This is a genomic window from Paenibacillus taichungensis, from assembly GCF_013359905.1.
GTDB lineage: Bacteria > Bacillota > Bacilli > Paenibacillales > Paenibacillaceae > Paenibacillus > Paenibacillus taichungensis.
Genome location: NZ_JABMCC010000118.1, coordinates 749728 through 807398, shown reverse-complemented (window position 1 = coordinate 807398; position 57671 = coordinate 749728). Strand labels below are relative to the sequence as shown.

The window sequence follows — 57671 nt, the reverse complement described above, 5'->3', positions numbered from 1 at the left end:
TGGTTGAGAACGGCCGAGTTCTGGTACAAGCTGACGGAAGCTGGAGAGCCGTTACGAAGTAATGTTTTGAATCAAGTATGATCACAAGCTTTTTAATTCGAGAGGAGTTTAATTAACATGAAAAAATGGATCAAACCCTTCACAGCAATGCTTATGGCTGTATCTCTGATTGGTGGACTGGGTGGCGCAACGACAGCATCAGCTGCCAAGAGCACAGAGAAAGGTAAAATTGTCATTAACGGTTCCTCCGCATTGCTTCCGCTGACACTTCAAGCTGCCAGCGAATTCAAAAAAGATAATCCGAAAGTTAAAATCTCCGCTTCTGCAGCAGGTTCCATCACAGGTCCTCAATCCGTTCGTAAAGGGATCGCGGACATTGGCGCCGTAGACTGGGATGCATCCAAAGATGTACCTGGCTTCAAGAAATTTGATGGCTTGGTAGCCAATCCGGTAGCTGTAACAGTGTTCACGGCTGTCGTTAATACCAATGTGGGTGTAAGCAATTTGACAACAAAACAACTGCAAGACATCTTCTCCGGCAAAGTGACTAATTGGAAGGAAGTCGGCGGATCGGATGCCAACATCGTTGTGGTTAACCGTAAATTTGGTTCCGGTACACGGGTTAACTTCCAACAAAAAGCACTGGATGGCAAGGACTTCATGAGCAAAGGGGATAACTACAAAGAGGTTGGCTCCAGCGGTGATATGAAAACAACGATTGAAACGACACCAAATGCAATCGGTTATATTGACCTTCCGTATGTGACTAGCAAAATGAAGGCTGTATCCATCAATGGCGTAGCACCAACAGAGAAAAACGTCCTGAACAAAACATACAAAGTATGGGGCATTGGATATTACATGACCAAAGGTCAACCTACGGGAGCAACCAAAGCGTTCATCGAGTATATCCAAAGCAGCAAGTTCCAGAACGGTTCCCTGAAAAAACTGAAATTCATTCCGCTTGCTGCCGTTAAATAACGAAAGCTGCGAACGTTCATCATTCTCGCACTTCATAAGGAAAGGGATAGCCAGCTTCTGCGCACGGTCGCCAAGCTGGCTTCTCTATGTGAAAGGAAGAGCCCTTCATGATCGATTTAAATCCATCCACGAACAGCCCTGCTCCGAGTGAGCTTGGTTCAAGCATCGGCAAGGCTCCCGGATCGGGAACACGGTTTGACCGTAAGGCGCGTTTAAGATGGTCCAATAAACTGTTTCGCATGGTCTGTATTGGCAGTACATTATTCGTTTGTCTGGTTCTGTTATGCATTCTGGTCCTTATGCTTCGTACGGGCGTTCTTACCTTTGCGGATGTTTCGCTCAGCGAATTCTTTTTCTCTACCAACTGGGACCCGGAAAATGAGCATTACGGGGCGCTGACCTTTATTCTGGGAACGCTGGCACTCACGGGGCTCACAATGTTGTTTGCCATTCCCATCTCCGTCATCATTGCCGTGTTTCTGGCCGAAATGACGCCAAAATGGCTTCGCCATATTCTGCGACCTGTATTGGATCTGTTGGTAGGGATTCCTTCTGTGGTATACGGTTTCTTGGGACTGACGATTCTCATCCCCTGGCTTAGGGATATCAGTGGACATGATCTGGCGGACGGTTTGCTCGCAGCGTCCATTGTTCTGACGATTATGGTGCTGCCTACCATTAGCCGGATCAGTGATGATGCCATATCTGCTGTACCAAACAAATACCGGGATGCAGCTTATGCACTTGGTACGAACCGATTCCAAACCATAACTCGTGTGGTCTTGCCAGCTGCAAGAGGCGGAATCATGTACGCCGTCATTCTCGGGATGACTCGTGCCATTGGAGAGACGATGGCGGTGGTAATGGTCATCGGCAATACGGCGCAGCTCGCTAACAGTCTATTCACACCAACAGCGGTGCTGACAAGTAATATCGTCATGCAAATCTCAAGCGTTGAATTTGATTCTACCTGGAATCATGGGCTATACATGATGGGCTTTATCCTGCTTGCCATTTCCATCTTGATGATTGTAGCCGTAAGAATGCTTCAGAAGAAAGGGGGACGCTACTCATGAGTATGAAGAAGCAGGCGAACGCTGTCCCCTCCTATTCGTTCGGCAAACGCAGAGGTGCATCCACGCTGATGGACCGGATTTTTACGGGCATGGTATGGGGTGTAGGGATTGTCGTCATTTTATTCATTGTTGGACTGTTATTTCTTCTTCTGGAAAAAGGGCTGCCTTTGCTGAGCTGGGACTTTCTATATGGTGTTCCAAGCGAGATTGAAGAAGGAGGAGGGATTGGGCCGGCGCTGTTCAACTCGTTCTATGTGCTAATTCTATCCCTCCTGATCTCGATTCCCATCGGCATGGCGGCCGGGATTTACCTGGCTGAATTTGCTCCAAACAACAAACTTATGGAGATCGTGCGCATTTGCGTGGAGGGACTGTCTTCTGTTCCATCCATTATCTTTGGTTTGTTCGGTATTGCCCTGTTTGTGGAGTTCTTCGAAATTGGTCTTACGATTCTGGGCGCTGCCGTCAGCCTTGCCTTTCTGAATCTGCCTGTGCTCACCAGGGTAACCGAGGAATCGGTCCGAGCGGTTCCGGTTGAACTTCGTAATGGGTCCTTTGCACTTGGCTCTACCCATTTGCAGACGATCCGTAATGTATTGCTGCCGGTGGCTATAAACGGAATCATGACAGGCATTTGCCTCACGGCAGGTCGGGCATTCGGAGAGAGTGCCGTCATTATTCTGACCGCAGGGGTATCTACATCCGGGGAAATGTGGGACTTCAATTTGCTATCGCCAGGAGGAACCCTTGCTGTACATCTGTGGTACATTCAATCCGAAGCAATTGTGCCCGATGCCGAGGAAATTGCGCAAAAGACAACGGCTGTGTTGATCTTTGTGGCCTTGCTCATTAATATTCTGTTCCGTGTGCCGTTGTGGCTGAATTCACGCAAAAATCAAGCCTAATGTGTCAGGCGGATCCAGTAACAAGATCAATTTCAACACCGGGAGGAACCATTGTGCAGTCAATCATTGAGATCAACAAATTGAATTTATATTACGGTCAGTTTCAGGCACTTAAGGATGTCTCCATTGAAATTCCAGAACGGGCCATTACCGCTTTTATCGGACCGTCCGGTTGTGGCAAATCGACGCTGCTGCGAACCCTCAACCGCATGAATGACCGGATACCCGGCACACGGATTGAAGGTAAAGTGGCCGTAGGTGGGACGGACATCTACAGCGGCGAGGTGCATGTGGAGACCATTCGCAAGAAGATCGGTATGGTTTTCCAGCAGCCAAATCCCTTTCCGAAATCCATCTACGATAATGTGGCCTTCGGTCCACGACAACACGGCATTCATGGCAAAAAGAAGCTGGACGAAATCGTGGAACAGAGCCTGCGTTCTGCTGTCCTGTGGGATGAAGTAAAGGATAACCTGAAGCGTTCCGCGTTAAGTCTATCCGGAGGACAACAACAGCGCCTCTGCATCGCACGTGCGCTGGCAGTGGAGCCGGACATTCTGCTGATGGATGAGGCTACGGCGTCGCTTGATCCCGTGTCGACCTTCAAGATCGAGGAGTTGGCTCATGAGTTGAAGGAGCGTTATACGATCGTGATGGTCACCCACAATATGCAGCAAGCAGCTCGGGTTTCTCAGCAGACGGTGTTCTTCCTGAATGGGGAGGTCGTGGAATACTCCGCTACCCAAGACATGTTCGCCGAGCCCGTCGATTCGCGTACGCAGGACTATATTAGTGGTCGTTTTGGTTGATTCTGAAACGGCAAGAGGTGGAAGTCTTTCAGATAGTTATCTGGAAGGCTTTTTTCTCATTTGTGATTAGTTCAACAGACCACGTTGCTCCAGTAATTGTGTCGTAACCTTCCACAGCTTGTTTTGCATTCCAGCATCTCCGCCTGGATACACAGGAGTAATGGATGCCCCGCTTCCAACATTGAAATACCCTCCCGTTACTTCTCCAAAATTCGGCTCCACAGCCAACTGGGTCATAATGTCCGTACCCCGCCGTGGGTCGCCGATGTGTAAAAACGTTAGAATGTGCTCAAGCACACTCGCAAACCATAACTCCCGACCAAGACCCGTAACATTAAATCCCGGATTTAAAGCATTCACACGAATTCCAGTTCCATCCCAGTGACGGGCAAGTTCGCTAGTAAACATAATATTCAGCAGTTTGGTTTTGCCATAGATGGCGGAGGAGCCGCGTGCAGTAAAGGGATCGGTATCCGTTAAGTCATCGGGCAGCACCAGTGTGCCATGATTCCGCGAGGCTTCAGATGCAACATTGACGACTCGAGCGTGGCCTGCCCGAATCAGGGAAGAATGCAATGTGTGCGTTAGCAGCCAAGGTGCCAAATAGTTCACGGCGATCATCTCGGCAAACCCTTCGGAAGTAACTCTTTGTTCAAAAGCATGAAGACCCGCGTTATTCAAAAGAACATCGATCCGCGGATAAGCAGCTGCAATTTCAAGTCCAATACGTTTTACATCGTTTAGTACAGATAAGTCCCCGAAGAAAAAATCGATCTTGGCAGATGGAGCAATCTCCCTGATTTTGTTTCTGGTGGTCTCGGCACGTTCTTCGCTTCGGGCTGTGAGTACAAGGTGTGCACCGCGTTTCGCAAGTTCCATGGCAGTAAGCTGACCTAAGCCGCTTGTTGCTCCGGTAATTACAATAATGGGTTGTGTTGTTTTCATAACGAGGTCTCCTTTTGACACGAATAGGGTCGAGCTATATAATGGACATAAATCAACTATATAATTTAATTGATATTTGTCAACTATATATTTATAAGCCTACTTTAATGTATCGAGGAGAGGGGAACAACAATAATGAGTGAAAACCCGGTTAAAGCCAAAGATAGAGAAACTCTGGAACTGGCACTTGGTGAGCAGATCCATGCGCTAATTAGTGCTTCGCATGCGCTCAATGTTCGATCTGCCGAGCGTTTCGATGCGACCTTGCAGCCTGCTGCTTTTCATCTGGTGCGGTGGTTGTATTCTTACGGTCCTACAAGCGCCGCAGCTTTGGCAGAAGCGACGGCTATGGACCGCAGTTCGGTAAGCCGTCTGATTAAACAACTTGAGAAGGCAGGGTATGTAAGCAAGGAGCCGGACCCCGAAGATCGGCGCGGCGTTTTGTTGTCTTTGACGGAGCTTGGTCAACAATCGACGGTGAGTGCGCTCAAGGAGAAGGAGTCAACTTTTTATGAACGCATATCGAGATGGAATGAAGAGGAACTGGAACGTTTCACCACTATGCTTCGGCAGTTTAATGGGTTTAATGTTTAGGGAGAGGTATCATTTCACAACCCGTTAACTTCCCCTTCACAAAAGTAAACATGTAAAAGCTAATTCAAAACCCAGTCAAACCCAGAGTACCTGCGGATTCAGGGCGCATTGCGCCTGTGCATTCGTGGGTTCTTTTTTCTATATTGGGCAGATGCACCGCCCTCAGATGTTTACAAAGACCTTCATTTATACCTCTTCATCACCCCTGCTATGTTAATTATCTTCCTAATGCTCCACTAGCTGTGGTGGAACTTTCCTGAATGGTGAACAAAATCTGAATTTTTCTTAACCCTCTTGCAACCTCTCTCTAGTACATTTCAGCACTTCAATATGGAGGATGACAGAGCATGATCTTCATAGACACAGCAAAAGAAATCGTTAACGAAATGTAAAGTAATGTAGGGATATGTCAAATTTTTAATAGGCGCTTTCATTGCGTTGACCCTGCCCTCAAAGTTTCTTATATTTACTCCCGACACAACAACTCAGAACGGTGGTGGGATGATTTTGTTCAACAATAAAGGAAAGAAAATGCTCGCTATGCTTACGCTTATACCACTGGCTACGGGCCTTGTAATGGGAGCTTTCCCTGCTGCGCTAACCTATGCGGATGCGGGAGATAACACACCAACCAACAGCTCGGCAACAGGTTCATGGCAAACGGGAGATTTGCACGTACATACGTTTGAGTCCGATGATGCTCAGAATTCGCTGGAAAATGTACTCGATGCGGGACTGACGAAGTATGATCTGGACTGGATCGCGCTTACGGATCATTTGCGGTTATCCAAGCGGGATCAGAACGGAGTAGACATTCCAGGCGGATCGATTCCGATGTCCAAAGGGATGAACGAATACCAGGTGCCACAGATCAAAGCACTTCAGGAAGCGGGCAAATACGCAGGCAAAACGATCTTCTCCGGTTTCGAATGGGACATGCCGACACATGAACACGTTGGGGTGGGTATTCTCACAGATGAGCCGAATTCGACTGAAGCGCTGGAAGCTGCAAACGAATTTGAGTATCGTTTTACCAATCGGGATGCGAATCTGTTCGATGCGGCTGACGTAGCGAATTGGGATCTGACGGGGGGACGTGCCTATACAACTCATCAGGATGCACTAGCAGCTATCAATTGGCTGGCAACCAAGTATCCAACGACGAGTTATGCGATGATCAATCACCCTTCACGGGGCAAAAACAAATATACCATCGCGGACTTCCGTGAGTTCAACGATCTGGCTCCACAAGTTGTTTTTGGTATCGAAGGTATGCTGGGCAACCAGATGGAACCGGATCGCGGTGGGTACAACACAACATACAATGTAGCTAATCCGACAGCAGATGATGGATACAAATACCGTACATACGGTGGTGTGGATTATATGGTCGCCAAGGTGGGCGGTTTGTGGGATGCATTGTTGGGAGAAGGGCGTCACTTCTGGAACTATGGCAATTCGGATTACCATTTCAAGACGATTGACACGAATTCCAGCGGTTATTTTCCGGGCGAATATGCCAAGACCTATTCTTGGGTTGATGGTACTGGGATGCAAGCCGTGCTGGAAGGACTGCGTTCAGGGAAATCATTTTCCGTATTCGGTGATCTGATCAACGCACTGGACTTCACGGCTTCCGGCGCGGGTACTCAAGCTGAAATGGGCGGAGACCTCGGCGTGACCCAAGGTGACGAAGTGGAACTGAAAATCCGTTTCAAGAGTCCAACCACGAGCAACAACTATGAAAAACCTATCAACAGCGGCACGTCCGCTGGACAAGTACCGTTGGTAGATCACGTCGATCTCATCGCCGGAGATGTCACGGGCAAGGCCGAGAAAGGCACAGCCGCTTATTCCAAAGACACGAACGACTCTACCAAAGTGTTGGCAACCTTCACGTCCAACGATTGGACAACAGATGCGGAAGGTTACAATGTCATCACGTACAAGATCAAAGCCACTGATCAGGATAAATATTATCGCCTGCGCGGTACAAATCTGGGCATGAACGTTGCAGGAGAGACCGTAAATGGTGAACCACAACTTGATCCGAAGATCACAACAGCGGATGCAGAGACTCGGTTCAACGAGATTAATGATCAGAACTATCGCGATCTGTGGTTCTACTCCAATCCGATCTTTGTAAGTTCTACACCTTACAGTGATGCACAGGCGGTAACGGATACGCTTCAAGCGATTGATCTGGGCGATCTGAACGCGGTCACTTCCGACCTTACCCTTCCTGTTGAAGGAAAACATGGAGCCACGATTAGCTGGTCCAGCTCCAACCCGGAATTGATGGATGCACAGGGAAAACTTCTTACACAGCCTGAGAATAATGAGCGACTGGAATTGACGGCAACGGTACAACGTGGCAGCGAAATGGATACCAGAAAGTTCACTGTCATTGTGGAAGGAACAAATAATCAGGTATTGGTGTTAAAAGGAAATATGACCACCGCTGACGGCCAGCCGTATCATACGGATACATGGACAAACCAGTCCGTAACGGTTAGTGTAACCAGCGCAGTATACGCGCCAGCCACTTCGGCGACTATTGAGTTGTCTCGTGATGGAGGGCAGACGTACGAACCGTATACAGAGAATACGCCTTTGGAGATAACGGAGTCGGGAGAGAATAAGCTGTTATTCAGAGCGACAGACGATTTGAACGAAACCTATACTTTACCATTGGTGGTCAAAATAGATCGCGAAATTCCTGTCATCACCCTGCAAGGAAGCAGCCAAATGTCATTAACCGTGGGAGATACGTATAACGACCCTGGAGCACAGGCTACCGATAATGTAGGCATCCGTGGTTCCGTGCAGATGGACGGCACAGTGAACACACAAGCAGCGGGGATCTACACCCTTCGTTATAACGTGAAAGATATTGCCGGCAATGCTGCACAAGAAGTCACACGTACGGTTACCGTACAAGCCCGTTCGGGTAATGGCGGCGGGGGTTCAGGTAGTGATGGAGGCAACGCTGGAGGGAATTCCGGTGGAAGCACACCAAGCGTACCAACAACGCCTACCGTTCCAACCACACCAACCAACCCGGATACGGGATCAGATTCAACTGCTGAAGTGAAGGTAGAAGTTGAAGCGAATCAGCCAGTACAAACGGGTCTGAAAGACATCGTGCAATTCAACGCTCCGGCTGGAGCCATTGGGGAAAAAGATACGTTGCATCTGTACGTTGTATCCAAGGAACAATTACAGAATGCAGCTTCGCTGAATGTTCTGGGCCAAGCCGTACAGATTACTCGCAGTGGAGGACGGACATTAAAGGATCAGGCAGCATTGAGTCTGCAATATGATACTTCCAAGCTGCCACAAGGAACACAGCCAGCGATCTACTATTATAATGAAGCCCGTCAGAGCTGGGTATTCATTGGTGGTAAGACGAATGCAGCAGGAACAATATCGGCTAATGTGAATCATCTGGGTACCTTTGTTGTGTCCAGTTACACAGCTGCTAATCTGTCCGATCTGAACGGACACTGGGCATCCGACTATGCAGATCGTTTGATTGGCATGGACGTTATCCAGGGCTACACAGATGGTACATTTCAACCATCCAAGAAGATTACACGGGCAGAGTTTGTTACGTTAATCAGTAAGACACTGGCTTTGGAGTCCGTGCAGTCGGATACGACGTTTGCAGATCAAGGCAGTCTGCCAGACTGGGCGAAGAGCGATATTGCCGCAGCCGTGCAAGCCGGAATCGTGAAGGGCTATGGAGACAATACGTTCAAACCAAATCAGACGATTACTCGTGCGGAGATGGCTGTGATGATGGCGAATGCATTGAAGTTAAGTGCAGATGCACAGTCGGGAACGAGCAATGATGCTGTAAAACCAAGCTTCACTGACGAGTGGCAAACTCCGGCTTGGGCACAAGATGCACTGAATACAGCCGTTCAGGCCAAAATTGTGAACGGTTATACGGACAATACAGTTCGTGCCGGGAACATGACGACCCGTGCGGAAGCCGCGGCAATGATCTGTAAGTTGTTGCTCGCAATGTACGTGTAAGAAGTGAAGAAGAGAATTAACCGTATATGAGTAGATAAAAAACGGCCCATATTGTCGAGATAACGTCTCTGTAATTCGTTACAATTCGGAATTGTACAAAAAAGAGGGAATTAGCGTATCCTCAATTCGTTAGAATGAAGCGAATTCCAGAACAAAGCGATAGAGAAAAGGCATCGAACAAAGCCGCAGAGCAAACCCCAAAAGGGCATTTCCTGTCTTCCGTATGACGTATGACAGGGAATGCCTTTTTTCTTATGATTTTTTGCTGAATTCCTTCTATGCTGAGCTACTGATTATACTGTAGCACTAACCAGAGGCCATGTTCTCTGCAATCTGACGTAGGCATGCTCCGCACCGCTGCGTAGCAACTCAACCCACAATCCTTGCAGATGAACCATGAAAAAGGCGAAGGAGCTTTCCGCAGGGGGATAAGGTTTCGTTCTCTGCAAGGGAACAACAACCTGATATTGTCCAGAGTTAGCAAGGGATATGTAGAATTCCTGATCCGCCGGCTCCTTACTGAACACAGTGAACAAAATACGCTCCAATTCATCGATATAATGATTACGCAAGTCCTGAATTGGAGCTTGCAGGTGCTGCGGAGGATAAAGGAATGTTTTGAGCATATAAGAAACACTCGGTTCGCTCTTGTAACGATCAATGAAGCTGGACAAGAATTGAAAGAGCACTTCTTTGAAAGCTCCGTCAGAACGAATTTTCGTTAACTGACGGGCGAAATCCAACTCCTGTGTAAGTGAATCATGCAGTAATTCGAGATACAACGCATCTTTACTTGTGAAATATGTGTAAATAGAAGGCTTCTGTATACCGACTTGTTGTGCAATTGTTTGCAACGAAGTGCCGTCAAAGCCGTGGATGGAAAATAACATCAGGGAAGCTTGTTTGATCCGTTCCAACGTCATTGTAATCCCTCCCATCACGCGTGCTATTCTATTACTCTATCTGCTGACTCTACATGCTGTGCCATATCATTCTGTCTGTGGGTTAAGCACTACCCGCACATCTCGTGTGCCCTCACTAACAGACACAATCAAACGAACAACTGAACAATCAAAGTACCATTGAACAAAATCACCTTTGTTTACAAGGCTTCATCCACTTTGGATATGCTCATAGTTGCGGGCTTCAAACGTTTAACAAGGTAGTATATGAGTCCAGCTACGAGCCATCCGGAGCCAAGCATCAACGAGGAAACATCGAGTAGCGTGATAAGATAAAATACGAATCCGGCGCCGAGTAGCGGACATAGGAAACGTACGAACATATCACGGGGAGAACGCTGTTTTTCACGAATAATATAGTGGAATATAACGGATAGATTGACGAACAGAAATGCGGTTAATGCACCAAAACTAACAAACATGATCGCTGTCTCCAGGCTGATAAACATAGCCGATAACGAGATAACACTCATGAGAACAATGTTGAACACCGGAGTTCGAAGTGTAGGGTGGAGTGATGCGAATGCTCGTGGCAACAAGGACGTTTTTCCCATCACGAACATAAGACGTGTTACGGTCGTCATGGAGGACATCCCCTGGGATAGTACAGAGAATATAATGACAAAGGTGAATATCGAGGCGAGTAAAGGACCACCGATCGATTGCATGAGTTCAAAACCTGCGGAATCGACATGATTAAACGTGAACGACGGGTACATCTGCTGAATCAGGAAAGCTGTGACGAAATACATTAGTCCTGCCAATAAAACGATGATAATAATGGCCCGAGGGATGGTTTTCCTTGGGTTTTTCGTTTCTTCGGTCATGGTCGTAATGGAATCAAAACCAAGGAACGAGAAGCATACGAGCGAAGCTCCGGCAAGAATCGTGGAAATGGGGACACCATCTTGAGTATTAAGCGGATTCCAGCCTGCGGTGATCCCGCTCTGAAATGCTCTGTATACAAGTAAGGAGCAAAAACCTGCAATGAACAGGATCTGCATGATTACGAAGATTTTGCTGACATTGGCTGATGTTTTGATCCCGATAATATTAATGATCATGACCACAAGGGTACACAACAGAATCCAGACAAAGGAAGGTATCGAGGTGAATTGTGCGTGAAGATTAATACCGAATATGAGCACGGCGATAATACAGGAGAAGAGATAATCCAACAGGATGGCCCACCCGACAAGGAAGCCGATAAATGGGTTCATGGATTTGGTTACATAGGTATACGCTGATCCCGACACGGGGAACGCCTTTGCCATCTGACCATAACTGAGCGCGGTGAACAAGATGGCTATAAATGCAAGCAAGTAAGCTGCCAGTAGCATGCCTCTGGAACCTTCATGCAACACACCGAAACTGGTGAAAAAGATCATGGGTGACATCCAGGACAGACCCATGGTCACGACGTGAGACAACGATAAGTCTCTTTTCAAAGTTAGTTTATCTGACATAGAATCTCCCCCTGATTTCGGAATGTATCGATTTTTTTGCATTGGTGTTTGTCATGACACCTCACATTTAACCAAGGTTTTTTGGAAAGCACAAGCTTTTTTTTCGTAAAAAGAGGTGAAGATGCCTGAAAATATAACATGAATCTGATCGCTATATTGAAGAAAATAATTAAAATAAAATTATTGTTGTCACTGTTTTTGTTATGTGTTAGGATTGTTAACATGAAAAGCAACCGAATACAAAATGTTTTCTAGGGTTCCGAACGGTGGCTCACACTGTTGCCTGGTCCGAGAGAAAACGCATGGAAGTAGTCGATCTGGCTCACATCCATGTACACGGCGGGAAAAAAGCCCGGGAGAATGTACCAAATTCATTTTTGGTATTTCTCCCGGGCTTTTTTATATTTTTTTCTACTACACAGGAGGTACTGATATGACTTCAATTCGCATCCAAGCAGGTGGAAAGTGGTCAGGTTACATTAGCCGGGGCAAGAACATTCGAATGACAGCAGCGGGGGATCGCGCTAACCTGACAACACTTCTGTTTCAGGCTTCCGATCCTTCCGAACGTTACAACATGCCGGATTCACTCAAGGCGCAACACACCGCATACCTGACATCTGGTCATGTGTTGATGAGTGATCAGGGCCGTGTCCTTGCATCCATTATCGATGACACGACGGGGTGGCATGATACGTTGTCGGGATACACAACACGTCGAAGTACGGATCGCAAATATGGAGTTACGACCTATCAGCAGGAGCGAAATGACTGGTACCGCAGCGGATATGAGAATCTGGTGGTAGAGATGTATCGACATCGGCTGACGCCTCGTGACCTCTGTACGCCGGTTAACTTTTTTTCCAAAGTGGTCTGTGAGCTGGATGGCACGATGCGATACGAATCGCAACCGACTGCAGGTACTTCGATAACGCTTCGCACGGAAATGGAACTTCTTCTCGTCGTATCCAATACACCGAATCCGCTGGACCCGGAAGGGCGTTATCCAGATTCAGTTATTGAGCTGACGTTCAGTGATGCCGAACCTGTGAAGGAAGATGATCGCTGCCTTGTTCATTGTGAGGAGAATCGGAGAGCATTTGAAAATACCTGGCAAGCACAATCGTTACTGAAAGGGGCCAATTAATATGAGCACATCAACATTTGTAGCGACCACGAGCACACGGGAACCCGCCAAAGCGATCTATAACCACATCATCCCGGCAGGGGATGGATGGATTCATGATCTGGCCGCAGGCCAGGTACTCCGCATTGTCGATCTGGAAGGGAATCAAGCGGTGGATACACTCTTTTATGCTACGGAAGATCCGGGGGATCACTATAGTGCTATTCAAACGATTACCGGACAGCAGAACCTGTATCTGACGACTGGATCAGTGCTGGTTGCGGAGTCTGGTCAGGAGCTGCTTCAGATTACCGCAGATACCTGTGGCAGACACGATACGATTGGTGGAGCTTGCTCGGCACAGAGCAATACCGTTCGGTACTCCCATGATACGCTGCCGATGCATAACTGCCGGGATACGTTCATGCTGATGCTGTCCAGTCGCCCGGAGTTCTCCAAACGGGATCTGGCTCCCAACGTCAATTTCTTCATGAATGTGCCGGTTACACCTGAAGGCAAGCTCACATTTGCAGATGGCGTATCAGGACCAGGGCGGTATGTAGAACTGGTGGCTCTCGCTCCTGTCACGGTGTTGATCAGCAACTGTCCACAGCTTAACAATCCATGCAATGCATACAATCCGACACCTGCTCAGGTGCTGATCTGGGAAGCTGAAGGGAGCGATTCTCATGTTTAAAAAAGTACTCATTGCCAATCGCGGAGTGATTGCCGTCAGAATCATTCGTACGTTGCGTCAGATGGGCATTGCTTCTGTGGCTGTCTACACCCAAGCTGATCGCGATAGTCTGCATGTTGAACTGGCAGATGAATCCATCCTGATCGGTGATGGCCCGGCGAAGGAGAGTTATGTGAATGCCGAGCTTATCCTGAACACGGCCTTGGTGGCTGGTGCTGATGCAATTCATCCGGGGTACGGATTTCTAAGTGAGAATGCGACCTTTGCGAGAGCGTGTGGAGAGCAGGGAATTACGTTTATTGGACCAACTGCGGAGCATATTGAACTCTTTGGCCTGAAACATACGGCGCGTTCCATTGCGGAACAGGCGTCTGTGCCGTTACTTCCGGGTACGGGGCTGGTGCCATCGCTGAAGGTGGCGATGGAACAGGCCGCTGCGATTGGTTATCCCGTTATGCTCAAGAGCACCGCAGGTGGCGGCGGGATCGGGATGCGCATCTGCACGGATGAACAAGCGTTGCAAGAGGCATACGATTCGGTAACCCGACTGGCTGTTGCGAATTTTAACGATGGTGGCGTGTTTCTGGAGAAATATATCGCAAGAGCAAGACATGTCGAGGTGCAAGTCTTCGGTAATTCTTTTGGAGAAGCGGTGGCACTGGGTGAACGGGATTGTTCCGTACAACGCCGGAATCAGAAGATTATTGAAGAGACCCCAGCACCGAACCTGCCGGAAGCAACGCGAAGTGCCATGCATGAAAGCGCCAGAAGGCTAGCTGCGACAGCGGGATATCGTAGTGCGGGTACGGTCGAATTCCTGTATGACCCGGAGACAACACAGTTTTATTTCCTGGAGGTCAACACCCGGTTACAGGTGGAGCATGGGGTAACGGAAGAGGTGCTGGGCATTGATCTGGTTGAATGGATGGTTCGGGAAGCAGCCGGAGAGATGGAAAATCTGGCGGCTCTGGTTCATCAGCCGCAAGGCCACAGTTTGCAGGTGCGACTGTATGCGGAGGATTGTTTGCATGATTTTCGCCCGAGTGATGGCCGGATCGATGCTGTCGTGTGGCCCGAACATGTTCGGGTGGAAACGTGGATTCGCAGTGGTGTACAGGTGACAACCCTGTATGATCCGATGTTGGCCAAAGTAATCGTGCATGCCGAATCCAGACAGGCCGCCATAGAGAGCATGATTGAAGCACTCGCTGCATTGCGAGTATACGGCATAACCACCAACCAGACTTACATTCAGGCGTTTCTGGATACGGAGCCTTTTCGGGAAGGGTTGGTATATACGAACATGCTCGCTGGATTCAGTCCGTCAGAGCATGCCATTGAAGTGCTGGACGGCGGGATTCAGACTACGGTGCAGGATTATCCGGGCCGCAAAGGGTATTGGGATATTGGTGTACCGCCTTCGGGCCCGATGGACTCACTTGCATTTCGAATCGGCAATCGCCTGTTAGGTAATGATGAAGGCGCGGCGGGGCTGGAAATGACTTTGCGCGGCGGCTCCTACCGCTTCCGCGATGAAATGACTTTCTGCCTGACAGGTGCGGATATGTCTTCAACGCTGGATGGAATACCGATTCCGCTCTACACACCCACACTTGCGGCTCAGGGTTCTACTTTAGTTCTGGGTGAAGCTGTGGTCGGCATGCGGGGTTACCTGCTTGTCTCTGGGGGACTGGATATGCCGCTGACGCTGGGCAGTGCGTCAACCTTTACTCTGGGGGAGTTCGGCGGACATACGGGCAGTGCACTGCGAACGGGAGCGGTATTGCGAGTTCATCCAGAGCGGCAGCAGGAGCAACAGCAAAGTCAGCAGCGGAATCAGGAGCAAGAGCAAGTGCAACAGTCTAAGCCAGAGGGAATGCAGCAGCAAGTGCAGCAAGACCTGCAACGGAGAACTGTTTTGCAGCCGCTCTCTCTTCATCAACAACCTGAACTAACCCATACCTGGACGATTGGTGTTATTCCAGGGCCTCACTGCACGCAGGAATATCTGTTACAGGAGTATTTGGAGCAGTTGACGGAGACGGAGTGGGAAGTTCATTTTAACAGCTCACGTACAGGCGTGCGATTGATTGGACCGAAGCCGCTGTGGGCAAGGGAAGATGGCGGAGACGCCGGGCTTCATCCATCCAACATTCATGATAATGCCTATGCGGTTGGCGCACTTGATCTGACCGGAGATATGCCGATCCTCTTGGGGCCGGATGGACCGAGTCTGGGGGGATTCGTATGTCCGGTGACAACGGCGTCAGCGGAATTCTGGAAAGTCGGACAGTTGTCTCCGGGCGACAAAATAAAGTTTAAGCTGATCACAGTGGAGGAAGCCGAGCAGCTTCGGGATGCACAGCATACCTATCTCGATGCATTGATCGAGGGGGGCGAACGTCTTTCTTTGCCGAATCTGTTGGATATTTCTTCTGGCGCCTATATGCCAATTCTCGCATACGAGGAGCAGGGACGTCGGTTCAAGATCGGTATTCGTTGCTCTGGTGACGAGAATATTCTGATTGAATATGGAGATCGGGAACTGGATCTTCTGTATCGCTTCCAGGTCTATGTGTTAATGCAAACGGTGCGTGACAGTGGACGGATACCGTTCATCGAGATGACACCGGGCATTCGCTCCTTGCAGATTCATCTGGACAGCACCCGAATGACGGTGAAGGAAGCCGCAGCGATCATTATGGAACTAGATCTGCAATTGCCGTCGCTGGATTCGATTGAAGTGCCATCCCGGATTGTGAAGCTGCCGCTGTCCTGGGATGATCCGGCCACCCAACTGGCGATTGAACGTTACCAGCAAAATGTACGCCCGGATGCGCCTTGGTGCCCCAGTAATCTGGAATTCATTCGCCGCATGAACGGACTCGGTTCGCTGGAAGAAGTCGCTGAGGTGGTATTTAACGCATCCTATCTGGTGATGGGACTGGGTGACGTATATCTCGGAGCGCCAGTAGCTGTACCGCTTGATCCGCGTCATCGTCTGGTGACGACCAAATATAATCCTGCACGCACATGGACACCGGAGAATGCGGTTGGCATTGGCGGCGCGTATCTGTGCATCTATGGCATGGAGGGACCCGGTGGATACCAGTTTGTCGGTCGTACGATCCAGATGTGGAACAAATTCAGGGAGACAGCCAACTTCCAGGAGGGCAAACCGTGGTTGCTGCGTTTCTTCGATCAGATTCAGTTCTATCCGGTATCCCAGGAGGAATTGTTGCAGATGAGAGAGGATTTCCCTCGTGGGCAGATGGTGGTTGACGTGGAAGAGACGACGTTCAATCTGGGCGAATATCTTAGCTGGCTGGAAGAGATTCAGGAACCTTCCGCACGTTTCCGGGATACACAGCAGGCTGCATTCCAGCAGGAGCGGGAGTACTGGAAGGAGCTTGGCATCGCAGAACATGTGTCCGAACCGGAAGGTGCGAGTGCGGCGGAGCAAGAGGCTTTGCCCGAAGGAAGTCTGGAAGTGAACAGTTCGATGTCCGGCAGTGTATGGAAGGTGCTTGTGGAAGTGGGTCAGAAGGTACTCCAAGGCGAAGACATTATAATAGAAGAAAGTATGAAAATGGAGTTCCCGCAAAAGGCACCGTATGACGGAATTGTCGCTTTCATCTATGTCTCATCGGGGGATCAGGTTCGTGCCGGGGACTGCATTGCAGCTATATATCCTGTAGAAGAGGTGAACGCGTCATGAGCCAATCATCTGTACCAGGGCAATTAACCGTAGCTAACTTGCAAAAGGCTTATCGCCATCGCCACTTCACCCCTCAGGATGTGATCGAGGCCATTATCCAGCGGGCAGAGCATGCCCGGGATCGTAACATCTGGATTCTGCCTCCGACCCTTGAACGGATACAGCCGTTCCTGGATCGACTGGCGCAGATGAAACCGGAGGATTGCCCGTTATGGGGCATTCCGTTTGCCATCAAAGACAATATCGAGGTAGCCAGTTGGCCGGTTACGGCGGCTTGTCCTGACTACGCTTATGTCCCGGATCGCCATGCGACCGTGGTAGAACGACTTATTGTTGCCGGTGCCATTCCGGTGGGGAAATGCAATCTGGATCAGTTCGCCACCGGACTTGTGGGCACACGCAGTCCGTATGGCGATACGCATAATGCGCTTCGTCCGGAGCTGATCAGCGGAGGCTCCAGTTCGGGATCGGCCATAGCGGTAGCTTCTGGTCAGGCGGTCTTTGCTTTGGGAACGGATACCGCCGGATCAGGACGTGTGCCAGCAGCGCTAAATAATCTTGTTGGCTATAAGCCGGCGGTGGGTGCATGGTCTTCGGCCGGGGTCATTCCCGCTTGTCGCAGCATCGATTGCGTCACCGTATTCGCTCATGAACTGGCCGATACACAGCGCGTGGACGAGGTGGTGCGGGGTGTGGATGTACAAGACCCGTATTCTGTGCATCGCCCGTTGAGTCGAGGGCAGATGCCGCGTACCTTTTTGCTGCCGTCCAATGCACTCGAATTCTATGGCCCTTATGCTATAGCGTATGAAGAGGCATGGAACCGGAAGAAAGAAGCTATTCTAGCATCCGGCGTAGCTGTGAAAGAGATCGATATTACCATGCTTCAGGAAGCGGCGGCGCTTCTGTACGAAGGTCCTTTGGTTGCGGAGCGCTGGTCTGATCTGGATGAATATGTGGAGACACATGGGGAAGCGGTCTTTCCGGTTACGAAGACGGTACTGGAGTCTGGGAAAAAAGAAGCCTTTACCGCTTCGGCCTTGTTCAAGGCTCAGCATCGCTTGGCAGAGATTCGGCGGCACACCGCGACTTTTCTGGAGAATGCCGTTCTGATTCTGCCGACATGCGGGGGAACCTGGACCCGCGAGCAGGTGATCACGAATCCAATCGAAACGAACAGCAAGATGGGGTTGTACACCAACCATTGCAATCTGCTTGATCTAAGTGCTGTGGCGATTCCCGCAGGCTGGGCAGAGGAAGAGCTTCCTTTTGGCATAACGCTGTTTGCCCGGCCGGAAGAAGAAGCGAATATCATCGTGGCATCTGAACTTCTGCTTCAGCAGGAAGATGTCATTACGGTTGCCGTGTGCGGACTTCACCTACGCGGAATGCCACTGGAACCCCAGATGACTGGACTCGGTGCCGTATTTCGGAAAGAGTCGCTGACGGCGCCTGTGTATGAGATGTATGCACTGCCCACCACGCCAGCCAAGCCTGGTCTTGTGCGCACAGTGACAGGCGGATCATCCATTGAAGTCGAGCTGTGGGAGATGCCGCGCGCTTCGTTTGGAGCCTTCACCGCGTCGATCCCCGCCCCGCTTGGCATCGGTCAAGTCGAGATGATCGATGGCAGAAGCGTGAGCGGATTTGTCTGTGAGGCCTACGCTGCGGAAGGTGCCGAGAAGATTAGTGACTCGGGCGGATGGAGAAAGTGGATTGAGACAAGGGTTAGAGCTTGAGTGGGATTAGCGATATAAATAAATAAGGTGTCAAAAACAAGTCTTTCGGATATGATCTGAAAGACTTTTTGCTGTATGTTTAGATGGGGGGAACCAAGCGGTAACTGATAGAAAAAGCGGTGCTTTACCTGAACTTGTACGTTATGATAATAATCCAGTGATGAAAGGAACGTCTGCACGTATACGGATGGGGTTCAAGTGTGCAAGTCCCACAAACGCAATGTGAAGCGATTGAAGTGGAACAGGCCGGACTAAAAGTGAGAATGAAAAATACTGCAGAATATAGCGTTCCAGAGCAACTTCAGCAGTAGTTCGATGAAAAAAGCAATCCAAAACGAAATTTTCACGAATAGAGAAGTACATGCAGCCGATCCTGGAGGGTAAAGGATTGAATGATTAAGGTTTGTGCTTGATAAAGGTATCTACCATCCAATCAAAAAATCTTTGCTTCTCTTCATAATGTGGGTAGTGAGCCGAGTTATTATTGCCAATGAATTCCTTTTGATTTCCTTCAATCTGGTCAAAAAACACCTTGGCGGCATGGGATGAAGTCATTAAGTCGTAATCTCCCATGACAAAATAAAAGGGGAGGTCCAGCTTCGTAATCAAGGATGGCAACGGACGGCTCAGGGCTTCACTTATCAGTATTTCTTGCGAATATATGATTCCTTTATTAAAACGAATGGCATCCAGCATATTATATTCATGGCTGAACGTCATTCCCAGGAAGCTGGTGTCAGGGCTGTCCATCAACCTTGATGTGCCTCCATAACGTTTAACGATATCTCGCGGCGTGAATGCCTGTCCTTGTTTGATCGGTTCATAGATCTGCTCCAACTGCTCTACATCTTCATGATTATCAGCCAACAGGGCTTGCTCCATAACGTAATTCCATCCGTCCATCTCGCTCTGTTGTGTATCTGCCATCTGCCCGATCCCAATGTAGGCTTCATATTTATCGGGTGCTCGATGCGCAGCAAGAGTTGCTATGTATGTTCCGTACGAATGACCCATCAGGATCACCTTTTTCTTCCCCAGACGTTGAGTAATATAATCCGTGACGGCCAGTGCATCCTCAACCAGCAAGTTAGCTGAGAGATTGGAATAGTCCTCAAAAAAATGATAGGATTTGCCGCTTGCTCTCTGATCATAGTTCACAATCGTAAACTGAGATTCTAATAAATCTTGGTGCTTTTTCGCGTACGGAATTTCAGATGCACCCGGTCCACCGTGTAAATACAGGATAACTGGGTTGTCCAGATCCTGTCCTCTGATCATGATTTCATGTCCCGTGCCGTTGATTTTAACTTGTTCCAATGCATGAATAGGGTTTGTTCCTTTTATTTTTGGCGTCCATGTTGGAAAGTAAAGAACTGCGAGTGATAGGGTTAGAGTCGTAACACCAAGCCACAAACCTGTTTTTTTCATTTTGTTCATAGGATATGTCTCCTCTGGTTCAATGTCTTGAAGTGATTATTGTTCATAAACTCATAACTCTATCTTACGTGATTCGTCATTGATTCAAATCGTACGCCAGATTGAATTTGTTCTCCATCTCAGGTTGGACATAAAAGACCTCACTAATGCCTATGATGAGCGCGCTGATCCCAATCACTTGATTGAGTATGGACTTGTATCCGTCATTCATGAACCTTTTGGAGATGGCTCCAAGGGTACTTCCGCATATAATGGAAAAACAATTGATCAATATACCAAGCATGATTTCACTCCTGAATTCACCAAACTGAGTTTAGAACATCGTCGACTTCTTTGATTCTTGTGACAGATGGTGTTTGAATTAGATTTCCTTTGACCATGACCATAGAGATGTCTGACAAGGCCTCGATATGTTCCAGCGGATTTTGCTCCATGATAATCAGATCGGCATGTTTCCCGATATCCACCGTTCCTGTTACATCGTCAACACCGAGGATCTTCGCATTGGTTCGAGTCACCATGTCGATGACCTGTTTGTTGTTCAGGTTGGCCTGTCTCATGTAGTGATCCATCTCTCTCCACATATCATAGTGAGTCACATAAGGCATAGCGGCATCAGTGCCGATACCAATGGTGATGCCGTTTTCGATCGCTTGTTTTACACCTTTGAGCATGGAATCGTAGACCAGTCTGGAATTCTCTTTTACCGTTGCACTTACCTTCGTTACGCTGGTATCCAGTGAAGCGGATGGATAAGCGGCTTGCAGGGTGGGGATGAGTGCGGTGTAACCATTCAGGGCATTGGGATTATTTTTGTACAAACGAATGATTTCGTCATCCATCTCCGAACCGTGCTCAATGGTATCGACGCCACCCTTCAACGCAACCCGTACGCCTTCCGTGCTCTCTACATGGGCTGCCACCCGCAGGCCTATCTTATGCGCTTCATCACAGATCGCCGCAACTTCCTCCACTGTCATCTGTAAACGACCAGCTTCGCCCACCATTTTCGCATCCGTCACGCCACCCGTCACACAGATTTTGATCAAATCCACACCGTGTTTCACATTCAGACGTACATTTTTCCGTGCTTCCCACGGGGAATCGCCCACCAGAGCGAGGAATGGAGCACCGTGTCCGCCCGTTACACTTAGGAAAAACCCGGAGACAAGCAGATTAGGGCCGACAAAGTCACCGTTGTTAATCTCATCCCTCAGTTGGACATCCGTGTAAAAGAATTCCCCCACACTGCGCATCGTTGTTACACCCGCATGAAGTGCGGTCAGCGCGTTGCGTTTCATTCGTTTTTTCAATACGTTTCTGCCGAACTTCGTGTTCAAAATCCGATCATAGGCAAACTGCAACATGCCTTCACTAACCGAGAGACTGAACGGTTTACCGTCTGCAAAGAGGTGCACGTGGGCGTTGATCAGTCCAGGCATTACGTATTTTCCTGAGAGGTCGATTGTTGTGTAGTAACTAGGGATAAGCAGTTCGTTATCTTGGCTTATATTCTGAATAAGTCCTTGTTCATTGACGAGAATCGTCATGTTTTTTTGCAGATTGCGGTTCAGATCACCGTGGATCAGATTGACGTTTTTTAATGCGTAAGCGGTGTTCATGTTGTGTTCCTCCTTAGAATGTGGGGGTGAAGCTATATAAGTTGAATGATGGGTATGTACACTTGTCACTCCGATGACAGAACAACCTTCGGATCGCTGTTATCCCCAGATTTTTTTGATACCCTCTTATTAGGGGGGAATCCGGTGATAAGCGTATGCTTCCGATGTAGCTTTCTTTCAGAAAGCTTTTAGGCGAACGCTTCGCTTCCTCTGGTTATTTCTGTCCTCTCCGTTATCGTGTAAATGTAGGTTCAACTTAAATAGTTTGGTAAATGGTAGATACTTGACTTAAAAATGAATTATAAATTCATTTTTAAGTCAAAAAAATAGAGTGTCTTAATGTTAGAGATTTTTTCACGTGCAAACCAAGTGAAGTTGATATGATCTGCACGCTTTGTTTTTTCAGCATGGGCTTGGGTTGTTATTCGTTGAGGCTCTTCATACCGTACAGTCTGTATACATACAAAGCTTCGAATATTTGCTTCCGACTGTCCTCGCTCATATCCCGTTTCAATAGATCCAGGTTCATATCAATCACATTGTGCGCGAGGATGTTCAACAAGATCAAGTTCTCCTCGGTGCCAATCTCATACCGTTTATATTGGTTCTTCAGATAGGCCTTCTTAGTTTCGATCATCAGCTCGACCAGCTCATTTTTGGCGTTGGTGTAAATGGTACCTTTATTCTTTTCGAAGATGATGACAATCTGATTCCGGTATTTCCGTAATACGTCCACCTGTTCCTGCAACAGCGCCGACTTTCGCTCGCTATCCGTTTCCTCGAACAAGGTCTGGTTATCAAAGTGAATCGTCTCCACCAGCACATTTTTCAGATAATCCACCAGATCCGGTGGCACGACGGCGTAGAATAGCTCTTTCTTGTTCTTAAAATAAGTATAGATATTGCCCACGGAAATATTGATCTCATCCGCGATATCGCTCATCTTGGCATCGACATAGCCTTTTTCAAAAAAGACCTTGAGTGCCGCGTATTCAATCTCTTTCCTGACTTCGTCTTTCTTGGCTTGCACCATCGGGAACGACTCCTTAATAGTGAATGGTTTATTCGTTATTAGAGTAGACCTTTTTGAGGGAGGTGTCAATGAGAAGGAGTGCGAAGGGAAGAAAGCCTGCAAAAATAAAGAGCACCTCTGGTGCTCTTTGTCTTTGAACTTAACCATGTTTATTAATGAGAGGGAAGTATGAGTTTGATAGCTTTCTAAATTACATGCGCCAAGGAAGTTGTGGCGTTTTATAGCGAAAAAAAGTATTCGAATCCTTTTTTACATATATCCATGGTGGGTTTGGCGGTGTACCTTTGGCCTTATAAAGTGCTTCGCCTGTATCACTTGATGCATATTCGTCAAGATCGGAAGGACTAGAAAAAATTGTTCCTTGATAAGATAGTCTTTTTCCCTGTACTTCAATATTAGGTGCACCAGAGATAATTCTGTTCGTTGTATTGAATAATCCAACTCTTCCCGAAGACCAAAGGAATAATTCACTGAGTAGTAATAAGCCAACCAGCGTAAAAATGCCTATTAACATTCGTTTTTTTCTCATCATACTTGATCTCCTTTTGAGTTATCGACTATGGTGTTACAACCCAGTAACAACGTGTTACGTTTTTACGTACCATATTATCCCTAATTTAATGTTACTCTCTTTTTAACAAAGGGGTGGCCACATGACAAGTACCCACAGCGAAGATCTAGTTTCGCAATATAGACAACTCGTCCAACAAGAAGACGATTACGTCAACCAACTAGTCACATGCAAAAAACTCATCCTGGATGCCATGGACATCATCGCAAAGCAGGCAGGTGTGCTAGAGATGGATACCGTGAAACAAGCAGCATATCACCTTCATTCCATGGAACAGGATCTAAACAGAAAGTTATTTAAAGTCCGACTGGAGAAGAGCATCTTGGCAAATCAAATGAGTCATTCTACATAAAACCACCTTAACTAGTGGACAGCGCAGGATCATATTAGATGATCTTGAACTGTCTTTTTGCCTTTCCATCCAAACGATTTTTTCTCTCAATTTAGCATTGACTTTCCTCCCAAATCCCCCTACACTTCAATTATTAAAATACTTTTAAAAACATTCGTTGAATGGTTCGAAATGAACGAAAGGAGGCATACAACTAACCATGTTACCCACATCACACAATACCCAACAGGTGAAGCGCATTAACGTTGAATTGGTGAAGAACACACTTCGATCTATGGGCGTAGGCACGAAGGCTTCAATTGCGAACCTAACCAAACTCAGCGTGGCGACATGCGGCACGATCCTTAACGAATTGCTCCAAACTGGTGAGATTATCGATCTGGGCCCGGATGAATCGAGTGGGGGAAGACCTGCCAGTCGATATCAATTCAATGCGGACTATGCAAGTGTGCTGTGCCTGATTATTAGAACGGAGGGCGGCATTCACTCAATCACACATACATATGCCAATCTGAACGGAGAGATGGCGGACGAACAGACACTCTTTTTGGATGAGATTAATGTGACTGTGGTGGAGGATTTGATTGCGAGCCTGATCGAAACGCACCACAATGTGCAGGCCATTGGCATTGGTATACCAGGGGTGGCACACAACGGTGTAATTGGCATTTGTGATGTGTCGGAGCTGGCGGGTCAACCGCTAGGGCCAAGGCTCAAGGAACAGTATGATGATGTGGAAGTGGTCATTGGTAACGACATGAATCTCACGGTGTACGGACTGTATAACCAGCAGCAATTTGAAGAAGAGAAGAACTTCGCGGTAGTTACATTTCCTGAGAACCATTTTCCTGGTGCAGGCTTTATTATTGATGGTCGTCCGCTCACAGGGAACACGCAATTTGGGGGCGAGGTATCTTTTCTACCTTTTGGCGTGTCACGGGAAGAACAGCTACGGATGTTGAATACGCCAGATGGGTTGCAGAAACTGGTAGTACAGACGCTTGTATCGATCATCGCGATCATTAACCCGGCTACGATTGTGGTTACAGGCGATACGATGGATCCAGCTATGCGGGATGGCCTGACGCAAGGTTGTCTGGACATGATCCCACAGGAGCATATGCCGGGGTTGATCATCCAAAGAGACACTCGGCGCGAATATGTTACGGGGCTGGTCGCTGTTACGCTGGAAAGTCTGACCTACCGTATTCAGGTGGTTGAGAAGCAGTGGTAGGAACTACTTATTATGAAGTGAAGTTAAGCAAAATAATATTTTACACGATAACGGAGAGTGCGGAACCAATCTGAAGAGCGCCTTTATCACCGGATTTTCCCTTTAGGAAAGGGGATCAGAAAAATCTGGGGATAACAGCGATCGGAAGATGGTACTGCAATCGTAGTTATGAAGTGTAATCATTTTTTCAGTACACAATGGAGGAACTTATTTTGAATCAGCAAGCAGGTACAGAAGGAAACAAGAAAAAGTTCAACAAACTGTATGCCATGCAACTGGCAACGATTTTTTTGGGATTTATCGTATTCGGCATATCGGAAAATATTAAGGGACCGGCCATTCCGCGCATTCAATTCGACTTCAATCTGGATGAGAAACAGCTCGGGACGTTGTTGTCCCTGAATGCACTGGGGTATCTGATCGCCTGCTCCTTCACTGCCATCCTGGTACGCAAATGGGGCATTAAGGCGGTTAGCATCATTTCGTTTGCATCGATGATTCTCTCGGGTGTGTTCATTTACGTATCTCATACATATCCACTTTTTGCTTCATCTTACTTCTTCATGTACATCGGAAACGGCATGCTGGAGATTGCGCTGGCGATTCTGGGGGCGCGGATCTTTGTGAAAAACACAGGTACGATGATGAACCTCTCCCATTTCTTCTATGGGCTGAGTTCAACGGTTGCACCTTTGCTCGCGACAGGGGTGATGTCCTTGAGCGTGTTCGGACACGTACTGGACTGGCGCGGCATGTATCTGGTGATGTTGTCGCTCTGTCTGCTGCCAATTATTGCGGCGCTGCGCAGCAAATTTCCGGGGGATGATCTTCCTCATGAAGATCGGACTTCACTCAAGACGTTAACTCGTGATCCAGCCATCTGGCTGATGGTGCTTATTCTTTCTTTTGGCGTGGTATCCGAACTGGCGGTTGGAGGTTGGCTTGTTAACTTTCTGGAGAAAGCTTACACGTGGGACACGGTCAAAGCATCTGGGCTGCTGTCTGCGTTCTTCCTCAGCTTCTCGTTGGGCAGACTGTTGCTAGGGCCGCTTACGGACCGGATCGGATTCGTATTGTCGCTCATTTTATTCTCTGCTTTCTCGGCGGTATGCACATTCATCGCTATTGCAGGCGGAGAGGGGCTGGCATTCTTCTTTGCCGTATCAGGAGCGGGTATTGCGATGATCTATCCAACAGTCATGGCGTTTATCGCACGCAGATATCCAAACGGCAGTGACACTGCGATTACGTTCACAGTTACCCTGATGGGGATTGGTAGTGTCATCGGTAACTATGTAATTGGTTGGGTAATTGAAGGCGTGAAGAATGCGTATGGTCCAACCACTCAGCTTGGGTTATTGCGCGGACTTCAAGCAGGGTACGGATTCATCGGCTTATGCGCTGTGATCTGTGCGGCATCTGGAGTGGTGTTGTATGTGTATTTGAAGCGGAAGCAGGAACTGATTTAGCTATCATTTATCCATAACAGAAATCAGTGAATGAACTTAACAAATAAAGGATGAACTAACGAAGTTTTTTTAAGCATGCGGTAAAAGATAGGAAATATACATTAAGGGCAGGTACTTCGGTATCCTGCTCTTTTTAGCTATGCTCTTAACCTATCATATGGTTCAAATAAATGAGTTGTAGTTCTTTCGTAGCGTAAAAAAAAAAGTAGGATTCATGATAGAATATGTAAATTCAGTGTTAAAGTCCTATTTTTTTGAAGTTTCATAGAACTATATGGAAATATTTTTTGCGCATATGGGAACGAAACTGACAAATACTTCGACAAACTAGAAAAATATGTACGAATTGACAAATGTAAAAGAGATTATATAATGTGTGTAACTACAAGATTGTACATGAAGTTACAAATGATTCCAAAATAACAAAACGGCGGGAGTGGGCAAGAATGTGGTTTTTGGTACTATGGTTGCTAGGTCTAATCTCAGGGGGAGTTCATCTCTACTTGCTAGGTTTTCCCGGGGAAATGAGCGAGATTAGTAGAGTACTGCTGCTTCATCAATTTGTGGTCACCTTTGGACTGGTTGGAGTTATTGGTTACGTCGTCAACATAGCCAGAGCCGATCAGACTGCCAAAATGCTGGGATGGCCTGGCGGACCATTTCAGGTCAAGTATGGTTTTTCTCAGGTCGGGTTGGGTGTAATGGGAATTATGGCGATCTGGTTTCAAGGGAATTTTTGGGTAGGCGTGCTGGTAACGATGTACATATACGGTTTAAGTGGTCTTTGGTCACATACTTATGTCATGATTAAAAACCGCAAGGCAGATGGAGACAGCATCGGTAATCTGATTATGGATGTGGTGTATCAGACCTTTATCACAGTTCTCTCCATTTGGGCTGGCGGAATTTGGGTAATGCACTAAGCTGTTACTGGATTTTTGCTTTAAATGAGCTAAATCTCAACTAACGAACGAGGTGTGGTCACGATGAACCGAAAAACCGTTGAACTCTCTGAAACGCAAAAAGGAATCTATTTCGATTGCCAAATGAACGATCCTGCTTCGTATAACATCTCCGCTTCGATACAAATTAAACCATTGAAATTAGATATGTTTCATCGGGCTATCGAATTGCTCATGTATGAACAAGTGGTGCTGCGTGCCCGGATTGAGATACAACGTGATGTACCGGTGCTGACTGTTCATGAAGAAATGGATCCTGAGTTTGTTTTCCGGGATCTGAGCGACGAGAAGCAAGAGGATCTGAAGGAAAAGCAGTTAAAGGCATGGATCGAGGAATGCATCGGAACTCCTTTTTCTTTGGAGGAAGGACCTCTGTTCCGCATGATGGTTATTCAGATGGACGAAAATCGGCATATCCTGACCATGTGTATCCATCATCTGATCTGTGACGGGATTTCGCTTGAACTATTTAAAAACAAACTGATTCATCTGTACTCATGCCTTCTGCTGGAACAGCCCGTGGACGTAAAACAGGATGAGGGATTCATCTCCTACGTTGAAGCTGAAAATCAGAAACTGCAAGACAACCAGTACAACCGGGAACAGGCTTACTGGATGAGCCAGATGAATGGGGCAGAGCCCCTGGCGTTACAGCATGATTATCCGGCAGGCGCTTCGCAAGAGGGACTGGGCTATGAATTGCGTTTTGACATTTCGGAATCGCTGATGACGGATATTACGCAAGTATCCAAAGACAACGAAGTAACCGTATTTATGTTTTTTATGGGCGCCTTTGCAATCCTCATGAATAAATATGCGGGTACACAGGATATTACGTTTTCTTCCCCGTATTCACATCGGCCAGGGATGGATTTGGAAGAAACGATCGGTTGTTTTGTCCATATGCTGCCTATGCGATTTCACCTTGACCCCGAATCCACGCTAACACCTCTGCTGCAACAAGTAGCCGCAACCTGGATGGAGACTTATAGACATATCGGTTACCCGAACAACCTCATCGTCAGGGACAGTATGTTACAGGCTCGGCCTGGATCACCATCGTTGTTTGATATCTCCTTTGTCTATGATTCCTACGAAGAAGAAGATGCTTTTGGAACGCATATGTTGGAACAGGACCAGGTTACTTTTCCTGGTGATCTGATGGTAATCCTGTATCGCTCACCTCAAGGTACACAATTGAAGCTTCAATATAAATCAAATCTCTTCCATGCCGATTCCATGAATCGTATGGGGCAACGGTTCCTCTATTTGCTTGAACAGCTGGCAGCCTCTCCTGAGAAGTCCATCCGTGAGTTCAGTCTGCTGATGCAGGAGGAAAGAGAGACCCTGCTTCACGAGCTCAATCAAACTGCTTATTTCCCGTACATCCCGCAACATATTATCGATGTATTCCATGAGAAAGTTGCACGATTTCCGGATCGCGTTGCTCTGCTGGAAGGCAGCCAACATCAGACGTATGCGGAGGTCAATGCCAAAGCCAATCAACTGGCCAATCAGATCATGGCGCGAAAGAGCAGGGATAACGAAGCAGTCGGCGTTCAAATGCCCCGCAGCTCAGATCTGGTGATTGCCTTGCTCGCTGTGTTAAAAGCAGGATGTGCTTTTGTCCCTGTGGACCCGGCCTATCCCTTCTCCAGAAAGAGCTATATTGTAGCGGATGCAAGCATATCGATCGTGCTGGCCATCCAGCCTGAAGAAGAGGACAAACTGCTCGATGTACATTTTATATACACGGCAGATGGTCATGCCTACACAGGAGATTGCTCCAATCCCGGACATGAACTCAACCCGCATAGTCTTGCCTACATCATGTACACCTCGGGATCAACAGGCAAACCGAAGGGAGTTATGATCGAGAATCACAGCGTAGTAAACACTCTGCTTGATCTGGAGCGGCGCTTTCCGGTACAGGCCAATGATGTGTATTTGCTGAAAACGGCTTATACCTTTGATGTTTCCGCGACGGAACTGTTCGGCTGGTTTATGGGAGAAGGTGCCTTAAGTATCCTTGAGCCTGGAGCAGAAAAAGATCCTTCCCGTATTGCGTCCACCGTTGCGGCACATCAGGTAACCCATATCAATTTTGTCCCTACCCTGTTCCGTCTTTTTCTGGAAACGATGGAACTGCGTTCAGACCTATCGCCACTTGAAACGTTGAAATGGGTCTTTGTTGGCGGAGAGGCTGTTACACCGGACATAATTCAGAAATACAACAAGCTGGGTATACGGGCAAGTCTGGAAAATGTATACGGCCCGACAGAGTGCACCATCTGGGTATCGCATTATGCATTAAGCAACTATGAAGGCCCAGGTACTGTACCGATCGGCTTCCCGCTTAATGAGTCAAGATGGTATGTCGTTGGCAGTGATAACAGCCTTCAGCCTGTCGGTATTCCCGGGGAGCTGTGCCTAAGCGGAGTAGGACTTGCCCGTGGGTATCTTAATCTGGAACAGATGACTCATGAGAAGTTTGTCCTCAATCCTTTTTATGAAGAAGGGCAAGACCCGGAGTATTTCAGGTATATGTACCGCACTGGTGACCTGGTTCGTTCGCTCCCCAGCGGAACAATCGAATATCTGGGTCGCATTGATTTTCAGGTCAAATTTCAGGGAGCCAGACTGGAGACGGGAGAAATTGAGAATGGCCTGTCATCCTATCCGGGAATTATTCAGAGCGTTGTGGTCATGAAATCGTTTGAGGGCAGACCGGGCTTGCTATGTGCGTATTATCTGTCAGAGCAGGAACTCCCTGCATCCCAGTTAAGAGAGCATTTATCCAATTCCCTGCCGGCGTATATGATTCCATCCGTATTTATACATAAGTCTGAATTTCCGCTGAATAGCAGTGGGAAGATTGACCGGAATGCGCTTATGGCGGATATGACACATACCCACGCTTCCAGTACAATTTATGCCGCTCCGGTCACTGAACTTGAGAAGATTGTGGCTGCGGTATGGTCCCAGGTGCTGGGCGTTGAAAAAGTAGGCAGGGATGATCATTTCTTCGATTTGGGTGGCAATTCATTTTCCGTTATTCAGGCTCACAATAAGCTCAAGCATTATACAGATGTGGATTTCCCCGTTCCCCGCTTTTTTGAATGTCCAACACTGCGTCAATTTGCAGCTCAGGAACAGGCTGAAGAAGTCTACACACTGCCTTCTGAACGGGAGAAGATGTTTCAACGCAGGGCAGGCATCCAGCGGGAAGACATTGCTATCGTGGGTATGGCCGTGAATGTGCCGGGCGCGGAGGACATACGGGAGTTCTGGAGCAATCTGGTTGAACGGCGCGAGAGTATTCATTTTTATAGTGACGAGGAATTGAGAGAGCTTGGCGTGGATGAAACATTGCTACGTTCTCCCCGATACGTCAAGGCCAAAGGCCGTGCGAACGGTATTGATGAGTTTGACGCCGGCTTCTTTGACTACACACCAGGGGAAGCCAAGATGATGTCACCGCAGTTCAGACTCCTTTATCAGGGAATATGGGAAGCACTGGAGGATGCGGGCTGCAAACCGGATGAGGCAGGGAAAGTGGGCGTTTTCCTGGGCGGTTCCGATGATTTTGAATGGTATCGTCAGGTGCTCTATAACGATGCAAACTATAGCAGCAAGTACGAAGCTTTTACGCTCAGCACCAATCATTTTCTCGCGACCCGAATGGCGTACAAGCTTAATTTGAAAGGTCCGGCCTATACCGCACTGACGGGATGCTCCACTTCACTGGTTACTCCTCATCTGGCGTGCCAATCGCTCATTGTTGGGGAATGCGATGTGGCTGTAGCTGGTGGAATTACGGTGGAGCTTCCGAATGAAGGGGGCTACCTGTACGAGGATGGCATGATGTTTTCAGCCGACGGTCACTGTCGCCCATTCGATGCAGATGCCAGCGGAACGGTTTTCTCCAATGGCATGGGAATCGTGGTGCTGAAGCGGGTGAGCGATGCGCTGCACGACGGAGATCATATTTACGGCGTGATCAAGGGATCAGCCATTAACAATGACGGGCAGGAGAAACTCAGTTTTCTTGCTCCAAGCGTGAGCGGCCAAACCGAAGTGATTCAGGATGCTTACAAGGTAGCCGGAGTGGATCCGGAAACGGTGAGTTATATCGAAGCCCACGGTACAGGAACGCTGCTCGGTGATCCAATCGAGGTGAATTCGTTAACTCGTGCGTTTGCTTCGGATCAGAAGCAGTTCTGTTATCTTGGGTCGGTCAAGGGCAATGTAGGGCACATGGATACAGCGGCTGGAGTTGTAGGTTTGATTAAAGTCGCGCTTAGCCTGGGACAAGGGTATATTCCGGGAACAGCCAATTACGAGAAGCCAAACCCCAAGATTGATTTTTCAAATACACCTTTCAAAATCAATGCACACGGGGTGAATTGGAAACAGGCCAACGACGGGCTTCTGCGGGCAGGAATCAATTCATTTGGTGTGGGGGGCACGAACGCTCACATGGTATTGGAGGAGGCACCCGAGATGGAGAATTGCAGTCCGGATGATGATGTTAATCTATTGCTTTTTTCAGCTAAAACAGAGCACTCGCTGAATCGCACGGCTGAACGGATCATGGAGCATCTACTGGAGCAGCCGCAAACATCGGTTTCTAACGCAGCCTGGACTCTCCAGACAGGTCGATCTGTTTTTGCATATCGCAAGGCGTTGGTTGTGGACAAGACATGGAGGGACCATCCTGAAAAGTTGCTACAGCAGCTTCAGAAAGCACGTGTGGTTCATCAATCGCCACAAGGCAGCCGTCCTGTATTCTTTATGTTCCCAGGCCAGGGCAGTCAGTATCAGGGCATGGGGGCAGAATTGTACAAATCTGCGGAACAGTCCGGCATAGCTCCCCTGTTCAGAAGTTATATTCAGGAGATTCTTGATCTGCTTCCTGCGGAGGAACGGGAAGATATGCTGTCCGTTGTATATGGCGATCAGCAGCCTGAACGAATCAACCAGACGGAGTACAGCCAGTTTGCGTTGTTTATGACCGGTTATGCCATGGCTAAATCACTGCTGGATCTGGGTATTCGTCCGGATGGCATGATTGGGCACAGCATTGGAGAATTGGCTGCAGCAGCTGTAGCCGGAGTATTCGAGCTGCAAGACGCCGTTCAGATGGTACGTCTCCGCGGACGTTTGATGCAGCAGCAGCAGCCAGGTGTCATGCTCGCCATTATGGCGGATGCAGCACGGGTGAAGTTACAACTGGAACAAGACGAAGATGTTTGGCTGGCCCTTGTTAATACGACAGGCTCCTGTGTGGTGGGCGGAACGGCAGCATCTATTGCAAGAATGGAAGCCAAGGCAGAAAGACAGGGCTGGAAATGTGTTCGTGTCAAAACTTCTCACGCGTTTCATACCCCAATGATGGACCGCGCAGCCACCGAGTTTGGACGTTATCTGGCAGAGCACTCGCTTCATGAACCAGCGATCCCGTTGTTGTCCAATACGAGTGGGACATGGGCCCGTTCTGATGAAATTACGAGTCATGACTATTGGTCCCGGCACATTTTGCAACCAGTACTGTTTGAAGCGAATCTGGCTGAAGTGTTGAAGGATGATCGTGCCGTGTTGATTGAGGTTGGAGCAGGGCGAACGTTGAGTTCCTTTGTCCGACAGCATACACGGTCACGTGATTCTCAGACCGTGCTGAACATGCTGCGTCACGTGAAGGAATCAGAGCAAGACCATGTTTATGTAAGTCGAAGACTCGCCGAATTATGGTGCGAAGGTATTGAGCTGAACTGGAAGGTGCTCAAGGGCGAGATGATACGCCGAAAATGCTCATTGCCGACATATGTATTCCAAAAGCAATTCTATCCTGTGGGTGTTTCACTTTCGGAGACATCGATATCTGATCGAATAGGAAACAGAAACGAACGGATGGTTTCGGAACGGAAACAGGCAGGGCGTTCAGCGCCACTGGCAGGAGCAGGGGAAGTCTATAATGGTGGGCCAGACCAGTTAAAGCAGGTAGTGCTTGAGGCATATCGAACGATCTTTGGCATAGAGGATCTGGAAGAAGACGTTAACTTCTTCGCGGTTGGAGGCGATTCCCTCAAAGCCGTCAGCCTGTCGGCGTCCATCCGCTCATATACAGGCATTCAACCTGAGGTTGCCGATGTATTCAACTATTCTACACCTGTTCAGTTAGCTGAGCATATCTATGAATTGGCAAAACCGGACTTGAATCTGCAAGGTCAGCAAACGATTCATCCTGCGGCTAAGATGGAGGCTTACCCGATCTCTCCCGCACAGATGCGTATGTATACTCAGGCCATGCTTGATCCAGGCAGTACAGCTTACAACTTGCCATCTGCAACCATCATTGAAGGGGACTTGAATCCCCGGAAGGTCGAAGCCGCACTGGAGAAGCTGGTGCAGCAGCATGAAGTTCTCAGAACATCATTTGAGATCCGGGGGGATCAGGTCGTTCAGTTGATTCATCCATCCGCACGTTTGGAGATGGGTTATGCCCAAAAGGAATTGGCGAACGATCAAGAGGTAACATCGTTGATTCAGTCACTGATTCGTCCATTTGATCTGAAGCAGACGCCACTTATGCGGGTGGACCTGATCCGAATTGGCGAGCGGAAGCATCTGCTGTTCTTTGATATCCACCATATCATAGCAGATGGTACATCTGTCGAAATAATCACCCGTGATTTCAATACGCTGTATTTCGGCGGAGAATGTGCTGCCCGTCTGCAGTACAAGGATTACGCAGTATGGCAGCAGCAGCGTCTTGCTTCACAGGGTTACCAATCGCATCAGGCGTTCTGGCTGGAACATCTGGGCCCTTCGGTGCCTGCCCTCCAGCTTCCGTTAGATCATGCACGTCCTTCGCAGCGAACCATGAAAGGGGAACGTCTCCATTTCACCCTGAGCCCTTCGTTGACAGAGCGCCTGCACAAGCTAGCTTCTTCTTCCGAATCTTCGATGTACATGGTGATGCTTAGCGTATGGAATCTGCTCCTTGCACAGCACACGGGGCAGGAGGATATTGTGGTAGGTACGCCTGTTGCGGGCAGGCTGCAAGAGGAGATCAGAGAGACGGTAGGGATGTTCGTCAATATGCTTGCCATGCGAAACTTTCCAGCTCGTGGGCGTGTGTATAGTGATTTTCTGCGCGAACTCAAGCAGCACACACTGGACGCATTTGCTTATCAGGAGTATCCGTTTAATGAACTTGTGACGCAGTTGGGTGCCAAGCGAGAGCTCAATCGAAATTCAATATTTGACGTTTGTTTTGATTATCAGAACATGGAGCTGCATGGACTTGAGCTTGACGGTTTGTTCTTCAGCTCTCTCCCGGTGGAGACGGGGACGTCTACCTATGATCTGCTGCTGACCTGTCAGGAAAACAGGGAGAAGCAAGTGATGGAAGGATATTTGGAGTTTTCGCTGGATGTGTTCGAACGGACAACCATCCAAAAGTTCATGGAGGACTTCATCGGCTTGTGTGAGCTGGTTGTTCAGCAGCCGGATCTGTCTGTGAGCGAGCTGCTGGAGCAAAACTCCCATTCTCGGGAACCCGCCATGCATCCGCTTGTTGGCCCGCATTTGATATATGATTACACGCTCGGTTTGCACAGTTTGTTTGAACAGCAGGCGAAGCTTGTGCCGGACAAAGTCGCGCTGTTAACTGCCTCAGGAGCTGCCCTTACGTACAGGGAACTGGATGAGAAGGCAAACACGCTGGCATGGAAGCTGCTGGATCAGGGCGTCCGCAGGGATGAACCTGTAGGCATAATGTCCAGGCGTAATGAGGCGCTGATTATTATGCTGCTTGCCGTGCTGAAAGCAGGAGCAGCTTACGTACCTCTGGACCCGGCTTTTCCGGAACAGCGGATTTTGAACATGATCGAAGACAGCCGGATGAACTTGGTGTTATGCACTTCCGGGGAAGAGGATACCGTCGCTTTTGACGGCGTACGGATGATCTATGATCCAATGGTCGTTGACGTGCGTTCATCCCTCAATCCCCATGTGGATGTCCTGCCTTCCGACCTTTCCTGTGTCATCTTCACTTCAGGATCGACCGGCAGACCCAAGGGGGTCATGATTACGCATGAAGCAATGGTTAATTTTGTCGAGGATATCCGGAGCAGAGGCATTTTTGCAGAGGAGACCGACCGCGTAATCAGTGTAACGACCATTTCCTTCGATATCTTTGGATTTGAAGTATGGACGCCTTTATGCACAGGCTATTCCCTTTATCTTGCCGATGAGCAGGAGCAGCTTGATCCTGTTCTGGCTTCGCTCCGCATTCGCGAACATGGCGTTACACATATTCTCAGTACAGTGTCGCGTATCAAAGCATTTGTTGAAAATACCGATTTTGCCAAAGGACTGGGCAATCTGAAGTGTATTCTTACCGGAGGTGAACGGGTTCCCGCGGGACTGCTGTCTGATCTGAAGCGACTCAGTTCGGCAAGAGTTTTTAATATGTATGGCCCAACGGAAACAACCATCTGGTCAACAACGAAGGAACTGCATGACCCGGACAGCATTACCATCGGCAATCCGATTGCCAATACAGAAGTTTATATTGTGGATGAGCAAGGTGCCATGCTGCCGCACGGAAGTTATGGTGAACTGTGTATCGCAGGTAAAGGGTTATCTCGGGGCTATCTCAACAATCCAGCAGAGACGGAAGCGCGATTTATCGCGAATTCCAATGTACTCGGTGGTCGTTTGTATCGTACAGGTGATCTCGCCTGCATTCAGCCAGATAGAGAGATTCAGTTGTTGGGACGGCTGGATCAGCAGGTGAAGATTCGTGGTTACCGAATTGAAATGAATGAAATTGAGCAGGCAGCGATGGCTCATGAATTGATCAGGGAAGCTGTGGTCAAAACCGAAGGAAACGAGCCGCACCAGCTGCAAATCATTCTGTTTTACAGTCTGAAGCCTGAGGTTGCCCTGATGGGCAATGAGGGGGATGCCATGCTTCGTTCATGGCTAAGAGAGCGTCTACCGCAATACATGATGCCGTCCCGCTTGATTCGTTTGGACAAGCTGCCGGTGCTGCCTAACGGCAAACTGAACCGCAGCGCGCTGCACCTGGCTGATGAAGAGGCGAAGCATATGGCTGGTGCACTCCCGGCATACAGCGCATCTCTTCAGGGGGCGGAACAGGCAAAAGCAGCTTTGCAGCAAATGCTTGTGGGAGCTTGGAAGGAAGTACTCAACGTGGATCACGTTGGCGTGAATGATCACTTTTTTGACATTGGCGGCAATTCACTGGGACTGATTTTGATCAATAACCGGTTGAATACGTATCTGGACCAAAGTGTTCCACTGGTGCAGCTGTTCGAGCATTCCTCCATCGCATCATTGGTTGAACATCTTATGTCCGGGCAAGTGGCCTCACCCGTTTCACCATCGATCCGGATGAGTCATGCTCATGAACTTGCTATGGGAGCTCAAGTTGAGGAAGTAAAATTGGCAAGCAGTTCGGCACCTTACGAGTTGAACCAGGCAGAAACGGAACAAGCGAGGCTGGAGTCACGAGAGCAGGAAGCTTTCGAGCAGCAACCCCCGGTTCTTTCGAAGCAAGCCGCTGTAACGCCAGCTTCGTCAGATATTGCTGTCATCGGTATGGCCGGACACTTCCCTGGTTCGAGAAGTATTGATGAATTCTGGGCAAATTTAATGGAAGGCAAGGAGGGCATCACCCGTCTGACAGAGAAGGACCTGACGGATGCAGGCGTCCGGCCTGATAGTTTTGAACATCCGGATTATGTCAGAGCCAAGGGGGCATTGCAGGATACCGAATTCTTCGATTCCGAATTTTTTGAATATCCGCAGCAGGAATCCAATATTATGGACCCGCAAATTCGTTTGCTGCATCAGTGTTCCTGGGAGGCGCTTGAGCATGCCGGATGTGATCCGTATAGCTATGAAGGTTCCATAGGTTTGTTTGCAGGCAGCGGGCTGAGTTTGCCATGGATGGTACAGTTTCTCGGTCGCTCGGGCAATCTGCTGCAAGCTTTTGAAGCCATGACGCTGAATGAGAAAGATTATATTACAACCCGGGTATCTCACAAATTAAATCTCACAGGGCCCAGCATGGCGGTACAGACCGCATGTTCGACTTCTCTCGTCGCCATCCATCAGGCAGCAGAATCACTGATCCGGGGAGAATGCGATGTAGCACTTGCTGGAGGGGTCTCCATCTCCTATCCGCTCAGAGAAGGCTATCTCTGGCATGAAGGCATGATTTATTCCAAGGACGGACATTGCAGACCGTTCGATGAACAAGCATCGGGTACCGTGTCAGGCAACGGATGCGGAATGGTTGTGCTTAAATCGCTCAGTAAAGCGCTCAGGGACGGAGATCATATCTACGGCGTGATTAAAGGCTCGGCCATTAACAATGACGGTCTGGACAAAATTGGATATACGGCACCAAGTGTTGCCGGACAGGTTAAAGTGATTGAGGCGGCACTTCAACGTTCGGGCATTGCTCCGAGTGAGATTTCCTATCTCGAAGCGCACGGAACAGGCACCAAATTGGGTGATCCGATTGAGATTGAAGCGCTCCGGCAGTCATGGGGAACGGCAGATCAAAATTATTGTGCTTTGGGTTCTGTCAAAGCCAATATCGGGCATCTGGATGCGGCAGCAGGTGTAGCGGGTTTTATTAAAACCGTGTTGACGCTGTACCACCGGGTCGCTCCACCCCAAATTCACATGCAGCGAACCAATCCGATGCTGAACTTGGAACACAGTCCTTTCTATATTAATACGGAAGCGCAGCCTTTCAGCAATCCGGCGCAGGTTCTGCGTGCGGGAGTCAGTTCGTTTGGAATCGGCGGGACGAATGCTCATGTGATCCTGGAGCAGCCACCTGTTCAGGAAAGACATGTCAATTACCAGTCCGTGCAGCTGCTGCCATTCTCGGCCAAGAGCGAAACAGCGCTGGAACGAACGTATGAATCGGTTTTGCAGGCCATCCATACCATGCCGGAGCAGTTGTCCGATGCCGCATGGACCTTGCAGAAGGGCCGAAGCAGGTTCAAACACCGAAGGGTGATGGTTGCGGTAGATGGTTATATCCCGCCAAGGGGGCAGGCTGGCGACTATGAGACTCGAGCAAGCATAGCGGAGGGAAGGCCGAAAGTGATATTCGACCTCGACGGAACTGCAAATTGGGAAGCACGCAAAATTCGGGAGCTGTATGCTTCCGTGTATCGCAGTCAGCCCTCGGAGGCGTTCAAACTGCACTTTGAAGAGATACTGAGCCTTTTTGAGTCCAAGGAACAGTATGCGATTCGCCAGGGCATGGGACGGCCGTTAACGGATTCCGGGCTAGAGCGTATGCATTGCTTTGTTGTACAGTACGCACTGTTCAGGACGGTCATGCAGTTCGGTATCCAACCGGATGCTGTTTGCGGACAGGGTGTTGGTGAACTGGTTGGCCTGGTCATCAGTGGTGCGCTTGAACCAGTACACGCCGTTCCTCTTTTATACGGTAAGGAAGACTGGTCATGGCAGGAAGGCGCCTTGTCAGATGGATTGGCAGGAAGACTGACAGATGAATATGCAGCAGACCTTGTGTCCAGGATTCGACCACTTTGTTCAAGGGAAATGCTATTTCCTTTACAGAATCGAGAGTCTTTTTCAGAGAGTGCAGGTGACAGGAGTCTGCTCTGGATCACGGTAAGTCCGCAGCAGGATAAGATACAAAGCTTCAAGAACGTGTACTCGACATCAAATGTCATTTCTCTACTGGAGAATCGTCCTGGTTCACTTGAGGCGGATGTATACTTCATTAAAATGCTTGGCTCCTGCTGGTGCTCCGGCATTGAGCTGGATTGGGCACAGTTATACGGAACGGATCGGGGACGAATCATGTCTTTGCCAACCTACTCCTTTGATCCGATTCCCCATAAACATGATGTTCCATTGTACCAACTTGCAGGTATGCCGCAGGCGGCAGCAAGTTCAGAACAAGCTGTAGAATCCTCTTTGTCTGCAGCGGCAGGATTTTCGATGACTGAGAACGAGATACAGGCTGCTTTGCTGCAGTTATGGCAGGAATTGCTTGGTTGCGATTCAGTTGATCCCGAAGATGATTTCTTCCAGCTTGGGGGGCACTCGTTGAAGGCGATATCTCTAGTGTCACGCATAAAGGAAGTTTTTGGACTGCATTCAGGATTGGACGATGTATTTGAACATTCTGGTTTTGCCCAGATGGTGCAATGGATTAGTGAGCATCAATCTGCAAGCAACTACGGATCAATGAATTCCATTCCGCCTGTGAAGCAGAAGGATAGGTACAAGACGACTTCTGCTCAGCGAAGAATGTACGTGATGCATGAGTGGATGAACGGGGAGAGTACGGCGTATAATCTGGCGAGCTTTTACAGAATTAATGGCGAGTTGGACATTGCTCAGTTCCAGACGATAATGGATGCTCTGATTCAGCGGCATGAATCGTTCCGCACCCGGTTTGAAATGGTTGATGGTGAGCTTTTTCAGATCGTGGAGGATCAGGTTCCAAAGGTCGTGGAAGTGCTGGAATCGGAGAGCATGGCGATAGAGCATGTGCAGCATTGGGTTCAGCCCTTTAATCTGACCTGTGCACCATTAATTCGTGTGAAACTCGCTCGCCTTTCAACCCGCGAGCACATCTTGTTTATCGACATGCATCACATTATTTCCGATCAGAGCTCTATTGCCATTCTGATGCAGGAATTTGCTCGCATGTACCAGGGAGAGGCTCTGGAACCACTTCATATCCAATATAAGGATTATGCGGAATGGCTTCATGAGCGTACGCTGCATGGTGTATCAGCTGAAGATGCAGAATTCTGGAAGCAGCAATTTACGGATATCCCGACACCACTCGAATTGCTTACCGATTACCCGAGACATGAGGCTACATCTTACAGGGGAGACAGACTTTCAATAGCACTGGATGAGTTGTTGAGCGGGCAGGTCAACGAATTCTGTACCCGACATGGCATTACACCGTACATGCTGTTCATGGCAACGCTGAACGTATTGATCTGGAAGTACACAGCCCAGGACGATCTGGTTGTTGGTACAGCGGTGGCGGGCCGTGAACAACCCGAACTGGACAGTGTTGTTGGAATGTTTGTTAACATGTTAGCCATTCGTACAAGCATGCACGAAGAACTGTCCATCGTGGATTACGTGCAAGGGGTACGTGATAAGCTGTTGTCCTGTTATGCACATCAACAATATCCGTACGAGGCGCTGGTAGAACAGCTCGGTTTATTTGGTGACACCAGTCGTAATCCGCTTTTTGATGTCGTGCTGAATTATATCAACATGGGGACGGCTGATCCTGAAGTGGGTGAATTGACATTTGTACCATGGATGGAGGGCAGTGTGGAGGCCAAGTTTGATCAAACCTGGACAGTGGCCGAACATGAGCAGTACTACACGGTGGAACTGGAATATCGCAAGGACCTGTTCAGAGCAGAGTCCATGCAGCTGATGCTGGATAAATTCCGGTATATTTTGTCCCAAATGACTACAAGTGATGTGGAACGAATTCGTCAGATCAGCCTAACTTTACCGGAAGAGGAAGAGTGGCTGATATATGGAGTGAATGATAATGCCATTGAGTATCCGCGAGATGCAACCATTCCTCAGTTGTTTGAAGAACAGGTTCGGTTGAACGGTCAGCAAACAGCTTTAGTCTGGGAAGACGCGGAATGGAGTTATGCTGATTTGAATCAACGAGTCCAATGGCTGAGTTCCAGATTGATGAGCGAAGGTGTGAAATCGGGCTCCAGTATTGCTCTGATCCTGGACCGTGGACCGATCCAAATGGTCAGCATCCTTGCTACACTCAAAGCTGGCTGCAGCTATGTCCCGATTGATCCTGCTTCGCCGCCTGTGAGAATCGAATTTATTTTAAAGGATAGCGGTGCATCCGTTCTGTTAACGGAGAGAGAGTATGCCGTCACCTGGCAGTCGGTGGTACCTTGTATTGTGCCTGCCGATGAACTGGAAGGGTTCATCTCGCCGTCGATGACAGAACTTGAGAACGATATGGAAGGCAACGATACAGGTGATATGGGGATTACGGCTCTTGACCCGGCTTATATCATCTATACATCAGGATCAACCGGAACTCCAAAAGGTACGGTGATGAGTCATCGCAATGTGATCAAAGTGATGAAAACCAGCAACTTTGTGACCGTGGTGCCTGAAGATCGCGTTCTGCAAATCTCGAATTATGCATTTGATGGTTCCATTTTCGATATCTTCGCTTCATTAATAAATGGGGCAACGCTTGTACTAATCTCAAAAGAGGTCACTCTGGATATGACCAGCTTGGCTGACGTCATTCGCCAACAACGAATAACGGTATTCTTCATCACAACCTCGTTGTTCAATCTGTTGGTGGATTGGGATGCAGAATGTTTGAAAAATGTGCGCAGAGTTATGTTTGGCGGTGAGGCTGCATCAGTGAGTCATGCCAACAAAGCTCTCGCAGTAGTGGGGCCGGGCAAATTGTTGAACGGATATGGACCAACGGAAGCAACCTTTTTTGCCTCCTACCATTTACTTGAACAAATGGAGCCTTACTCAGGTTCTTTGCCTATAGGATATCCATTATCGAATACCGCACTATATGTTCTGGATGATGGTCTGAGACCTGTCCCACCCAACGTTCCTGGTGAACTGTATATCAGTGGGGACGCTGTTGGAATCGGTTATCTCAATCGTCAGGAACTTACAAGCAAACACTTTCTGGACGATCCTTTCCGAAAGGGAGAGCGGATGTACAAGACAGGGGACATTGTCAAACGTTTGGTGGACGGCAGTTTGATGTTCATTGAACGCGCTGATTTTCAAGTCAAGATCAGAGGTTTTCGCATTGAGTTGTCGGAGATTTCCAACTGCATGGAACGCCTTGCGGGTGTTCGGGATGCGTATGTCATGACAGCTGCCGATGCGTCGGGCAGTCTCTATATCACAGCCTATTACACCTGTGAATCCCATACTGTAATTCATGCGGAGGAACTTCGAAGAGAGCTTCAACAACGGCTGCCTGAATATATGGTGCCGGCACAGATTCAACGTTTGGACCATCTGCCGATTAATGCAAATGGCAAAGTGGACCGAAAAGCCTTATCGGAGATGCAAGAAGTTCCATCGGTATTTAACGAAGAGAAATCACCCCGAACAAGGGTGGAGCGGACTATTCTTGACGCCATGCGTCAGGTTTTGGGAAATCCGGCTTTTGGCATGGAAGATCATTTCTTCCAGAGCGGGGGGCACTCGCTGAAGGCGATTGCATTCACTCAAATTTTGTCAAAAGAAGGAATTGCCATCAAGGTAAACGAATTATTCCAATATCCGACAGTTCGAGGGCTTGTCAATCTGGTACAGATCCGTCCTCAAGCGTCCGTTTTGTACGAAGAAAGCCTGCAAATTCAGTCCCCCATTACCATTCCACAGGACATCCCACTACATGAGAATCAACTGGACAGCCTGGTCCTGCATGTAATAAACAGCTGTAATCAGGTTTCATCCTTCATGGCGGGCACGACCACCGTTGATCGTTTCCCACTCTCTCCAATCCAACAGGCACATGTTTCTGCAACTTCACGAGCAAGCGGATTTATAACTACACTTGAAGGCGATTTGAACGAACAGGCGGTCAAAGCATTGATCCTCAGGGTGGTAGCCCGGCATCAACTGCTGCACAGCATCATATACGAGACAGATACATTGAACTGGAATCAGTGTGATCTGTCGTTAGCCGCCGATATGCTGCAACAATTGATACCGTATCTGGATACACGTCATTACGCTCAGGCTACCCTGGAACGATTGGAGCATAGATTGGCACAGACCTTGCTGCACCAGATTTACAATCTGAATGAATTGCCTTGGCGTCTGTGTATACTGCGTACAGGAAACAGGGAGCACAAGTTTTTCTGGAGTTTTGATCATCTGGCGTTTGATGGCATGAGTGCGGAGATTATCAAACAACAGCTGGAGCTGGAGGCATTCAATATCCAGCAAGGGTTCGAAACTGTTCACCCATACAATGTTCTGAAGTATGAGGACTACGTACGGTTGGTGTTTAATGGACCGGCAGGGGTGGACGAGAATGAATTGGAACAACAATTTTCACTCCGATTGTGGGAAGAGTGCAACAGCAGCATCACCAACAAGCTCCAGGAAACAGAACGTCCGCAATCTTCATCGATAATGGTTGAATTACCGCGTGCCGGGAAAGAGAATGTCGATGATTGGTGGGCAAGTTTCCGATCCTTTGCTGACATTATTGCAACCTATCTAGATGTAAACCAGTTGCCCGTTGCTCTGGTGCATTACGGCAGGGAATACGGCGAGCAGTCCTTTTACAACCATGTGGGTGAATTCCTCGATCTGATCCCGGTGCTTGTAGGCCGTGATTTTACTCAGGAAGACCTGATCAAACAACTGGATTGGGTGAAACGACATCATATCAATTTTATGGCACTTGCCCAAGAAGCTCCTGTTTCAGCGGACTATGCTGTCATTCAGAAACACTTGGGAGCAGCATACCGGAAGACCGCAGACCAGGAACATCGGAATTTGATTCTGTTCAATTATCAGGGCTTCATCTCCAGTCGAGAGGCGGTTCCGATGTTGGAAACATCGGACGAGCATGACCTTTCTTCAGCTCTAGCTCAATTTGAATGGGTCATTCATTACGACGAAGAGTATCTGTATGTTCATTTGACTTGTCAAGCCGGGCTGGATACCAAGCGTTTACAACAGCTTATTCACCAGCAGATCGGCAGCGATGTGAAAGTGAAAGTTCATAATGAGGCAGTGGAGGTGCAGCATGTCCAGTAAATCCATACAACGAGGGCCCGAACTGATTGTGCCGGAGTATTATTCGACTGTGGCTGAGCTTCTAATATATATTGCAGCGGTTCATCCCGAAAAGGGAATCACGTATATCAGTTCTTCAGGTGACGAACAGTTTGAATCGTATCCGGAATTGCTGATTCAGGCACGCCTGTACCTGCAGGGCCTCCGTGATCAGGGCATCAGGCAAGAACAGGTCGTTATTTTGGAAATAGATCAGTCCCAGGAATTTTACCGTACGTTTTGGGCTTGTATGCTGGGCGGCATTGTTGTCGCCCCTGTGAGTCCTCCTGCAGCTTGGGAACCAGGCTCGGCCGGTCTGGACAAATTCACGAAAGTCTGGGAGGTTCTGGAGCGTCCGGTTGTGATCGTTGAGGAAGCATACATGCCGAAATATAGTCAACTCGCGAACAATGCGGTATTTGAAGGCCTTTCGTTAATCAGTGTGAACAAGCTCAAGGCATCCCGAAATCCGGCGAAGGCGTGTACCACAGCACCCAATGATATTGTATTTCTGCAATTCTCATCAGGTAGTACAGGCATTCCCAAAGGGGTTCAGTTGACGAACCACAATATTATTGCGAACAGCATTGCCTGCAAGACATTTCTTGGGGCGGAAGAAGGAGACAACGTGTTTACCTGGCTGCCTCATACGCATGACATGGGGATGTTTGGACAGCATCTCACCCCTATCTTGAGCGGAGCTAACATTATGGTTATGTCTCCCTATACTTTTGTACGATCGCCTTATCTGTTTTTGAGAAAAATTACGGAGCATCAGGGGAAATGGTTCTGCTGCACCAATTTCGGTTTTGAATGGATGGTTCAGAAGATTCCGGATTCGAAACTCGGAACACTTGATCTGTCTTCACTTCGTATGACACTGAACGGTGCGGAACCTATATCCACGGCAGTAATTGAGCGCTTTGTTCAGAAATTCGCAGCTTGCGGTTATCGTCGGGACATGATGTTTCCTGCGTACGGCATGGCTGAAGCGACTGTAGGTGTATGTACTTCCATTCTGGGGGAAGAGCCGCGCATCGAACGAATCTCTCGTGCAAGGCTCGTGCAAGAAGGGCTTGCAGTTCCGGTTAATATCACGGAAAGCGAACCAACGGATGTGATTGAATTTGTCCATGAAGGGTATCCGATGACCGGCATTCAGATTCGGATTGCGAATGAGCATGGGGAAGTGCTGGATGAGCGTGTCGTTGGCGAAATTCAGATTCGCGGCGAATCGGTAACATCCGGGTATTACCACCTTCCGGACGTAAATCGTGAAATATATGTGGATGGGTGGCTGCGGACAGGCGACCTGGGTTTCATGGCCGGCGGCTCGCTCGTTGTCAGCGGACGAATCAAGGATATCGTCTTTATTCGGGGACAGAATCATTATGCCCACGATCTGGAAGAGATTCTATACCAGAATCGAAGCATTCCGAGAGGTAACCTGACGGTAGTAGGCCATTTTAACAACGCCTCACAAGTGGAGGAACTGCTAGTATTTGTGAAATACAAATCGGTTGTTCCACAGTTTCTGGAGGTGCGTCAGGATTTGATTCACCGGATGAGAGCCGAATTGGGTATTGAAATCACTCATGTTCTCCCTATTAAGGTGATACCGAAGACGACCAGCGGAAAGGTCCAGCGTTTCATGCTCAGAAACGAATATGAGTCCGGAGCATTTGATACGGATATTAAGGTTATTGAAGAACTGATTTTCCAAAACAGACAACAGCAGCAGTTCGAGGGGATTGCATCGGCGTCATTGGAACAAACGGTACGTGAAGCTTGGGCGGAAACGCTCCGGCTTCCCCTGGATCAGATTACGACGGATGTTTCTTTCCTCGCATTAGGAGGCAACTCCATTCTGTCCTACCAGCTGCTTGATAAACTGTCTGCACTTATTGGGCGTGAACTGGGTCAGGAACTGCTTGTTTTTTGCAGAACTGTACGCGAGATGGTGGAGTATCTACAGGAACTTCCTGCGGAAACAGAGCCAAGTGAACAGGCTGTGCGAGCGGATAATCATCTGAACGTACATCGTGCTATCGCCATTACCGGATTAGCCTTGCGTTTGCCAGATGCGGATACTCCGGAGCAATTCTGGAACAACCTGGTTCAGGGGCTTGATAGTGTTGACCGAATTAGCGCCGATCGTGCGATGCGTTCTAAGCGGCTGGACTGGGATGACTGGATTGGGGAACTCAAACAACCGGATACCTTTGACCATGAGTTCTTCGAGATTCCATCGGAACAAGCCACATTTATGGACCCACAGCATCGCAAACTGCTCGAAGTTTCTTACGAAGCTCTAGAAGATGCGGGCATGCTTGTGGATCAGGAGGATAAGCGCAATGTGGGTGTATACGTGGGCATTAACCCAAGCACCTATTTCGATCTGGTCGTTGACTATATGAATCAAAGTGATGGAAAGGAAGTCCATTCCCATGCGATGGTCGGCAATATGTCCAATATTGCTGCGGCTTCCATTTCACACCTGTATAACTTTACAGGTCCGGCCCTTGCCATCGACACAGCTTGCTCGTCCTTTCTCGTAGCACTGACGCAAGCCGTTACAGCCATTCAGGAAAAGCGAATTTCCGGTGCAGTTGTAGGGGGAGCAACCATTCTGGCTTCACCGCATGTACATCAGTTATCCCGCCATGCTGGAATCTGTTCATCCACGAAACATACCAAGGTCTTTGACCGAGAGGCCGATGGTTCAGTGATCGGGGAGGGTGCAGTGGTTGTATACCTGGAGCCGCTAACAGAGGCAGTTCGTGCCAATAAACATATTTATGGCCTGATTCGCGGGACAGCGGTTAACAATGATGGCTACTCTCTGGGCATTATGGCCCCGAATCCTCAAGGACAATACGAGGTGCTTCGCTCCGCTTACCGGGACGCCAATCTGAACCCGAGCGAGATATCTTATATTGAAGCACACGGGTCCGGTACGAGAATCGGTGATCCGATAGAGGTGAACGCCTTGCTTCGGTTATTTCAGGAAAAAGGGTACAACAATACCACTTCCATAGGCTTGGGTTCCGTCAAAACGAACATAGGGCATTTATTTGCAGCTTCCAGCGGTGCCAGTCTGGCCAAGGTTCTGCTCAGTATGCAGCATGCCGAATTGGCACCAAGTCTTCATATGGACAAGCCCAATCCGGCCCTCAGGCTGGAACAATCGCCTTTTCACATCGTCAGTGAGCATCGGTCATGGGACGTTCCGGAAGGGAAGACACGCAAAGCGGGCATTAGTTCGTTCGGGCTTGGAGGAACCAATGCTCACATTGTTCTGGAAGAGTGGAAAGCGTCCGTTCGGACAGAGGGTCCGGCGCGCGGACAGTTATTAACGTTTTCAGCCAAGACAGAGCAGGCTCTGCAGAAGCTGATTCATAACACCAAGCAATTTGTGTCGGAACATGAAGATCTGCATGCGGAAGATCTGTGTTTTACTCGGAACCGGTATAGAAGGCATTATCGGTATCGTGCAGCGGTCATGGTTCGCTCAACCGGGGAGTGGAATCTGGAGGACATACAATTTGGTTTCAAGTCAAGAAATCGTGCTGCTCGTGTAACGATAGTGGTAGGAAATCAGGCTGCACTTGACGCGACCTATTGGACAAGCGTGATTGAAACGCTCACCCGCTTTGTGCCTTCTATCCATGAGATTCGCGGGATAGAGGCGGGAGAAGAACTTGTTGCCAGGTTGGACCATCCTCAAAATTCGTCCAGCAAGCCAGCAAAGGCCGACATCGTCATTACAATTGCTGCAAATCCTTCGGATCAGACTGCGGGGCTTGCAGATTGCACTGGCAAGGAGCAATGGATTCATTTATCCAACAAGGATTTACTCGCTGTGGAGGAACAGCTTGCATCCTTGCTGGGACAGCTATATGTGCTTGGTGCTGCTTTGAATTGGGAACAGTTGCACCCGGATGGTTCGGGACAGATTGTGCATCTGCCATCACATCCATTCGAGCCGCATGTCCATTGGGTCGATGTGAATCAGGGAACGGAGGTCATGATATGACAAAAGAAGAAATCGTACTGTTTATGAAAAGCGAAATTGCTGCCGCACTAAATGAGGAGCCGGAGGACATTGATGAAGAGATGAACTTTCTGAAAATTGGGGTCTCTTCTGTACAGGCTCTCAAAATTATTAATCGTACGCGCAAGCACCTGCAAGTGGATATCAGTCCGGTAGCTTTGTTTGAATACAAAACCATTGCTGAATTTGCCTCATATCTCCATGAATCCCTTCTTCAAGAGGGGGTAGTTGAATGATTGAACTGGATCTGCAACAAGAGATTATTCACGAGGCTGAGCAGTTTGCTGCCAGCGAGATTCGTCCCTATGCTCAGCAGATTCAGGAACAGCAAGCCATCCCCGAATCATTGATCCGGGCCATGGCCCAAAAAGGCTACCTGGCGGCTTCTGTGCCGACTGAATATGGCGGTCTGGGCCTTGGACCGAGGTCTTATGGACAGTTGACAGAAGTGTTTGGCAAGGCTCTCCCGGCTGTACGCAGTTTATTGACGGTACATACGTCACTTGTAAGTGAAACTCTGGTTCGTTTTGGAACGGAAGAGCAAAAATCTTCATGGCTGCCCAAGCTGGTAAGCGGGGAATGGATTGGAGCCTTTGGCCTCACTGAACCGGAAGTGGGCTCGGATGCCAAAAATGTGAAGACAGAGTGGCGCGAAGAAGACGATGCTTATGTGTTGAACGGGACCAAAAAATGGATTACGTTCGGGCATTTGGCAGATGTGTTTATCATCATTGCGTCAAAGTACGGAAGAAGTACGGCTTTTTGGGTGGAACGGAAATTTGATGGTGTACTGACCAAACCCATTGAAGGCGTCATGGTGGGCGGGGAAACCGGATTGGCCGAGATTGAGCTGCATGAGGTACGTGTACCCAAAAGTCATATCATTGGACGGCTAAATGAAGGCTTCGAATACATTGTTACCGGTGCGCTTGACCAGGGCAGATACAGCATCGCTTGGGCCGGATTGGCCATTGCACAGGAAGCACTTGATTCCATGGTTACTTATTCGCGAAAGCGAAAGCAGTTTGACCAGAAACTTCATCACTTTCAACTGATTCGCGGCATGATTGGAGATGCAGTAACGAAAGTCCATGCCGCAAGGGCATTATGTTTGCGGGCAGCCGAGCTCAGAGAAGCCAGGGACCCTCAGGCTGTTATGGAAACAACCATTGCCAAATATTTCACCTCCAAAATTGCTGTGGAAGTGGCAAATGATGCGCTCCAGGTCCATGGTGCAAACGGAATTAGCAATGAATACCCCGTATCCAGGCTGTATAAGGAAGCGAAGATTCTGGAAATTATCGAAGGATCTTCGCAGATGCAGCAGGAGATGATCTCGCATTACGGTCTAAAGGCGTATTACAAGCGCGGCGGTGGAGTATGACGATCTGTGTCTTATTTCCCGGACAGGGGAGCCAGTATATCGGAATGTGCCGTGATGTGCTGAACAACGAGCCAGAGGCAAAACGCATTTTCGCCGAGGCGAGTGAAGCTCTTGGTTATGATCTGGGAGCGCTGATTATGGAAGGAACGCTGGAGCAACTAACAGACTCAGTGCATGCCCAGCCTGCTGTCGTGACGGCAAGTTATGTACTCTTCGACTCATTTGTTCGCAGTACAGGACTCGTTCCCGACTACGCGATCGGTCACAGCCTGGGAGAGATTTCGGCTCTCGCAGCCGCGGGAGCGATGCCGTTTGCCGATGCGATTCGGTTCACGGCAAGAAGAGGCGAATTAATGCACCGTGCGATTCAGGAACAAAAAGGCAGAGCCGGACTTGTGGTGGATATAACCCAGGCAGAGCTCGAGGAAATGGTCAACAACATACGTCAAACGGATTATGTGACCATCTCCGGTTACAATTCACCGAGACAATTCGTCGTTGCGGGTACCGCGAACGGGCTGCGGTTGCTGGATGACAACATAGATCAGACTAGCGGGGAATTCATCCCTTTCCGCATGATGCCCATGAAAGCAGACGCACCTTATCACTGCGAGCTGATGCGGTTTATTCAGCCTGAGCTTGATGAGCTGCTGGCCGGAATAACGTTTTCCACACCCCGATTTTCAATCTGCTCCACGGTGCATGGAGAACTGATTCAGGGGCCTGGAGACATCGCTAAGGTGCTCAGTCATCAATTGCTGCAACCGATTCGCTGGAATCAGGCATTGGCACATGTGCATCAATTGGGGGCAACGGTATGGATCGATGTTGGTCCAGGGGAAAGTATCAGGAACATGGTAGCTGAGAATACAGCACTGCCTGCCGGTTATTCCTTAGACAATCCGCAAGACCGATCCACGTTGGTTCAGCTATGTGAAACCATCACTCAAAGCAATACATAAAGGAGGCACGGCAGGATGATTACAGACATGTCGGATTATAACCAGCGGGTGAAGCAAAGGCTGCCCGGAGGCGTGCATTATAATTTTCATCTCCCGTGGGAAGAAACACCGCTCCATTTCACGCATGCTTCCCGAAGCAGAGTGACGGACATGAATGGTAACGAGTATCTGGACCTGTATGCCCGGTTTGGTGCCCTGATTGTAGGTCATGGCAATGAGGAGTATAACGAGTGTCTGAAAGATACCATTGATCGTGTTCTGTCCGTGAGTCATTGTGATCTGGATGCAGAGGCGCTGGAATTAATCCATCAATACGTACCTTCGGCAGAGATGATTCGTTTCGGGTTATCCGGCACAGAGATTGTTCAGAATGCACTTCGACTTGCGCGAGCATATACAGGGAAAAACCGCTTTGTTCGCTTCGAAGGCCACTATCATGGCAATGCGGATAATATTATGGGCGGCAAGACCGCACGTACAGGTCTGCCGGTTCCTTCCGACTATCCTGGCGACATGAAGGGAACGAAAGGAAGGGCAAGAGATGCCATGGAGTCACAGTCCTATCTGTTGCCATGGAATGACGCCGAACGGTTGGAGGAACTTTTCCGGCAGCAAGGTGATGATATCGCAGCCGTCATCATGGAGCCTGTATGTGTCAATGGAGGCGGAGTGATGCCTGCTCCAGGCTATCTGCACAAAGTGAGACAGCTATGTAACGATTATCAGATTGTTCTCATTTTTGATGAAATTATTACTGGATTCCGTATGGGACTGGGCGGGGCTCAACAGCTGTTCGGTGTTACACCAGATTTGACGACGCTTGGGAAGGCTATCGCTGGTGGCGGCGTGCCAGTATCAGCACTGGTTGGAAAGTCGGAAATCATGAAGCTGCTCGTGGATAAAAAAGTAATCCATGCGGGGACGTTTAATGGGTACCCGCTGGGTACGGCTGCAGTAAAGGCAACGCTGGAGATGCTTGGCCGCAAGGGAGGACAGGCCATGGACATCATGAACCGTCATGCCGAGATGATTCATGATGTGCTCCGCCGGGAAGCAGCAAAGGCCGGACTCCCGCTGGTTGTGCAGGGTCCTCCGGGCTGTGCTTCTTATCACTGCTGTACAGAGCCGCTTCAGGATACGTCTGAGTATACGTTTGAATTAATGTCTTTTGATATTTTGTTGAATGGCAAGCTTGCCGAGCATGGCATTCTGGTGTCAACGCTCTCGCGGATGTACCCAAATATTATGTTGGAGATGAAGGATGTTGCCTGGTTCAGCGAGCGTGTTCCTGCCGCACTGGCGGAGATGAAAGAGCTTTATGACGAACTGATCTGACGATAGCTCAACAAGGAGAGTGGTTAGGTTTGCATAATCAACTCATTGCAATTATCGGCGCAGGGGTAATGGGCTGTGCTACGGCCCTGGATATTGCGAGGGCTGGATACCAGGTGATTCTGCAAGATATTTCGGAAACAGCTATCACCCAGGCGTCTGAAACGATCCGTCGTGAATACCGATCAGCCTGTTTTTTGAAACGGGGATACGGAGACGTTCCGCTGAGCCAAATTATGGAGCGAATTTCGTTCCAGACGGAGGATGCGGGGATTGAAGAAGCCCATATCATTATTGAGAATGTAACCGAGAATTTGGAGTTGAAAAAGGAAGTCTATCAACGTCTGGGCACCAGAATGCGTTCGGATGTGATATATGCCTTGAACACGAGCTGTATTTCCGTTACGAAGCTGGCCTCCTTTCTGCCTGATCCCGGCAGGGCCATCGGGGTACATCTGATGAATCCGGTTCCCGTCAAATCGATGGTAGAGGTCATTAAAGGCCACCATACAACGCCGGATACGGAACGAGAAATGGTGGCGTTTCTGGAGAGTCTCGGGAAGAGTCCTGTCGTAATTGAGGACTTGCCCGGATTTGTCTCCAATCGTCTGTCCCATCTGCTGATGAATGAAGCAGCGTTCATTGTACAGGATGGCATTGCAACACCTGATCAGGTAGATACGATTATGAAAAAGGGTTTTAACTATCAGATGGGCCCTCTGGAGACAGCCGACTTGATTGGTCTGGATACGGTCGTGCACTCACTCCAAGTATTGTACGACAGTTATCAGGACCCGAAATTCCGATGCTGTCCGATGCTGCAAAAAATGGTCGATGCCGGACAATGGGGACGCAAGACAGGTCAAGGATTCTATGCCTATTAAGATGAAGGAGGGCATGTCCATGGAACGGGGCAAGGATATCAAATGTATCGTTTGGGATCTGGATCATACGATTTGGGATGGTGTTTTGCTTGAGACGGGGGATGTACAACTGAAGGCGGGCATCAAGGAGGTGATCGAAAAACTCGACCAACGGGGGATTTTGCACTCCATTGCCAGTAAAAATGATGCAGAGCTGGCTTGGGCAAAACTTGTTGAACTGGGCATTGCCGAATATTTTCTGTATCCCGAAATCCATTGGGATGCAAAGTCTGTCTCAGTTCAGCGTATTCAGAAGAACATCAATATAGGCATGGATGCGCTTATGTTTGTGGATGACCAGCCCTTTGAACTGGAGGAAGTGCAGAGTGTTCATGCAGATATCCATGTTCTTCAGGCTGATCAATACGAGACCTTGCTTGATGATACAAGGCTTATGCCTCGGTTCATTACATCAGACTCCGCGCGCAGAAGGCATATGTACCAAGCTGATTCAATCCGCAAGCAGGCGGAAGAACAGTATGAAGGCCCGTCTGAGCAATTTTTGGCCAGTCTTGGTATGAAGTTTGCCATCTATGAAGCTGCTGAAGAAGACTTGCAGCGTGCGGAGGAACTGACGGTTCGCACCAATCAGCTTAATGCCACAGGCATTACTTACAGTTATGAAGAGCTGCATCAATTGATGACCTCGCAGGATCACCTGTTACTGGTGTGTGAACTGGAGGACAAATACGGGACGTATGGAAAGATTGGACTTGCGCTGATTCATATGCAACCGGATGTATGGAGACTGAACATGCTGCTGATGTCTTGCCGAGTCATGTCCAGAGGGGCGGGCAGTGTGCTGCTTACTCACATTATGCGTGAAGCCAGGAAGCAGGGGAAACAGATGCTGGCTGACTTCAAAGATACCGGCAAAAACCGGATGATGAACATCAGTTACCGTTTTGCTGGATTTCAGCTGCGATCCACAGATGATGACGGAAACGTATTGTTTTATCATGATTTGCAGCAAGCTGTGGAGTTTCCGGATTACATTGAAGTTTGTGTGCCTGAAAGGCAACATCAATAACAAGGGGGAAGGGCAGTGGATTATCGTCAGGAAATTCGGGAATTCATCGGAAATAACCTTACTATGGATCATGAGGACACTCCAATTAACGATGATGACAATTACTTTGAGTTGAGGTTTGTCAATTCACTCTTTGCGATGCGTTTGGTGGACTTTGTGGAACGTAGATTCCAGATTGAAATCGGAAATGAGGATCTGGATTTGTCCAATTTTTGTACCATTAACCGTCTGCAGGATCTGATTGAGAGAAAGCTGAATGCGAAGGGGGCGGCAATATGATTTCAGCGAATCAGGCATCCATCCGTCCAGTTGCGAGTCCGGCAACCAGTCCATCCAACAAATACATGTATCTGTTTTTGGGCATTTCCTTTGGTACATGTTACGGCATTGCAAGTTTGTTTATGTTCTTTTCCGATTTCATCGTCCCGATCACAGGTGAATTACACCTGATGCATCCGCTCGCAATTATTGCGCTGTACTCACCTTCAATTGCCGGATTAATTACTTGTTATTTGATGGGCGGCAAGGAAGCGCTCAAAGGCATGTTTCTAAAGCTGGTTCCACGCAAAAAGGACCTATTCTGGATTCCGCTCATTATTGGAATTTCCATCGTCTTCGCTTCAACGATGCACTTTGGTTCCTTGTTGTTCGGCATACCAGTCCCTGATCTGACATATAGTGTACCGGAAATGATCTGGCTCGGTATTCTGAATTTGGTTAAGGAAACGGGACTCATTGGTGGGTTGTTCGGATGGATCGGATTTTTGTTACCCTTTCTCCAAGGAAAGCTGAAAAATAACGTCACAAGTGGTTTGCTCACAGGTCTGTTGTTTGGATTATGGGTGCTTCCGGGTTACCTGATTTCTTCCTTCGGCACCTCAACCACCTACATATACTATGTTGTTCAACTTATGGCGTTTATCGTTTTCCAAAGCTACATTTTCAATGCTACCAGAGGTACGCTGCTATTTTATCTGTTGGCCTTCTGGCTCGTGGCCACGGGAAGCCAAATCGACCTGTATTACTTTAATCCGCAAGTGCAAATTATGCAGTTCTTCTTCTTTGTCATATCCGCAGTTGTCATTCATGTTATCTTCAAACGCAAAAAAGTTGATGTCCAGCTTCAGACATTTCCTGCTTATGTTCTGGACACAAAGTAGGCAGGTGGTGATGACTACATGATGGAATTAAAGTATCTGGAACAGCTGCAAACGGGGAAGGGGAACAGACAACTCGTCTGTTTTCCCTACCTTGGCGGTCACTCTCAGAGCTTTCAGCCGCTTGTTGGGGAACTGCCGGACACAGAGATTTGGGCCTTCACACCTCCGGGCCATGGTCTGAATACCCAAGCTCCTCTGGAGCATATGCAGCAACTGGTGGAGCTGTATACCAGCCAGATTCTGCATGTGATTCGACCGGGCAGTACGTTGTTTGGGCATAGTCTGGGAGGCATTACGGCCTATTTCGTTGCACAACGTTTATATCAGGAAATTCCGGATGTTGCGCAAACGCTGCAGCTTGTATTATCTGCCTGCAACACGCCATCCGAGTGTGGTAACCAGCATTACGAAGGAATGTCTGATGAGGGGCTGATTGATCATCTGTTCTCTTACGATGGGCTTCCACAAGAGTTAATGCATGAAAAAGAACTGTTGTATTATTTCCTGCCTGTGATTAGGGCTGATTTCAGACTGCTTGAATCGGCAGCAAGCATTGAGCATCAGCCTTTGTCAATGCCGGTGCTGTATTTGTGGGGGGAACGAGATCGTACGGTTTCCCTTCAGTCGGCGCTGAAATGGGGCCGATACGTTGAACCACCAATGAAGCTTCAGACCATCAGAGAGGGCAATCATATGTTTATCATGCATCAACCTTCAACGGTGGCACAGGTTCTGACAAGCTTTATGACTCCAGATGAATAAGAACAACTTGTAGATGAGAGGAGCCATGTTCGTTTATGCTGCTACGAATGCTGAGAAATGATATCACCAGAAAAAAAGGGATCACAGCTGCGCTGTTTATTTTTGTACTGCTGGCTGCCCTGCTGGTATCTTCGGGATCAAGGATGATTATGGAACTGACGAGTTCCATTCAATATCTGTTCTCTGAATCCAAGGCACCACATTTTGTACAGATGCACGCTGGAGAATTGGATCAGGCCAAAGTAAACACTTGGGCTGATGGTCAATCCAACGTTGCCCAGCATCAGATTGTAGAGATGGTCAATATTGATGGCGCCAATCTGTTTCTTGGGACAGAGTCAGAGAAAAGCAGTGTAATGGATATTGATTTTGTTACACAAAATCAGAATTTTGACTACTTGCTGAATTTGAACAGTGACATCATTCAGGTTAACGATGGGGAGATCGCGGTTCCTGTATATTACATGCAGCAAAAACAATTAAGCTTAGGAGATCAGATCCAAATCGACAATGGACAATTTCAGCGTTCGTATACCATCGTTGATTTTGTTCGAGATGCCCAGATGAATCCTTCCGTTGTTCACTCCAAACGTTTTGTGGTGAGTTCGAATAATCTGGAGGAACTGAAGCAGGGCGTCGGGGAGATGGAATATCTGATCGAGTTTCGCCTGAAAGATTCTGGACAGATAGGGGCGTTCACCCAAGCTTACCAAAATGCAGGCTTGCCTAATGCCGGTCCGGTCGTAACTTACGGTCTGTTTCAGTTACTGAATGCCATGACCGATGGTGTAATCGCAGCCGTCATCATATTGGTCAGTCTTGTGTTGATTCTGATTGCCATGCTCTGTATTCGGTTCACGATGCTGGCAACGATTGAAGAGGATTACCGGGAGATCAGTGTCATGAAGGCCATTGGAATCGCGGAGAAAGATATCAAGAAACTATATCTCATGAAGTATATATTTATGGCAGGCCTGGCTTCCTTGCTGGGGTACGTTGCATCACTTGGTGTAAACAGGCTGTTTGTCGCAAATATTTTGTTGTATATGGGCAAAGCCCCTGCAACCGTGCTGCATTTCGCCGTGCCATTGCTGGCTGCCGGTTTGATCTTTGTCATGGTGGTGCTGTTCTGCCGGACGGTATTGCGGCGGTTTCGTTCCATTTCTGCGGTGGAGGCGCTGCGGACAGGAAGTCTGGGAGATACGCAGATCATTCGCAATCGCCTTAGTCTGTCCCGAAATCGCTGGTCTTCCGTACCTGTCTTTCTGGGACTGAAGGAAGTTGTACAGCGAATCAAAATGTTTCGTTTGTTATTATTTGTGTTTGTCGTCAGTTCGTTCATCATGATTGTGCCGATTAACTTCCTCAATACCTTGCAGGCACCAAGCTTTATTTCCTATATGGGCGTAGGACAGAGCGACATTCGTATCGACTTGAG

At 48.5% G+C, this 57671-nt stretch carries 35 protein-coding genes and 1 riboswitch (2 of these 36 only partly in view); of the genes, 27 read left to right on the top strand and 8 right to left on the bottom strand.

The features are described from left to right. The 5 genes from HP548_RS26780 to pstB form a co-directional block, all read left to right on the top strand. Nucleotides 1-62 carry the 3' end of a stalk domain-containing protein gene (locus tag HP548_RS26780; protein WP_246318219.1) on the top strand. Its footprint begins 1333 nt before the window's first position, so only the last 62 of its 1395 coding nucleotides appear in the window; its start codon lies off the left edge, out of view; it ends in the stop codon at nucleotides 60-62. Nucleotides 63-117: 55 nt separating this feature from the next. Then, the gene (locus tag HP548_RS26775) at nucleotides 118-981 is read left to right on the top strand and encodes a phosphate ABC transporter substrate-binding protein (RefSeq protein WP_063565318.1); all 864 of its coding nucleotides are present in this window, start codon (nucleotides 118-120) and stop codon (nucleotides 979-981) included. Between the two features lie 107 nt (nucleotides 982-1088). After that, complete coding sequence (gene pstC / locus HP548_RS26770; protein ID WP_063565319.1) at nucleotides 1089-2057, top strand: phosphate ABC transporter permease subunit PstC; 969 nt, start codon at nucleotides 1089-1091, stop codon at nucleotides 2055-2057. Continuing rightward, nucleotides 2054-2962 carry a phosphate ABC transporter permease PstA gene (gene pstA / locus HP548_RS26765; RefSeq protein ID WP_175383309.1) on the top strand — a complete coding sequence of 303 codons (909 nt, stop codon included), beginning with the start codon at nucleotides 2054-2056 and terminating at the stop codon, nucleotides 2960-2962. The genes pstC and pstA overlap by 4 nt, the downstream gene beginning before the upstream one ends. Nucleotides 2963-3015: 53 nt before the next feature. Then, nucleotides 3016-3771: a phosphate ABC transporter ATP-binding protein PstB gene (gene pstB, locus HP548_RS26760; protein ID WP_175383308.1), complete on the top strand. Its 756-nt coding sequence runs from the start codon at nucleotides 3016-3018 to the stop codon at nucleotides 3769-3771. Nucleotides 3772-3837: 66 nt separating this feature from the next. Here the strand turns inward: pstB and HP548_RS26755 are convergent, their stop codons facing one another. After that, nucleotides 3838-4716 (bottom strand): SDR family NAD(P)-dependent oxidoreductase, encoded by an 879-nt coding sequence (locus HP548_RS26755; RefSeq protein WP_175383307.1) that lies wholly within the window; start codon nucleotides 4714-4716, stop codon nucleotides 3838-3840. 135 nt (nucleotides 4717-4851) lie between these two features. Between HP548_RS26755 and HP548_RS26750 the strand changes: the two genes are divergently transcribed. Continuing rightward, nucleotides 4852-5310 carry a MarR family winged helix-turn-helix transcriptional regulator gene (locus HP548_RS26750; RefSeq protein ID WP_175383306.1) on the top strand — a complete coding sequence of 153 codons (459 nt, stop codon included), beginning with the start codon at nucleotides 4852-4854 and terminating at the stop codon, nucleotides 5308-5310. A 507-nt stretch (nucleotides 5311-5817) separates the two neighbouring features. Then, nucleotides 5818-9351 carry an S-layer homology domain-containing protein gene (locus tag HP548_RS26745; protein WP_175383305.1) on the top strand — a complete coding sequence of 1178 codons (3534 nt, stop codon included), beginning with the start codon at nucleotides 5818-5820 and terminating at the stop codon, nucleotides 9349-9351. A gap of 293 nt (nucleotides 9352-9644) precedes the next feature. Here the strand turns inward: HP548_RS26745 and HP548_RS26740 are convergent, their stop codons facing one another. Both HP548_RS26740 and HP548_RS26735 read right to left on the bottom strand, forming a co-directional pair. Next, nucleotides 9645-10274, bottom strand: coding sequence for a TetR/AcrR family transcriptional regulator (locus HP548_RS26740; RefSeq protein WP_175383304.1), 630 nt, complete (start codon nucleotides 10272-10274; stop codon nucleotides 9645-9647). A gap of 179 nt (nucleotides 10275-10453) precedes the next feature. Beyond that, a complete protein-coding gene (locus HP548_RS26735; RefSeq protein ID WP_175383303.1) occupies nucleotides 10454-11779 on the bottom strand; it encodes an APC family permease in 1326 nt (441 codons plus the stop codon). Between the two features lie 240 nt (nucleotides 11780-12019). Beyond that, a riboswitch (guanidine-I (ykkC/yxkD leader) is annotated at nucleotides 12020-12140 on the top strand. Nucleotides 12141-12212: 72 nt separating this feature from the next. Between HP548_RS26735 and HP548_RS26730 the strand changes: the two genes are divergently transcribed. From HP548_RS26730 to atzF, 4 genes are read left to right on the top strand one after another with little or no spacing between them, the layout of a single operon-like run. Next, nucleotides 12213-12926, top strand: a complete 714-nt coding sequence (locus HP548_RS26730; protein ID WP_175383302.1) for an urea amidolyase associated protein UAAP1 — start codon at nucleotides 12213-12215, stop codon at nucleotides 12924-12926. Between the two features lies 1 nt (nucleotide 12927). Further along, nucleotides 12928-13602, top strand: coding sequence for an urea amidolyase associated protein UAAP2 (locus tag HP548_RS26725; RefSeq protein ID WP_175383301.1), 675 nt, complete (start codon nucleotides 12928-12930; stop codon nucleotides 13600-13602). Further along, nucleotides 13595-17320, top strand: coding sequence for an urea carboxylase (uca, locus tag HP548_RS26720; RefSeq protein ID WP_175383300.1), 3726 nt, complete (start codon nucleotides 13595-13597; stop codon nucleotides 17318-17320). Before HP548_RS26725 ends, uca begins: the two co-directional genes overlap by 8 nt. Then, nucleotides 17317-19059 carry an allophanate hydrolase gene (atzF, locus tag HP548_RS26715; protein WP_175383299.1) on the top strand — a complete coding sequence of 581 codons (1743 nt, stop codon included), beginning with the start codon at nucleotides 17317-17319 and terminating at the stop codon, nucleotides 19057-19059. The genes uca and atzF overlap by 4 nt, the downstream gene beginning before the upstream one ends. Nucleotides 19060-19455: 396 nt before the next feature. On the opposite strand, the gene HP548_RS26710 is transcribed toward atzF, so the two are convergent. From HP548_RS26710 to HP548_RS26690, 5 genes are all read right to left on the bottom strand, one after another. After that, entirely contained in the window at nucleotides 19456-20496 is a 1041-nt protein-coding gene (locus tag HP548_RS26710) for an alpha/beta fold hydrolase (RefSeq protein ID WP_175383298.1), read from the bottom strand. Between the two features lie 76 nt (nucleotides 20497-20572). Next, nucleotides 20573-20779, bottom strand: coding sequence for a DUF554 family protein (locus tag HP548_RS26705; protein WP_175383297.1), 207 nt, complete (start codon nucleotides 20777-20779; stop codon nucleotides 20573-20575). 16 nt (nucleotides 20780-20795) lie between these two features. After that, nucleotides 20796-22118: an amidohydrolase family protein gene (locus HP548_RS26700; protein WP_175383296.1), complete on the bottom strand. Its 1323-nt coding sequence runs from the start codon at nucleotides 22116-22118 to the stop codon at nucleotides 20796-20798. Nucleotides 22119-22539: 421 nt separating this feature from the next. Then, on the bottom strand, nucleotides 22540-23151 hold the full coding sequence (locus HP548_RS26695; protein ID WP_090809647.1) for a TetR/AcrR family transcriptional regulator: 612 nt from the start codon (nucleotides 23149-23151) through the stop codon (nucleotides 22540-22542). Nucleotides 23152-23341: 190 nt separating this feature from the next. Next, the gene (locus HP548_RS26690) at nucleotides 23342-23680 is read right to left on the bottom strand and encodes a hypothetical protein (protein WP_099856992.1); all 339 of its coding nucleotides are present in this window, start codon (nucleotides 23678-23680) and stop codon (nucleotides 23342-23344) included. A gap of 124 nt (nucleotides 23681-23804) precedes the next feature. Here HP548_RS26690 and HP548_RS26685 point away from each other — a divergent pair, with 124 nt between their 5' ends. From HP548_RS26685 to HP548_RS26610, 16 genes are all read left to right on the top strand, one after another. Continuing rightward, complete coding sequence (locus HP548_RS26685) at nucleotides 23805-24074, top strand: hypothetical protein (protein WP_099856994.1); 270 nt, start codon at nucleotides 23805-23807, stop codon at nucleotides 24072-24074. A 199-nt stretch (nucleotides 24075-24273) separates the two neighbouring features. Continuing rightward, nucleotides 24274-25308, top strand: coding sequence for an ROK family protein (locus HP548_RS26680; protein ID WP_099856995.1), 1035 nt, complete (start codon nucleotides 24274-24276; stop codon nucleotides 25306-25308). A gap of 269 nt (nucleotides 25309-25577) precedes the next feature. Beyond that, nucleotides 25578-26777 carry an MFS transporter gene (locus HP548_RS26675; protein WP_099857223.1) on the top strand — a complete coding sequence of 400 codons (1200 nt, stop codon included), beginning with the start codon at nucleotides 25578-25580 and terminating at the stop codon, nucleotides 26775-26777. Nucleotides 26778-27223: 446 nt separating this feature from the next. Continuing rightward, nucleotides 27224-27700 carry a DUF6790 family protein gene (locus tag HP548_RS26670; RefSeq protein ID WP_175383295.1) on the top strand — a complete coding sequence of 159 codons (477 nt, stop codon included), beginning with the start codon at nucleotides 27224-27226 and terminating at the stop codon, nucleotides 27698-27700. Between the two features lie 63 nt (nucleotides 27701-27763). Further along, on the top strand, nucleotides 27764-44608 hold the full coding sequence (locus HP548_RS26665; RefSeq protein WP_175383294.1) for a non-ribosomal peptide synthetase/type I polyketide synthase: 16845 nt from the start codon (nucleotides 27764-27766) through the stop codon (nucleotides 44606-44608). After that, nucleotides 44598-48662 (top strand): beta-ketoacyl synthase N-terminal-like domain-containing protein, encoded by a 4065-nt coding sequence (locus tag HP548_RS26660; protein WP_175383293.1) that lies wholly within the window; start codon nucleotides 44598-44600, stop codon nucleotides 48660-48662. The genes HP548_RS26665 and HP548_RS26660 overlap by 11 nt, the downstream gene beginning before the upstream one ends. Beyond that, nucleotides 48659-48916, top strand: coding sequence for an acyl carrier protein (locus HP548_RS26655; RefSeq protein WP_079350544.1), 258 nt, complete (start codon nucleotides 48659-48661; stop codon nucleotides 48914-48916). Before HP548_RS26660 ends, HP548_RS26655 begins: the two co-directional genes overlap by 4 nt. Then, entirely contained in the window at nucleotides 48913-50064 is a 1152-nt protein-coding gene (locus HP548_RS26650; protein ID WP_099857001.1) for an acyl-CoA dehydrogenase family protein, read from the top strand. The genes HP548_RS26655 and HP548_RS26650 overlap by 4 nt, the downstream gene beginning before the upstream one ends. After that, entirely contained in the window at nucleotides 50061-51026 is a 966-nt protein-coding gene (locus HP548_RS26645) for an ACP S-malonyltransferase (RefSeq protein WP_099857003.1), read from the top strand. Before HP548_RS26650 ends, HP548_RS26645 begins: the two co-directional genes overlap by 4 nt. A 15-nt stretch (nucleotides 51027-51041) precedes the next feature. Next, nucleotides 51042-52361, top strand: a complete 1320-nt coding sequence (locus HP548_RS26640) for an aspartate aminotransferase family protein (RefSeq protein ID WP_099857005.1) — start codon at nucleotides 51042-51044, stop codon at nucleotides 52359-52361. 29 nt (nucleotides 52362-52390) lie between these two features. Then, nucleotides 52391-53242 carry a 3-hydroxyacyl-CoA dehydrogenase family protein gene (locus HP548_RS26635; protein WP_099857007.1) on the top strand — a complete coding sequence of 284 codons (852 nt, stop codon included), beginning with the start codon at nucleotides 52391-52393 and terminating at the stop codon, nucleotides 53240-53242. Between the two features lie 19 nt (nucleotides 53243-53261). After that, nucleotides 53262-54311, top strand: a complete 1050-nt coding sequence (locus HP548_RS26630) for an HAD-IIIC family phosphatase (protein ID WP_099857009.1) — start codon at nucleotides 53262-53264, stop codon at nucleotides 54309-54311. 15 nt (nucleotides 54312-54326) lie between these two features. Then, on the top strand, nucleotides 54327-54590 hold the full coding sequence (locus HP548_RS26625) for an acyl carrier protein (protein WP_099857011.1): 264 nt from the start codon (nucleotides 54327-54329) through the stop codon (nucleotides 54588-54590). Further along, nucleotides 54587-55471 (top strand): hypothetical protein, encoded by an 885-nt coding sequence (locus tag HP548_RS26620; RefSeq protein ID WP_175383291.1) that lies wholly within the window; start codon nucleotides 54587-54589, stop codon nucleotides 55469-55471. Before HP548_RS26625 ends, HP548_RS26620 begins: the two co-directional genes overlap by 4 nt. Before the next feature lie 18 nt (nucleotides 55472-55489). Then, the gene (locus HP548_RS26615; protein WP_099857013.1) at nucleotides 55490-56233 is read left to right on the top strand and encodes a thioesterase II family protein; all 744 of its coding nucleotides are present in this window, start codon (nucleotides 55490-55492) and stop codon (nucleotides 56231-56233) included. Nucleotides 56234-56268: 35 nt separating this feature from the next. Then, nucleotides 56269-57671, top strand: the 5' portion of a protein-coding gene (locus HP548_RS26610) for an ABC transporter permease (RefSeq protein ID WP_175383290.1). It continues 931 nt past the right edge of the window; only the first 1403 of its 2334 coding nucleotides appear in the window; it begins with the start codon at nucleotides 56269-56271; its stop codon lies off the right edge, out of view.

Coding starts and splice junctions, on each gene's coding strand:
- atzF (WP_175383299.1), top strand. CDS start 17,317: ATGAGCCAATCATCTGTACCAGGGCAATTAACCGTAGCTAACTTGCAA.
- pstC (WP_063565319.1), top strand. CDS start 1,089: ATGATCGATTTAAATCCATCCACGAACAGCCCTGCTCCGAGTGAGCTT.
- HP548_RS26660 (WP_175383293.1), top strand. CDS start 44,598: ATGTCCAGTAAATCCATACAACGAGGGCCCGAACTGATTGTGCCGGAG.
- HP548_RS26725 (WP_175383301.1), top strand. CDS start 12,928: ATGAGCACATCAACATTTGTAGCGACCACGAGCACACGGGAACCCGCC.
- HP548_RS26740 (WP_175383304.1), bottom strand. CDS start 10,274: ATGACGTTGGAACGGATCAAACAAGCTTCCCTGATGTTATTTTCCATC.
- HP548_RS26710 (WP_175383298.1), bottom strand. CDS start 20,496: ATGAACAAAATGAAAAAAACAGGTTTGTGGCTTGGTGTTACGACTCTA.
- HP548_RS26730 (WP_175383302.1), top strand. CDS start 12,213: ATGACTTCAATTCGCATCCAAGCAGGTGGAAAGTGGTCAGGTTACATT.
- HP548_RS26735 (WP_175383303.1), bottom strand. CDS start 11,779: ATGTCAGATAAACTAACTTTGAAAAGAGACTTATCGTTGTCTCACGTC.
- HP548_RS26680 (WP_099856995.1), top strand. CDS start 24,274: ATGTTACCCACATCACACAATACCCAACAGGTGAAGCGCATTAACGTT.
- HP548_RS26695 (WP_090809647.1), bottom strand. CDS start 23,151: ATGGTGCAAGCCAAGAAAGACGAAGTCAGGAAAGAGATTGAATACGCG.
- HP548_RS26640 (WP_099857005.1), top strand. CDS start 51,042: ATGATTACAGACATGTCGGATTATAACCAGCGGGTGAAGCAAAGGCTG.
- HP548_RS26670 (WP_175383295.1), top strand. CDS start 27,224: ATGTGGTTTTTGGTACTATGGTTGCTAGGTCTAATCTCAGGGGGAGTT.
- HP548_RS26690 (WP_099856992.1), bottom strand. CDS start 23,680: ATGAGAAAAAAACGAATGTTAATAGGCATTTTTACGCTGGTTGGCTTA.
- uca (WP_175383300.1), top strand. CDS start 13,595: ATGTTTAAAAAAGTACTCATTGCCAATCGCGGAGTGATTGCCGTCAGA.
- HP548_RS26675 (WP_099857223.1), top strand. CDS start 25,578: ATGCAACTGGCAACGATTTTTTTGGGATTTATCGTATTCGGCATATCG.
- HP548_RS26665 (WP_175383294.1), top strand. CDS start 27,764: ATGAACCGAAAAACCGTTGAACTCTCTGAAACGCAAAAAGGAATCTAT.
- HP548_RS26645 (WP_099857003.1), top strand. CDS start 50,061: ATGACGATCTGTGTCTTATTTCCCGGACAGGGGAGCCAGTATATCGGA.
- HP548_RS26650 (WP_099857001.1), top strand. CDS start 48,913: ATGATTGAACTGGATCTGCAACAAGAGATTATTCACGAGGCTGAGCAG.
- HP548_RS26615 (WP_099857013.1), top strand. CDS start 55,490: ATGATGGAATTAAAGTATCTGGAACAGCTGCAAACGGGGAAGGGGAAC.
- HP548_RS26700 (WP_175383296.1), bottom strand. CDS start 22,118: ATGAACACCGCTTACGCATTAAAAAACGTCAATCTGATCCACGGTGAT.
- pstA (WP_175383309.1), top strand. CDS start 2,054: ATGAGTATGAAGAAGCAGGCGAACGCTGTCCCCTCCTATTCGTTCGGC.
- HP548_RS26750 (WP_175383306.1), top strand. CDS start 4,852: ATGAGTGAAAACCCGGTTAAAGCCAAAGATAGAGAAACTCTGGAACTG.
- HP548_RS26755 (WP_175383307.1), bottom strand. CDS start 4,716: ATGAAAACAACACAACCCATTATTGTAATTACCGGAGCAACAAGCGGC.
- HP548_RS26685 (WP_099856994.1), top strand. CDS start 23,805: ATGACAAGTACCCACAGCGAAGATCTAGTTTCGCAATATAGACAACTC.
- HP548_RS26620 (WP_175383291.1), top strand. CDS start 54,587: ATGATTTCAGCGAATCAGGCATCCATCCGTCCAGTTGCGAGTCCGGCA.
- HP548_RS26655 (WP_079350544.1), top strand. CDS start 48,659: ATGACAAAAGAAGAAATCGTACTGTTTATGAAAAGCGAAATTGCTGCC.
- HP548_RS26705 (WP_175383297.1), bottom strand. CDS start 20,779: ATGCTTGGTATATTGATCAATTGTTTTTCCATTATATGCGGAAGTACC.
- HP548_RS26630 (WP_099857009.1), top strand. CDS start 53,262: ATGGAACGGGGCAAGGATATCAAATGTATCGTTTGGGATCTGGATCAT.
- HP548_RS26775 (WP_063565318.1), top strand. CDS start 118: ATGAAAAAATGGATCAAACCCTTCACAGCAATGCTTATGGCTGTATCT.